This window comes from Aquimarina aggregata, from assembly GCF_001632745.1.
Classification (GTDB): domain Bacteria; phylum Bacteroidota; class Bacteroidia; order Flavobacteriales; family Flavobacteriaceae; genus Aquimarina; species Aquimarina aggregata.
The window spans coordinates 57,672-115,342 of the sequence record NZ_LQRT01000007.1; the positions used below are offsets into that span (position 1 = coordinate 57,672).

57 protein-coding genes and 1 other RNA gene (1 of these 58 only partly in view) are annotated in these 57,671 nt (G+C 31.9%); 31 read left to right on the forward strand and 27 right to left on the reverse strand.

The window, feature by feature from the left end; genetic code table 11:
• Window positions 1-19: 19 nt before the first annotated feature.
• The 3 genes from AWE51_RS26450 (at window position 20) to AWE51_RS09965 (ending at window position 1,428) form a co-directional block, all read left to right on the forward strand.
• A complete protein-coding gene (locus tag AWE51_RS26450; RefSeq protein ID WP_157766060.1) occupies window positions 20-409 on the forward strand; it encodes a hypothetical protein in 390 nt (129 codons plus the stop codon).
• A gap of 123 nt (window positions 410-532) precedes the next feature.
• Window positions 533-928 (forward strand): amino acid-binding ACT domain-containing protein, encoded by a 396-nt coding sequence (locus AWE51_RS09960; protein ID WP_066312931.1) that lies wholly within the window; start codon window positions 533-535, stop codon window positions 926-928.
• 23 nt (window positions 929-951) lie between these two features.
• The gene (locus tag AWE51_RS09965; protein ID WP_066312933.1) at window positions 952-1,428 is read left to right on the forward strand and encodes an OsmC family protein; all 477 of its coding nucleotides are present in this window, start codon (window positions 952-954) and stop codon (window positions 1,426-1,428) included.
• A gap of 153 nt (window positions 1,429-1,581) precedes the next feature.
• Here AWE51_RS09965 and AWE51_RS09970 read toward each other — a convergent pair whose 3' ends face one another.
• Window positions 1,582-1,956 (reverse strand): Fur family transcriptional regulator, encoded by a 375-nt coding sequence (locus AWE51_RS09970; RefSeq protein ID WP_066312935.1) that lies wholly within the window; start codon window positions 1,954-1,956, stop codon window positions 1,582-1,584.
• A 93-nt stretch (window positions 1,957-2,049) separates the two neighbouring features.
• Between AWE51_RS09970 and AWE51_RS09975 the strand changes: the two genes are divergently transcribed.
• The 7 genes from AWE51_RS09975 (at window position 2,050) to AWE51_RS10005 (ending at window position 5,535) form a co-directional block, all read left to right on the forward strand.
• A complete protein-coding gene (locus AWE51_RS09975; protein ID WP_066312939.1) occupies window positions 2,050-2,550 on the forward strand; it encodes a YdeI/OmpD-associated family protein in 501 nt (166 codons plus the stop codon).
• Between the two features lie 110 nt (window positions 2,551-2,660).
• Complete coding sequence (locus AWE51_RS09980; RefSeq protein ID WP_066312941.1) at window positions 2,661-2,999, forward strand: ArsR/SmtB family transcription factor; 339 nt, start codon at window positions 2,661-2,663, stop codon at window positions 2,997-2,999.
• The gene (locus AWE51_RS09985) at window positions 2,983-3,447 is read left to right on the forward strand and encodes an SRPBCC domain-containing protein (RefSeq protein WP_066312944.1); all 465 of its coding nucleotides are present in this window, start codon (window positions 2,983-2,985) and stop codon (window positions 3,445-3,447) included. The genes AWE51_RS09980 and AWE51_RS09985 overlap by 17 nt, the downstream gene beginning before the upstream one ends.
• Before the next feature lie 281 nt (window positions 3,448-3,728).
• Window positions 3,729-3,920, forward strand: a complete 192-nt coding sequence (locus AWE51_RS09990; protein ID WP_066312947.1) for a BLUF domain-containing protein — start codon at window positions 3,729-3,731, stop codon at window positions 3,918-3,920.
• A gap of 25 nt (window positions 3,921-3,945) precedes the next feature.
• Window positions 3,946-4,128 carry a hypothetical protein gene (locus AWE51_RS09995; RefSeq protein ID WP_066312948.1) on the forward strand — a complete coding sequence of 61 codons (183 nt, stop codon included), beginning with the start codon at window positions 3,946-3,948 and terminating at the stop codon, window positions 4,126-4,128.
• Window positions 4,129-4,212: 84 nt separating this feature from the next.
• Window positions 4,213-5,130: a leucine-rich repeat domain-containing protein gene (locus AWE51_RS10000; RefSeq protein WP_066312950.1), complete on the forward strand. Its 918-nt coding sequence runs from the start codon at window positions 4,213-4,215 to the stop codon at window positions 5,128-5,130.
• A gap of 81 nt (window positions 5,131-5,211) precedes the next feature.
• Entirely contained in the window at window positions 5,212-5,535 is a 324-nt protein-coding gene (locus AWE51_RS10005; RefSeq protein ID WP_066312953.1) for a hypothetical protein, read from the forward strand.
• Window positions 5,536-5,537: 2 nt separating this feature from the next.
• On the opposite strand, the gene AWE51_RS10010 is transcribed toward AWE51_RS10005, so the two are convergent.
• The 4 genes from AWE51_RS10010 to AWE51_RS27180 form a co-directional block, all read right to left on the reverse strand.
• Entirely contained in the window at window positions 5,538-7,499 is a 1,962-nt protein-coding gene (locus AWE51_RS10010; RefSeq protein WP_066312956.1) for an AIM24 family protein, read from the reverse strand.
• A 139-nt stretch (window positions 7,500-7,638) separates the two neighbouring features.
• Window positions 7,639-10,212 (reverse strand): endonuclease, encoded by a 2,574-nt coding sequence (locus AWE51_RS10015; protein ID WP_066312959.1) that lies wholly within the window; start codon window positions 10,210-10,212, stop codon window positions 7,639-7,641.
• Between the two features lie 212 nt (window positions 10,213-10,424).
• On the reverse strand, window positions 10,425-10,712 hold the full coding sequence (locus AWE51_RS27175) for a nitroreductase family protein (RefSeq protein ID WP_317041826.1): 288 nt from the start codon (window positions 10,710-10,712) through the stop codon (window positions 10,425-10,427).
• 24 nt (window positions 10,713-10,736) lie between these two features.
• Entirely contained in the window at window positions 10,737-11,156 is a 420-nt protein-coding gene (locus AWE51_RS27180; RefSeq protein WP_317041827.1) for a nitroreductase family protein, read from the reverse strand.
• Between the two features lie 535 nt (window positions 11,157-11,691).
• Here AWE51_RS27180 and AWE51_RS10025 point away from each other — a divergent pair.
• The 5 genes from AWE51_RS10025 (at window position 11,692) to AWE51_RS26995 (ending at window position 14,457) form a co-directional block, all read left to right on the forward strand.
• Complete coding sequence (locus tag AWE51_RS10025; RefSeq protein WP_066312962.1) at window positions 11,692-11,898, forward strand: hypothetical protein; 207 nt, start codon at window positions 11,692-11,694, stop codon at window positions 11,896-11,898.
• Between the two features lie 274 nt (window positions 11,899-12,172).
• The gene (locus AWE51_RS10030) at window positions 12,173-12,358 is read left to right on the forward strand and encodes a hypothetical protein (RefSeq protein WP_066312967.1); all 186 of its coding nucleotides are present in this window, start codon (window positions 12,173-12,175) and stop codon (window positions 12,356-12,358) included.
• A gap of 100 nt (window positions 12,359-12,458) precedes the next feature.
• Window positions 12,459-12,641 (forward strand): hypothetical protein, encoded by a 183-nt coding sequence (locus AWE51_RS10035; RefSeq protein WP_066312969.1) that lies wholly within the window; start codon window positions 12,459-12,461, stop codon window positions 12,639-12,641.
• 299 nt (window positions 12,642-12,940) lie between these two features.
• Window positions 12,941-13,780, forward strand: coding sequence for a Kelch repeat-containing protein (locus tag AWE51_RS26990; protein WP_066312972.1), 840 nt, complete (start codon window positions 12,941-12,943; stop codon window positions 13,778-13,780).
• A 371-nt stretch (window positions 13,781-14,151) separates the two neighbouring features.
• Window positions 14,152-14,457: a T9SS type A sorting domain-containing protein gene (locus tag AWE51_RS26995; RefSeq protein WP_232517375.1), complete on the forward strand. Its 306-nt coding sequence runs from the start codon at window positions 14,152-14,154 to the stop codon at window positions 14,455-14,457.
• A gap of 82 nt (window positions 14,458-14,539) precedes the next feature.
• Here AWE51_RS26995 and AWE51_RS10045 read toward each other — a convergent pair whose 3' ends face one another.
• From AWE51_RS10045 to AWE51_RS10065, 5 genes are all read right to left on the reverse strand, one after another.
• A complete protein-coding gene (locus tag AWE51_RS10045) occupies window positions 14,540-15,724 on the reverse strand; it encodes an acetate/propionate family kinase (protein ID WP_066312975.1) in 1,185 nt (394 codons plus the stop codon).
• 54 nt (window positions 15,725-15,778) lie between these two features.
• The gene (pta, locus tag AWE51_RS10050) at window positions 15,779-17,872 is read right to left on the reverse strand and encodes a phosphate acetyltransferase (RefSeq protein ID WP_066312977.1); all 2,094 of its coding nucleotides are present in this window, start codon (window positions 17,870-17,872) and stop codon (window positions 15,779-15,781) included.
• 239 nt (window positions 17,873-18,111) lie between these two features.
• Complete coding sequence (locus AWE51_RS10055; RefSeq protein ID WP_066312982.1) at window positions 18,112-19,194, reverse strand: hypothetical protein; 1,083 nt, start codon at window positions 19,192-19,194, stop codon at window positions 18,112-18,114.
• A 9-nt stretch (window positions 19,195-19,203) separates the two neighbouring features.
• Complete coding sequence (locus AWE51_RS10060; RefSeq protein WP_066312986.1) at window positions 19,204-19,587, reverse strand: lipocalin family protein; 384 nt, start codon at window positions 19,585-19,587, stop codon at window positions 19,204-19,206.
• Between the two features lie 207 nt (window positions 19,588-19,794).
• Window positions 19,795-20,895 (reverse strand): DUF2911 domain-containing protein, encoded by a 1,101-nt coding sequence (locus tag AWE51_RS10065; protein ID WP_066312989.1) that lies wholly within the window; start codon window positions 20,893-20,895, stop codon window positions 19,795-19,797.
• 455 nt (window positions 20,896-21,350) lie between these two features.
• Between AWE51_RS10065 and AWE51_RS10070 the strand changes: the two genes are divergently transcribed.
• The gene (locus AWE51_RS10070; RefSeq protein WP_066312992.1) at window positions 21,351-24,320 is read left to right on the forward strand and encodes an endo-beta-N-acetylglucosaminidase; all 2,970 of its coding nucleotides are present in this window, start codon (window positions 21,351-21,353) and stop codon (window positions 24,318-24,320) included.
• 73 nt (window positions 24,321-24,393) lie between these two features.
• On the opposite strand, the gene AWE51_RS10075 is transcribed toward AWE51_RS10070, so the two are convergent.
• From AWE51_RS10075 to AWE51_RS26455, 4 genes are all read right to left on the reverse strand, one after another.
• Window positions 24,394-25,623 carry a peroxiredoxin family protein gene (locus AWE51_RS10075; RefSeq protein ID WP_066312995.1) on the reverse strand — a complete coding sequence of 410 codons (1,230 nt, stop codon included), beginning with the start codon at window positions 25,621-25,623 and terminating at the stop codon, window positions 24,394-24,396.
• 69 nt (window positions 25,624-25,692) lie between these two features.
• Window positions 25,693-26,043 (reverse strand): hypothetical protein, encoded by a 351-nt coding sequence (locus AWE51_RS10080; protein WP_066312997.1) that lies wholly within the window; start codon window positions 26,041-26,043, stop codon window positions 25,693-25,695.
• An 84-nt stretch (window positions 26,044-26,127) separates the two neighbouring features.
• Window positions 26,128-26,796, reverse strand: coding sequence for a hypothetical protein (locus tag AWE51_RS10085; protein WP_066313003.1), 669 nt, complete (start codon window positions 26,794-26,796; stop codon window positions 26,128-26,130).
• Window positions 26,797-26,878: 82 nt separating this feature from the next.
• On the reverse strand, window positions 26,879-27,082 hold the full coding sequence (locus AWE51_RS26455; protein WP_157766062.1) for a hypothetical protein: 204 nt from the start codon (window positions 27,080-27,082) through the stop codon (window positions 26,879-26,881).
• A 116-nt stretch (window positions 27,083-27,198) separates the two neighbouring features.
• Here AWE51_RS26455 and pheT point away from each other — a divergent pair, with 116 nt between their 5' ends.
• Both pheT and AWE51_RS10095 read left to right on the forward strand, forming a co-directional pair.
• Window positions 27,199-29,625: a phenylalanine--tRNA ligase subunit beta gene (pheT, locus tag AWE51_RS10090; protein WP_066313006.1), complete on the forward strand. Its 2,427-nt coding sequence runs from the start codon at window positions 27,199-27,201 to the stop codon at window positions 29,623-29,625.
• A gap of 142 nt (window positions 29,626-29,767) precedes the next feature.
• Window positions 29,768-31,630, forward strand: a complete 1,863-nt coding sequence (locus AWE51_RS10095) for a PQQ-binding-like beta-propeller repeat protein (protein ID WP_066313008.1) — start codon at window positions 29,768-29,770, stop codon at window positions 31,628-31,630.
• Between the two features lie 401 nt (window positions 31,631-32,031).
• Here AWE51_RS10095 and AWE51_RS10100 read toward each other — a convergent pair whose 3' ends face one another.
• Together AWE51_RS10100 and gyrA are read right to left on the reverse strand one after the other, a co-directional pair.
• The gene (locus AWE51_RS10100) at window positions 32,032-33,306 is read right to left on the reverse strand and encodes a tetratricopeptide repeat protein (protein ID WP_066313011.1); all 1,275 of its coding nucleotides are present in this window, start codon (window positions 33,304-33,306) and stop codon (window positions 32,032-32,034) included.
• 27 nt (window positions 33,307-33,333) lie between these two features.
• A complete protein-coding gene (gyrA, locus tag AWE51_RS10105) occupies window positions 33,334-35,877 on the reverse strand; it encodes a DNA gyrase subunit A (protein WP_066313014.1) in 2,544 nt (847 codons plus the stop codon).
• 372 nt (window positions 35,878-36,249) lie between these two features.
• On the opposite strand from gyrA, the gene AWE51_RS10110 reads away from it, so the two are divergent.
• From AWE51_RS10110 to AWE51_RS10120, 3 genes are all read left to right on the forward strand, one after another.
• Window positions 36,250-38,805 (forward strand): ATP-dependent Clp protease ATP-binding subunit, encoded by a 2,556-nt coding sequence (locus AWE51_RS10110; RefSeq protein WP_066313016.1) that lies wholly within the window; start codon window positions 36,250-36,252, stop codon window positions 38,803-38,805.
• A gap of 124 nt (window positions 38,806-38,929) precedes the next feature.
• Window positions 38,930-39,307 carry a SpoIIAA family protein gene (locus tag AWE51_RS10115; protein ID WP_066313018.1) on the forward strand — a complete coding sequence of 126 codons (378 nt, stop codon included), beginning with the start codon at window positions 38,930-38,932 and terminating at the stop codon, window positions 39,305-39,307.
• Between the two features lie 97 nt (window positions 39,308-39,404).
• The gene (locus tag AWE51_RS10120) at window positions 39,405-39,782 is read left to right on the forward strand and encodes an STAS/SEC14 domain-containing protein (protein WP_066313021.1); all 378 of its coding nucleotides are present in this window, start codon (window positions 39,405-39,407) and stop codon (window positions 39,780-39,782) included.
• An 88-nt stretch (window positions 39,783-39,870) separates the two neighbouring features.
• Here AWE51_RS10120 and rny read toward each other — a convergent pair whose 3' ends face one another.
• From rny to glf, 5 genes are all read right to left on the reverse strand, one after another.
• Window positions 39,871-41,436: a ribonuclease Y gene (rny, locus tag AWE51_RS10125; RefSeq protein WP_066313024.1), complete on the reverse strand. Its 1,566-nt coding sequence runs from the start codon at window positions 41,434-41,436 to the stop codon at window positions 39,871-39,873.
• A 54-nt stretch (window positions 41,437-41,490) separates the two neighbouring features.
• Window positions 41,491-41,597: non-coding RNA, 6S RNA (ssrS, locus tag AWE51_RS10130), on the reverse strand.
• Between the two features lie 52 nt (window positions 41,598-41,649).
• Window positions 41,650-41,940 (reverse strand): cell division protein ZapA, encoded by a 291-nt coding sequence (locus AWE51_RS10135; RefSeq protein WP_066313025.1) that lies wholly within the window; start codon window positions 41,938-41,940, stop codon window positions 41,650-41,652.
• A gap of 7 nt (window positions 41,941-41,947) precedes the next feature.
• Window positions 41,948-42,238: a hypothetical protein gene (locus AWE51_RS10140; protein WP_066313028.1), complete on the reverse strand. Its 291-nt coding sequence runs from the start codon at window positions 42,236-42,238 to the stop codon at window positions 41,948-41,950.
• Window positions 42,239-42,327: 89 nt separating this feature from the next.
• Window positions 42,328-43,449 carry a UDP-galactopyranose mutase gene (gene glf, locus AWE51_RS10145; RefSeq protein ID WP_066313030.1) on the reverse strand — a complete coding sequence of 374 codons (1,122 nt, stop codon included), beginning with the start codon at window positions 43,447-43,449 and terminating at the stop codon, window positions 42,328-42,330.
• Between the two features lie 203 nt (window positions 43,450-43,652).
• Here glf and AWE51_RS10150 point away from each other — a divergent pair, with 203 nt between their 5' ends.
• The 3 genes from AWE51_RS10150 (at window position 43,653) to AWE51_RS10160 (ending at window position 48,948) form a co-directional block, all read left to right on the forward strand.
• Window positions 43,653-44,711: a beta-1,6-galactofuranosyltransferase gene (locus tag AWE51_RS10150; protein ID WP_157766064.1), complete on the forward strand. Its 1,059-nt coding sequence runs from the start codon at window positions 43,653-43,655 to the stop codon at window positions 44,709-44,711.
• A gap of 138 nt (window positions 44,712-44,849) precedes the next feature.
• Complete coding sequence (locus AWE51_RS10155) at window positions 44,850-46,460, forward strand: M23 family metallopeptidase (RefSeq protein ID WP_232517374.1); 1,611 nt, start codon at window positions 44,850-44,852, stop codon at window positions 46,458-46,460.
• Between the two features lie 13 nt (window positions 46,461-46,473).
• A complete protein-coding gene (locus tag AWE51_RS10160) occupies window positions 46,474-48,948 on the forward strand; it encodes a TonB-dependent receptor (RefSeq protein WP_066313038.1) in 2,475 nt (824 codons plus the stop codon).
• 5 nt (window positions 48,949-48,953) lie between these two features.
• On the opposite strand, the gene AWE51_RS10165 is transcribed toward AWE51_RS10160, so the two are convergent.
• Window positions 48,954-50,102: a cysteine desulfurase family protein gene (locus AWE51_RS10165; protein WP_066313042.1), complete on the reverse strand. Its 1,149-nt coding sequence runs from the start codon at window positions 50,100-50,102 to the stop codon at window positions 48,954-48,956.
• 265 nt (window positions 50,103-50,367) lie between these two features.
• Here AWE51_RS10165 and AWE51_RS10170 point away from each other — a divergent pair, with 265 nt between their 5' ends.
• Entirely contained in the window at window positions 50,368-51,399 is a 1,032-nt protein-coding gene (locus AWE51_RS10170) for a hypothetical protein (protein ID WP_157766065.1), read from the forward strand.
• A gap of 13 nt (window positions 51,400-51,412) precedes the next feature.
• Complete coding sequence (locus AWE51_RS10175; RefSeq protein ID WP_157766066.1) at window positions 51,413-51,940, forward strand: hypothetical protein; 528 nt, start codon at window positions 51,413-51,415, stop codon at window positions 51,938-51,940.
• 10 nt (window positions 51,941-51,950) lie between these two features.
• On the opposite strand, the gene AWE51_RS10180 is transcribed toward AWE51_RS10175, so the two are convergent.
• Together AWE51_RS10180 and AWE51_RS10185 are read right to left on the reverse strand one after the other, a co-directional pair.
• The gene (locus tag AWE51_RS10180; protein WP_066313050.1) at window positions 51,951-52,499 is read right to left on the reverse strand and encodes a DNA mismatch repair protein MutS; all 549 of its coding nucleotides are present in this window, start codon (window positions 52,497-52,499) and stop codon (window positions 51,951-51,953) included.
• Window positions 52,500-52,501: 2 nt separating this feature from the next.
• The gene (locus tag AWE51_RS10185; RefSeq protein WP_449371664.1) at window positions 52,502-52,711 is read right to left on the reverse strand and encodes a hypothetical protein; all 210 of its coding nucleotides are present in this window, start codon (window positions 52,709-52,711) and stop codon (window positions 52,502-52,504) included.
• A 162-nt stretch (window positions 52,712-52,873) separates the two neighbouring features.
• Between AWE51_RS10185 and AWE51_RS10190 the strand changes: the two genes are divergently transcribed.
• The 4 genes from AWE51_RS10190 to AWE51_RS10200 all read left to right on the forward strand — a co-directional run bounded on the left by AWE51_RS10190 (window position 52,874) and on the right by AWE51_RS10200 (window position 54,109).
• On the forward strand, window positions 52,874-53,092 hold the full coding sequence (locus AWE51_RS10190; protein ID WP_370449580.1) for a DUF2752 domain-containing protein: 219 nt from the start codon (window positions 52,874-52,876) through the stop codon (window positions 53,090-53,092).
• Between the two features lie 12 nt (window positions 53,093-53,104).
• A complete protein-coding gene (locus AWE51_RS10195; RefSeq protein WP_066313056.1) occupies window positions 53,105-53,434 on the forward strand; it encodes a CCC motif membrane protein in 330 nt (109 codons plus the stop codon).
• A gap of 67 nt (window positions 53,435-53,501) precedes the next feature.
• On the forward strand, window positions 53,502-53,795 hold the full coding sequence (locus AWE51_RS27220) for a DUF2752 domain-containing protein (protein ID WP_082832385.1): 294 nt from the start codon (window positions 53,502-53,504) through the stop codon (window positions 53,793-53,795).
• 5 nt (window positions 53,796-53,800) lie between these two features.
• Window positions 53,801-54,109, forward strand: a complete 309-nt coding sequence (locus AWE51_RS10200; protein ID WP_066313059.1) for a CCC motif membrane protein — start codon at window positions 53,801-53,803, stop codon at window positions 54,107-54,109.
• 84 nt (window positions 54,110-54,193) lie between these two features.
• Here the strand turns inward: AWE51_RS10200 and rocD are convergent, their stop codons facing one another.
• From rocD to AWE51_RS10215, 3 genes are all read right to left on the reverse strand, one after another.
• On the reverse strand, window positions 54,194-55,471 hold the full coding sequence (rocD, locus tag AWE51_RS10205) for an ornithine--oxo-acid transaminase (protein ID WP_066313062.1): 1,278 nt from the start codon (window positions 55,469-55,471) through the stop codon (window positions 54,194-54,196).
• Between the two features lie 116 nt (window positions 55,472-55,587).
• Window positions 55,588-55,974, reverse strand: a complete 387-nt coding sequence (locus tag AWE51_RS10210; RefSeq protein ID WP_066313065.1) for a DUF6768 family protein — start codon at window positions 55,972-55,974, stop codon at window positions 55,588-55,590.
• Window positions 55,964-56,524 (reverse strand): RNA polymerase sigma factor, encoded by a 561-nt coding sequence (locus AWE51_RS10215; RefSeq protein WP_066313068.1) that lies wholly within the window; start codon window positions 56,522-56,524, stop codon window positions 55,964-55,966. Before AWE51_RS10215 ends, AWE51_RS10210 begins: the two co-directional genes overlap by 11 nt.
• A 115-nt stretch (window positions 56,525-56,639) precedes the next feature.
• Here AWE51_RS10215 and rlmD point away from each other — a divergent pair, with 115 nt between their 5' ends.
• Window positions 56,640-57,671, forward strand: partial view of a 23S rRNA (uracil(1939)-C(5))-methyltransferase RlmD gene (rlmD, locus tag AWE51_RS10220; protein ID WP_066313071.1) — the 5' portion only. The gene runs 378 nt beyond the window's last position; only the first 1,032 of its 1,410 coding nucleotides appear in the window; the start codon lies at window positions 56,640-56,642; its stop codon lies off the right edge, out of view.

Here is a 57,671-nt window from a genome sequence, read left to right on the forward strand (position 1 = left end):
TTTATAAACTAAATTTAGAATGACTTTTTTTAAGATCTCGATAGCTCCGTCAAAACTCTTTCTAGTAGATAGCTTAGGTGCATTAGTAACTGCAACCTTATTAGGGCTAGTACTTTCTAGGTTTGAAACCTTTTTTGGCATACCCAAACAGGTGCTATATATCTTATCCTCTATCGCTCTATTATTTTCTTTTTATTCATTTTTCTGTTATTTGTTTCTTATAAAAAACTGGAAACCTTTCTTAAAAATAATTACTTTGGCAAACATCATATATTGTTGTAGTACTATTGTCGTATTAATCTATTTTGCTCGGCAACTTACACCTGCAAGCATTGCTTATTTTGTTACTGAACTTTTTATTATAGGAATTTTAATACATGTTGAAATAAGAGCAGTTTTAAGCAACTAAGCAAAAGATATTTTAAAATTAAAATTACTCTTTCATAAAGTAATACCTATCCATTATTCATTTTGAGATGAAATATAACAATACAAATTAACCTTAGTTTGTACTTCACTAAAATTTTAATAAATGAAAGATATAGAAATCATATTAGAAAATAAGCCTGGTACCTTAGGACTTATGGGGGAAACATTGGGAAAACATAATATAAGCCTAGAAGGTGGTGGTGTTTTTCAAAATGGTAATGTAGCTATTGCTCATTTTTTGGTAGAAGAAGCAGAGAAAGCAAAAACCGTTTTAAAGGACATAGGTATAACAGTAGTTAAAATTAATAATGTTATAATCCAAAAGCTTAGACAAGATGTACCAGGACAATTGGGTGAGTTTTGCAAGCAATTGGCCAATGATAATATAAACATAGTAGTACAATACAGCGATCACTCGAATCAGCTGATTATTGTCCCAGACAACTATATTAAAGCGCAAAAAATATCCAAAAAATGGACAGAAACTTGGTGGAACTAACTTCTAAAACAGACATCTAGATTATGAAAAAAGAACATAAGTATCAAGCAACAATAAAATGGACCGGAAATAAAGGATCTGGGACATCGAACTATAAAGAATTTGAAAGAAGCCACACAATATCTGTTGCTCATAAAACAGATATTTTTGCTTCATCAGATCCTGCTTTTAGAGGCGACAAAACTAAACACAACCCTGAAGATCTATTGCTTGCTTCACTATCTTCATGTCATATGTTATGGTATCTACATTTATGCGCTGAAGGTGGAGTAATTGTAATTGACTATATCGATAATGTTACAGGTACTATGACAGAGAAAACCAATGGTAGTGGACAATTTACAGAGGTAATTCTAAATCCTATTATTACGCTTACTAATCATTCAATGATTCAAAAAGGTAAAGAGCTACATAACAAGGCAAACAAATTCTGTTTTATAGCTAATTCTGTGAACTTTATTGTAAAACACAAACCTACATTCTTGGTTAAAACATTGTAAATTAGCTCTTATCAAAAAAATACAATGAATAGCAGTTTTTAATTAAATTCTGAAAGCTGCTATTTCTTTAGAATCACCTTAACGCATGGGTTTAATCAATATAAAAAGAGTTTCTTATACTTGAATTTAAAAATGAGTGAATTATTACTCGTATTACGAACAGTTTAAACAAAACCCAGAAACAACTCCATTAAAATTTGTCGAAACATAACCGTTAGGGAGTTTAAAATCGATTTCATTGTTTAGACATTCGACTGTTCCACATTTTTCGCATCTAAAATGCAAATGATTATGATTATGATTTTTATCAAGACAGTTTAGGCATAATGCAAAGTATTGTTTTCCGTCATCACCTATTATCTGATGTACTACGCCATCTTCACTAAATTGATTTAAGATGCGGTATATCGTAGCTCTATCTGCTTTAGTAGAAAGTTCTGACTGAATCATTTCATGATTTAAAGCAGTGCCAGATTCTTTTAAAACAGATAGAACAGCTTCTTTTGATTTTGTTTTTCTTCTTTTCATGAAATAGTAGCTCTATGTTATTAAAAAAATAAAATTACGCATAACTTTGGTAAGCAAAAAAATATTATTTCCAATTTATTCACATTAAAAACAATGAAAAAAGAAAAACCCTTGGTTAATTTTGAATATATCTTACAAAAATTTCCCGGTAAAGGCGGATGGACATATGTTGAAATCCCTGAAGTTTTTCAAAATAAAAATAATCCTTTTGGGTGGGTCAAAGTAAAAGGTAGCATAGATGATTTTGAATTAAATCAATATAAATTAATGCCAATGGGAAATGGAAAGCTGTTTTTGCCTGTTAAAGCTGAAATACGAAAGAAAATAAAAAAAGAAAAAGGCGATTACGTCAAGGTTATACTCTATACTGATGATTCTTCCTTAAAAATTCCTCAAGAAATAATAGAATGTTTTAAGAACGAACCCAAAATAACATACACAACTTTTCTCTCATTTACAGAAGGTCAAAAAAAATCTTATCTAGATTGGATATATCAAGCTAAAAGTGATGAAACTAAGGCTAATCGAATTCTAACGATGATGGATAGATTACAAAAAGGACTTAGATTACATGATAAAAACGCAACAGATTAAGTAACTAAACAATGTCATTTTTAATCATTAAAGATTAAAAAGTTTAGAAAACAATTGCGTAACCGAATAGTTACGCTTATATTTGTAACCGTTCAGTTACATAAATAAAAATGAGAAGAGATGTATTTCAGGCAATAGCCGACCCTTTACGAAGAGATATCATAAGCTTATTGGCTAAACAACCTATGACCATTAATGCTGTGGCTAAAAAATTTGAAGTTAGCAGACCTGCCGTTTCTAAACATTTAAAAATTCTTAAAGAATGTGGAATAATCACAATCAATCAAGACGGACGAGAACGCTTTTGTCAAATTGAACCAAAAAATCTTATCCCTGCATTTTTATGGATAGAACAGTACAAAACTTTGTGGGAAGAAAAACTTGACTCTTTTGAAAACTACTTACTAGAATTACAAACAAAAAATAAAAACAATGACCAAAATGGATGACACGAACAATCGCACTTTAACTTTAAAAAGAACATTTAATGCTCCTATACAATTAGTTTGGGAAGCCTGGACACAACCAGAACACATAGCTAACTGGTGGGGCCCCAAAGGAATGAAAACCAAGGTAATCGAGCACAATTTTAATGTTGGAGGCACATGGAAATACACTATGGAAATGCCTGATGGAAATGAATTTATTGCCGAAGGAGAATACTTAGAAATCATAGAATTAGCAAAAATTTGTTCTTCTGCTAATTTTAGACCGATGACAGAAGGCGTAGAAATACAAGCAATTTTTGAAGCCTCAGGAGACAAAACAAATTTCACATTTAATGTTGTACATCCTACGGCAGAGTATTGTCAACAACAAGAAAAAATGGGCTTCATGAATGGCTGGGGATCAGTCTTTGATAGACTTCACGAATACATGCAAGAAGTCGCACTATAAACAAGAATAAACATAACACAACAAAAGAGAGTAGGAACTTATACCCTACTCTTTTCTTTTTTAATTAATTCTTCTGTTTTCTAATCCAAAAATATTCAAAATTTAAAAACCATAAAATTTATACTTAAAAAGAAGTGTCAATGTTGATTGATTATCATTATCTTAGAGAAAATATATCATCGTCAATTACCCCCCTCTCATCTAGAATTGTTCTAAATGTGTTTTTGTTTAACAAATGCGTATGAATGCTATGCGTCCAAAGGGTAAAATATTTTTAAGTTATGTTTCTTACTATAAGTTATGTGAGTAGTGCATCAGAAAAATTAACAATCGAAGATATAGAAATGTTAATGATCGATACCAAAGTAAATAATAATAGAAACAATATACGAGGTATATTAGTTTATATAGATCGAAACTTCTTTCAGATTATAGAGGGTGAATATCATATTTCAAAGTATACAAAGGGATAATAGACACTATAATATTTTAAAGATTTTGGAAACAAAATCTTTGCATAGAAAATACAAAAGGTTTAATAGTAATTATATTACTTCCTGCAGCGAAGAGGCTTCTTACTCACTTTTAAAATTTCTTGAAATTAGCAATGAAGATATTCCTGATTTAAGATTACATGATTTAATTGTAGATCAGTCTAAAGCATTACTAAATATGTCTTAGTTTCTAGTATGATATAAATATCTAAAAACGAATCTATCCCGAATAATTTCATTAATTTCCAGAGATTAAATTAATTTATTTAAGGTGAGAATATACATATTAATATTTCTTGTTGTATTTCTTCAATTTTCTGGATTTACACAACATAAAAAATATACTTCAATTCCCGAGGCTTTACAAAACCCCGAATTAGTTACATGGTTAGATATCAACTGTAAGGAAGTAACATCATTTGCTAAGAATGCACAAAAACTACAGAATGTAACTTCATTTTATTTAACTACATGCAACTTAGAACAAGTCCCTTCAGAAATCAAACACCTAAAAAAATTAGCTTTACTAAATTTACAAGGAAATAATTTAGATACACTACCAGACAATTTTTCTGTATTGGATAAAATAACCGTATTAAACCTTAGAAATAACTCATTTCGGGAAATACCAATCTGGTTAGCTGATTTACCACAACTAAGAGAAATTGATTTAGCCAATAATATAGACTTAGATATATCTCAAGCCTCTCATGTGTTTTCAAAAATCAAAAATCTTGATTTTCTATATTTAAACGGAAATAACCTTACAAAACTACCTCAACATTTTACTGATAATCAAAATCTTAAAGAACTTCATTTAAGTAATAACCCCAAACTAGATTTACAACAAACTTTTCAAGTGCTGTCTGAAATTTCGTCTTTAAAAATCCTTGTTCTATCCAAAAATCAATTACATAAATTGCCAAAGAGCCTAAATTCTCTTAAACAAATTGAAGGCCTGGTTCTAGATCAAAATCCAAATCTTATCATCTCAACATTAGCAGAACAATTGATGCATACCCCCAATATAAAAGTCGTATTGCTTAGAAATAATGATTTGACCAATCTGTCTGAAGATTTAAGCGGATTTTATTCATTAAAGGTATTAGAATTAAGTAGTAATAATTTTAATGCCAAAGAAAAATTACGAATTCAACAAGGACTTCCAAATACTAAAGTCATTTTTTAGATTTTAATAACTGGTTATCAAATCTTTATTTGATTTACCAATAATTTTTAATACGTTTAATACCAAATAAAATGCAAATCGATGTGGGAAGAAAAATTAAAGATTTACGATAGCTTAGTCTCGAAATGTACAAGATTCGAAAGAAAAGGAAAAACTATGCCTTATACATCTGCAAATGGATACATGTTTTCATTGTTTAATAAGGCAGGAGAGATTGGAATACGATTCTCAAAGGATGTTCAAGAAAAATATATTCAAGAACTTAAAACAACTTATTACACCTCTTATGGAGCTACAATGAAAGGATATATCTTAATTCCTGATCATATGTTAAGCGATTTAGATAATGTATCTAACTATTTAAATGAGAGTTATGATTATGTTATGAGTTTAGAACCGAAATAAGACTATACAGGCAATATAAAATTTTTAATAAATCTAACAATTCCATTCTTTGCTGGCCCTTTAACATCTGCATCAATTAAAATCAAATCATCATCTTTCTTCTTAAGATAGATTCCACTCATAAAAACATCTACCAAGTTTAATTCGGATTCTACATTAAATCTAGTATTCTTTTGCCAGGCTAAAATTCGGCTAGTGGCTATACTAGTATTGGCTTCTGTCTGACCTGTGGTAATAGGTTCTCCTTTTGTAAGTAATATCAGTTTACCAGGACCTTTAGCTGTAGTAAAAATCACGCGGCCAAATAACAACGATGTTAATCTAAGACTAACTACTGCAGCGATTTTAATTCCGTCACTCATCCCAACAAAATTTTTAAAATGAAAAACGACTTCCTCTCCTTCCTTAATTTCCCATTCAACAAATTCATGACTACCCATTGCTTTAAAATGAACTTCTTCTGGCTTAGAGTTCATAACCACTTTATTCATAGCATAGTTTCTAGTAAAAACACGAGCCAAAATAGCGGATCTCCATTGAGGAAGGGAAAATTTTGGAGCTCTTCCTCCTGGTTCAAAAGATCGCGATATATAATAGTCCTCTTTTGTATTTTTAGGATCTATAGAAAATTGATTTCCTAACCTATTTAAAATACCCTTAGAGGTATTTGAACTCGAAGATAGTAATGTAACATAGTTTTCATCATCAGACGAAAACGCGACACGTGAAAACACATACAAGAAACTTTTCAATATTAAAAAAGCAAAGGCAATATCTAATAGTAAGTTTATAAATGTAATCATATCAAAAGAAGACTGAATAGTAAATTTTAATCTACTTATCACAGTATCTACTTGATTCTTTAAAGTTTCATTTATCTGCGCGGTAGACGCTTGTACTTCTTCTTGAGTTCCATTTACTGATTTTTCTACTTGACCTATTAAACTAGTAAGCATCTCACTTCTTTGAGTATAATATGATTCATTTACGCTTCTTTTTGCGCTATTTTTTGCCTGACAAGGAAAATTTAATTTCCCCCAAAACCCGCAATCTTCTTCTTTGAAAACTGGTGCCATTTCGGGTAAAGTCGGTTTAAATATTCCTTTATAGATTTGCGATACTTCTTGAGGTAGCTTATCGGTTTTATTTGCAACCACTTTGGTCATTTGTAATGTCCCATTTTGTATCGATTCTTGCATACAGATTACCTCTGCCTCAAGAGAAAATTTTAAATCTTTCTCAAACTGATCCCTTTTATACTTTCGCTCATCATTAGTAGTTTCTATAAAAGTGTTATCATAAATCTTATCGATCGAAGCCTTATTCATTTTACTATTGAGTATAGCTCCCGGAATAATAAAAATTAACAAGGGTGACCAGTATAGAAAAGATTTTAATACGAGATTTCCTATTCTAGTTAGACCAGTTTCTTTAAAAACTACAATATTTTGTATAATAGCCAAATACAAAAATCGAACTAACACAGTATATGTAAAAAACAAAATAAGATGTTGAATATCTAAAACTGACCAAATTAAAATCAAGATTAAAATAAAAGGCAAAGAACGTAGTCTACCTTTTACAATAAAATAAAGAAAAGCAATTTTATAGCATAAAAAATGTAAAATTCCAATAAGAGCTTCATATTTCTCTAATGCAACCTCATCAGCATTTGCTATTAAATGTACATATGCTGCAAAAAACACTGGTAATAAGCCTAATATGCGGTAGTAATTCTTTCCGCCCATCACTAAAATTAATCCAATAGGAATAAGGTATAATGGGATTGCATACAATAGTTTAAACTCTTCATGCACTTGAAAACTTGTTATTGAAAAGCCAAACACTGCAAAAAGAGAATAATCTTCTACGGCCGGAAGTATTCCGATCAATACAATAAACAGAAAAAGAATAGTAGGCCCCTCTTTTTTAAGGTGCAGTTTTGATAGCGTAAAATTAGACATCCCCGTGAATTTGTGTTAGTAATTCCTCTACAAGATAAGTAATTACATTTTAAACATTACGAATTACACAAGTCTATCATACCCCAAAAAAATAGCCCTGTCTATACAGGGCTATTTTATAATTATAAAAAGGAGTCTCTTATTTGATCACTATTTTTTCTGAAATACTACGGTTACCGTCTGATATTTTTACAAAATAAAGACCGGATACTAATCCGTCTAGCGATATCCTATTTTGAGTTACTACTCCTGATTTTATTACTTTACCTTGCGTATCTGTTAACGTAAAATTGGTCGTGCGATCATCTCTTACCCTAAGTTGGATAAATTGTGTAGCAGGATTAGGATATACTTTTGCAGAAAACACTTTCTCCTCATTTCCTAATCTGCCATCGATTTGTATTTCTGTTGTAGTTTTAGCTGTAGATGTGCCAATATTAACTGTATAATCTTCTACTTCCCCATAACCAAAGGTTTCGCATGGTGTTGCTGGTCCATTCCATTTCATAGAAACTCTCATTCTAGTTGTTCCTGATTGCGCACTTGATGGTATATCAAAAGAATATGATAGATTACCAGAATTCGAAGTAGCACCAGTGACTACTTTTTCTGATGTTTCAAATGTTCCATTTTTATTGTAGTCAACCCAAACGCCCCAATGTTCGGTATAAGAAGCGCTAACAAATCCAACGCTTAATACAATAGTATTTGAGCCATAAGAAAGGTTACCAACTTGTGATGTAAAATCGCCATATCCACCATTAGCAGAAGTTACATTAGAGATACCTCCTATACCTACAAAATCTATAAACTCATAATTGACTGTATTTCCTTTCGAGGAGCAATAAGAAACAACAACATCCAAAGTAGTTACATTTAAAACATTGCTATTTGCAGAAGAATTTCCTGCCGCGTCTACTGCAGCTACTACAAAACCATATGTAGTTCCAGCGCTTAGTCCCGTAACGGTATAACTTGTATTTGTTACGGTGGTCAATAATGATCCATTTCTATATACATTGTATGCGGTAACTCCTACATTATCAGTAGCTGCATTCCATGATAGTATTGTACTTGTCTGAGTTATACTAGAGGCATTTAAATTACTAGGTACCGAAGGTGATTCTGTATCAGTTTGAGTATTTCCTCCATTAAAACTGTGCTTTCCCAAATCATCAAATGTATTTTGAGGAAAAGTATCCCATTCTGATGTTGTATATGTAGTATTTGGAGAAGATACATTTTCTTTTCTTCTAAGCGTTCTATCCTTAGCAAAGTTTGACGACCCACCATTAAATATACCTACAATATCAATTAATACATCATTTTTAAACAATCCTACAGGGTCATTACCGTTAAAAGTCATTACAGATGATCCAGAACTTATATCTGCTATATTTTGTATAGCATTTGTAGCAGAACTATTAGCTATTAGAAATACATCATTATTTGAAATTGTTCCCGATAATGCAAGTCCTGGTGACCATGCTCCTGAACCATTTGTTTGTCTTTTAATTGAATATCCTGATAGATTTATAGATGCTCCTGTATAATTAGCTATTTCTAAAGCCTTATTATTTGAAGATCCTTCGACATACTCAGAAAAAAATAATGCAGTTGCTGCACCACCTCCAGAGGTATTATCCTGTGTTGTAACATTTAAATTTGAGCTTAAAGCCGAAATGTTTCCTGCTGCATCTTTAGCTCTTACAGAAAATGCATATGTAGTGTTTGCTGTCAAACCCATGATAGCAAAACTGGTTGCATTAGTAGTATTTAATAATGTTCCATTTCTATATATATCATACCCAGTTACTGCTACATTATCAGTAGATGGGTTCCATGAAAGGTTGGTTGAAGTATCTGTTGTATTACTAGCTATTAAATTTGAAGGTATACTTGGTGCTGTTGTATCTGTTCCTCCACCTGTATTTCCAAATCGATCCTCAGCCTGAGGTCCTCCCCATATTTGGGTTGCAAAAGCAGGGTTATCAATAAACGGATTTCTATTACCTTGTATTCCTTCAAGGATAGGATTACGTTGCAATTCTAATTGAGAAACCGGATCCTCTGCATTCCATTCTAAAAACAACTGAAGCATATTAGCATCACTAGTAGCAGCTGCTCCCACGCCAACATTTGTTGGTAAGCAACGATTATCATAATGAATGTACATGTACATCATCATACGAGCTATATCACCTTTCCATTCATCTCCAGGATACCAATGTCCTTGAGCAGTAGTTCCTGAATTTCCAAAGCCGTCAGCAAATTTTCTATTTCCTCTATTAGAATTTCGTTGTACATCTGCCGGACGCAAATGATGCGCATCAGAACCTGGACCACTTGAACCTAAGTTAGGATTACCTAATGATCTCGGATAGGTATGTTCTCTATTCCAATCTGTAGAGCCACCACCATTATTATCTACTCCTCGAGTTCTATCGGTTGTTAAGTTTCCGTCGGTATCATCATATCCATAAACAAGAATTACCTTAGAGGGATCGTTTGGATCTAAATCTGCTTGTTTTAATGCATCCCAAACTCCTGGCGTATAACTAATAAAGGTTGTATGTGTATTGATAACTTTATTACTGAGTTCGTTTTTTAAGGCATCACCAGAGAGCGTAAGATTTACATCATTATAATATGCGGGAATCTGACTATATCCAATTACAGATATAAGTAATGCCAATAAGGTAAATTTTTTCATTGTGTTGTGAGTTAGTAATCTTATAATTTAAAATATGGATTCGAAACTAAAATTATTTCTATAAACATACTAGCCTAAAATGTTATCAAATAGTTACTTGGTATGTTGATAATCAGTTTTTTAAGAGTCAAAAAAGACTTAACGTTTTGATTATCAACAAAATACATATAAAAAAATATGTTAACAAGTTATTTCTTACAATTTTATCAAATTTAGATTTCAAAATACACCTCTTCAAAAGGAATTCTAAACTGCGGAGCATAGATTCCTTTCTCATCTCGTACTCCGCAACCGATAACCATATTTATTTCTGCTCCTATTGGTAGATCTAAAATCTTTTTAATCAATATGGTATCAGAACCTTCCATTGGGCAGGTATCATAATTTATTGCTGCCATGCTGATCATAAAATTCTGCGCTGCTAATCCAGCACTTTTATGTGCCACTATTCGCATATCACTCTGGCGCACCTGTCTGTATATTGGTTTAAATAACCCCAAGCACCAAAATATAATGTACTTTAATCATCCTAATATTCCTAAAAAATCAAAATATATAGTCGGAATTAACTTTTGATAGTAATTTATCGCAAATTTCTCTCTTTTAGTATATTGTTCAACTGGTTTGTTTCCAAACAATTGTTTTAAAAATTCAATGTTTGAGACTCTTCTTTTTCGCCATAAGTCTTTTCTAACAACAACTACCACCAATTGTTTTGCTGTTTTAACAGCATTCTGCCCTAGACATGCTTTAGTCATTTTCTCTAGTACCTCTGAATTTGTAATATGATAAAATTCCCATAATTGCATATTACTACTGGTTGCAGACAGTGTGGCATTTTTTATGCAATCCTTTACTTTTTCCGAATCTATTTCTTTATCATGCTTAAACACACGAACAGATCTTCTATACGCTATAGCTTCTGTTACTGTTTTTTCTTTCATAGTATCAATTAATTACCACTAAAGTATTAATTATTATTTATCCTAAAAGTCCTTATAAAAATCCTTGAATACCATACAAATTATGCGGTTTTTAGTCAACTGATTTCCAATAATTTAAACTAAATTTAAGGGCTAACTAAAAGAGTCTCACAAATGAATAAAATATTAAAGCTGCAAGGTGTTAAAAAGCTTTCTAGAGAAAATCAAAGCCTTATAAAAGGAGCTTCTTACAGGGGTACATGTTGCCCAAGCGGCAGAGGTTGTATCATAGCTGGGTACTGCGAACAGGGAAGGTGTTATGGCTATGGCAGATGTATATTTTATTAAACTTTAAATTTAAACACCAACATAAATATAGTAAACACACCACAAAATCTTAATACTTATAAAAACCACTATCTAAATAAAAAACCACAGCGATAATTTATTTGGGTTAGAAAATTATAAGAATTAAGAACTAACATCAACAAGGCATCTATCAAAAGATGCCTTGCTTGTTTTCATGCTAATTTTACTAACTATAAATATTTACGTAATGAAAAAAATCTTAAAATTAACAGGAGTACAAGAATTAAGTAAAACACAGCAAAAACAAATCAAAGGAAGAATAGGACATATTTCATGTTGTCACCCTAATCCAAGAGGTGGAGGCAGAGATTGCCGTATCAGCCTTCCTGGAGGAGCTAGCTTTTGTGAACCCGGACATTGCAGACAATATGGTGGAGGTTGTATTTTTTATTAAAAAAATACAAAAGAAAGGAACTTTAAACTCCCCTACTTTTATCCTTTACTAATTCTATATAATTAGTATAATTTCAAGACGTAGCTAATTTTGAAAAACTCTAAAAAACGTAGAAATAACAGTACTTTATCTCTTATTATTAGTTCTTTAAATTTATAAATCTAAAGAACAGAGCCTTGCAAACCAGAGGATATTCTGATAAATTTAAAGGTACTGTATGCTCAACGAAGCTATATGCAGTCTATATGTCTAACTCTTAAAATTTATCACTAAAATGAAAAAAATCTTAAATCTTTCTGGTGTTCAAAAGTTATCTAAACTTGAACAAGAAAAAATTAAAGGAAAAGGTTTTAATAGACCTTATTGCAAAGGAACAAATATGTGCTGTGTTCGACTTCCGAATGGGCAAGAATGGTGTGACTTTGGATATTGCAATAACGGGCGATGTACCTGGGCATAATCCCTAAAATGATATTCCTTATTTTTCTAAAATTTTATACTAATTCTTAGATTGACAATACATTTTTGAGATTCTAATATTAATTTTTAATACACATACAATGAAAAAAATCTTAGCATTAAAAGGAGTAGAAGTACTTTCTAAAAAACAAAAACAACAAATCAAAGGAGCTATTGGAATAGGATGCTGTCCTTCAGGAAGAGGATGCCTTGTTAGCTTTCCTGGAGGAAGTTTTTGCGAGCCAGGCCGTTGTCTTCCATATGGAGGATGTATTTTCTATTAAGAACGATACATATAAAATGTTCAAAAGCGGGTACTGCCCGCTTTTGCTTTACACAATAAAATATAATCGAAAATATTGTATACGCTTACTCCATCTAAATCTTAGTATAATTATCTCATTGTTCATCCATTATTTAGATAATAAAGATACTCCTGCTAAATACACAGACAACACAAATCAATTAAATATCAACGCATTACGTTAATATATTCTTAAATATTGTTTTCTAAATAGGGTATAAAAGAAGTTACTAGTTGTTTTATATATATAAATTCACATTAACTCTTAAAACCTAAAAAATGAAACAATTTTTCTTTTTAATTACATTATTAGTCACACAAATTACGTATTCACAGTGGGAACAAGTAGGCACCACACTTGAAGGTGCAGTAAACGGGGGATTTTTTGGAATAGAAATAGCATTAAGTGATAATGGACAAGTTATGGCCGTTGGAGATTCACCAAGGTTTTCGGTAACTGCTCCAAATCCTGTAACTATTTATCAACGTGATGGAAATCAATGGATCCAAACTACACAAATCTTTAATGATTTTACAGAATTTCCAGAGCAATTTGGTAGGGCACTAGCAATAAGTGATAATGGAAAACGCTTGGTTATAGGTACTACTCGACCGAACTCTACTTTAGGAAAGATTCAAGTATATGAAAATCAAAATGGAGATTGGGTTAAAATGGGAAACGATATTATCAATGACACTTCTGTACAAGGAGAGTTTTTTGGAAAAGCTGTAGCCATGAATGGAAACGGACTTGTTATAGCCACTAGTGACCCAACAATCGCTACGGGGGCGGCAAAAGTATTTGGTTTTCAAAATGGAAATTGGCAACAAATTGGAGATGAATTGGGAAATAGAGAGGACAAAGACGACAGTTTTTTTGGATCATCATTAGATCTAAGTGATGACGGAAATACGCTTGTAGTTGGCATCGCTCAAGCATTTACAGGAAATGGAACAGTAGAAATCTACCGTAATATCCGTGGATCTTGGAGACAGATAGGAAGCCCATACCTGGTAAATTTGATTTTGGGCAATTCGGAGCTAATGTTGCAATTACTGGAGATGGAAGAAGGCTTGCCATATCTGCTTATTCAAACAATTTTTCTAGAAGCTACGTAGAAGTCTATGAGATCTCTAAAAACGGTTTCAAACAAGTCGGACAATTATTACAAAATCTTCCATTTAGTTTTGTACAAAATTTTGGTGTAGGTCTAGATATTTCTAATGATGGTTCTGTACTTGCAATTGGGGACATACGTACGATAAATGACGATGACTTTATATTTGATATTGGTAGTGCATATCTTTATCAATTATCGAAACAAAATGAAATTTCGCCAAAAGTGAATACCAATGGTAATTGGAAATTAATACAAGAAATACGGGGTACACAAGAAAACGAATTTTTAGGTAATAGAGTTCGTCTTAATGATTCAGGATCTTTATTGGTTGTAGCGGCTGAAGGATACAGAAATTCTAGTTTTGCAAATGTGGGTGCAGTTAGAACCTATAAAAACACCACAACAGTTTCTGAACCTAAAAAATCATTTAAGAACTTCGTTTCTCTTTATCCAAATACATTTGACTCAAATGTAAATCTTAGATTTACCGAAAATTCAACGTCAGATGTACTGGTCAAAATTATAGATTACAAAGGTGAAATCGTTCAAGAAGCATCTTTTCAAAAAAATAATACCGTCACCATACCTACCAATTCAATTACAAACGGTATTTATTTTGTACAAGTTTCAGATGATACAGGCAATTATGCCACGCTTAAAGCTATAAAACAATAATTACATATAGAGTACTATAACAACACACTACTACATTTAGGCGAATCATAAATTCATGGTTCGCCTAATTTATATGCTTTTTTTAAGAAAGTAATTCCCAAGATTGTCGAGCAATTTCTAACTCTTCATTAGTAGGAATAACCAATATATTTACTTTTGAAGTAGATGAACTTATATCTCGTACTTCTTTAGATCTGATTACATTTTTTTTATCGTCTAATTTAATTCCAAAAAAGTCTAAATCTTCACAAACCAATCTTCGCATTACATCAGAATTTTCACCTATACCTGCTGTGAATACGATTGCATCCAATCCGTTCATTACAGTTGCATATGCGCCTATAAATTTCTTAATGCGATATGCATTCATCTTTAACGCTAGTATACATTCTGAATTTCCTTTTTCAGCTTCAGTCTGTATATCTCTAAGATCGCTATACCCTGTTAATCCAAGCATACCACTTTCCTTTTGCAATAAAGTATTAACTTCATCTAACGTATATCCTAAAGTATTCACCATATAAAAAATTATTGCCGGATCAATATCTCCAGACCTTGTGCCCATTATTAATCCGTTCATTGGTGCAAATCCCAAGGTATGATCAATACTTTTTCCGTTTTTAACGGCAGTCATACTACAACCATTGCCAAGATGAATCGTAATAATAGTAGAGTTTTCCTTTTTTAAATGTGCTATTGCTTTTTGAGATACATACTTATGACTGGTCCCATGAAATCCATATAGTCTAATATTATCTTCTTCTAATAAGCTATTCGGAATAGCATACTTATACGCTTCAACAGGAATTGTTTGATGAAAAGCGGTATCAAATACGGCTACTTGTTTAGCGACCGAAAAAATATCTTCTGCTACTAAAATACCTTGAAGATTAGCAGGGTTATGTAAAGGTGCTAATGCCGAGAGTTTTTCTATTTTATCTTTTACTTCATTGGTAATTTCGACAGTCTTAGAAAAAGTACTTCCTCCATGAACCACTCTATGTCCAACCACTTGAATTTCTGAAGATGATTGGATTACCCCTACTTTAGAATCCATTAGATATTTAGAAATAAGCTGTAGTCCTTGCTTATGGTTTTTTATTTCATCAACCTTTTCTATTGTACTACCTTTGGCTTGATAACTTATTTTTGCATTATCTAAACCAATACGTTCTACTAGTCCCGAACAAATAACATACGCTTCGGGCATTTTGAACAATTGAAATTTTATAGATGAACTTCCTGAATTTAATACTAGTATTTGCATAGATTTACTTTAGAATCACAAAATCATGATCCAGCTTATTATTTTTAATCACATTTACAACCCTTGCGCCTGTATTGCGGTAATGATTACTGTATTATAAACATCATCAACTGTACAACCTCGGCTTAAATCATTAACAGGCTTATTTAAACCTTGTAACATCGGCCCTATTGCCAATGCACCAGTTTCTCTTTGAACTGCTTTATAGGTATTATTTCCCGTATTAAGATCCGGAAATATCAAAACACTTGCTTGGCCCGCCACATCAGAATCTGGTAGTTTGCTTTGCCCTACTCTCATATCAACAGCAGCATCATATTGTATAGGGCCTTCAATTTTAAGATCGGGATGTTTTTCTTTAACAATTTCTGTTGCTGACCTAACAATTTCTACATCTTCACCTTTACCCGATGTGCCAGATGAATATGATAACATGGCTACCTTTGGTTCTATACCAAAAGCGGCTGCAGATTGTGCAGAGGAAATAGCTATTTCAGCTAACTCTAATGCATTAGGATTAGGGTTTATAGCACAATCTCCAAATACGGATACTCTATCCTCTAAACACATAAAAAACACCGATGAGACTACTTTTACTCCAGGTTTCGTTTTTATAAACTGTAATGCTGGTCGAATGGTATGTTGAGTTGTATGTACAGCACCCGATACCATTCCATCGGCATGCCCTTTATAGATCATCATTGTTCCAAAATAGGATACATCTGCCATCATATCTTTGGCCATATCCAAGTTCACATTTTTATGTTTTCTTAGCTCATAAAATGTCTGTACATAATCATCATAATGAACAGATGTGGTTGGATTTATAATCGCCACTTTTTCAAAATCTATCGAAATATCAAGTTTCGTTGCTTTATTTTTAATCTTTCGTTCATCTCCTATCAAAGTAATTTTAACAACTTCTGAAGCTAACAACCTAGAAACAGCACGTAAGATTCTTTCATCTGAACCTTCAGGAAGAACAATATGTTTTTTATGTTGTAATGCCCTTTTTAAAAGGTTGTATTGAAACATTTTTGGTGTTAATCCTTCTGAAGTAAAAGTAATTAGCTTATCGGATAATCGGTCTTCATTTACATATCTTTCGAAGGTACTAATTGAAGTATCTATCTTTTGAACATTATCAAGGTAAATCTTGGACTTAATGGATCCTATTTGGTTCGTAATTGAAAATGTTCCGCTTGGGACGGATATAATAGGAAACGAAATTGAGACTCCTTCTATTAGTTTCAAAATAGATTTTTCTGGAATAATACCTCCGGTAAGAATAATTCCTGAAATTTTTGGATAATTATCAGAAATATTAGCCTGTAAAACTCCTAAAATAATATCGGCACGATCTCCAGGTGTAATGACTAAACTATTATCTTTTAAATGAGTAAGATAGTTTCGTAATTGCATAGCCCCTACTCCAAAACTCCCTGCTTGGTTATTCAAGAATTCTTTTCCGAAGAGTACATTTCCATCAAGTTTGTGCACTATTTCCTTAATCGTAGGATTACTTAGCATGTCTATTTTTGGAATAACAATACTATCTACATTTTCGCCAAAATGTTCTTTAAAATCTGCTTTTAATTCTAATTCACATCCAGGAGTTACTTTATTAGCTACAAGGGCTAAAACCTCTACATCTTTTCCATGAAATGTATCAAAGGCTAGTTTTAAGTTCCCTAATAATTCATCATTTTTTTTGTCAGCTCCACTAGCCACAATGACCGCAGGAATACCTAAATTCTTAGCTATGACTACATTAATATCGAACTCTATAATACTACCCTCATCAGAAAAATCGGTACCTTCTACTAATATAAAATCAAATTTTTCTTCAAGATTTTTATACTTTCGAATAATTCCATCAATAATTTCTCCGGATTTACCTTGATTGTATTTCTGCAGAACTTCACTTCTGGTAAAAGCAAATGCATTTTTGAAATTAATATCTAATTCAAAATGGGATATAACGGTATTAATATGATTATCTACTTCTCCCTGGGCAGGGTCATCAATAATAGGTCTAAAATATCCTACTTTAGCAATTTTACCAAGTAGCATACGCATCATCCCTAAAACAACAATTGATTTACCACTATTGGGTTCAATAGTAGCAATAAAAACAGCTTTACTCATGTACATAAATTTGGTGTATACAAAGATACAGTAATGTACTAATGTAACATAAAATCGTAAGCTGTTAAAACTACTTTCTACAATACTATTGTGATATTAATAATTTTGCATTCTTTTACATAAAAAAAGACCCTGAATAACCCCATCATTTTATGATATCATACAAATTTTAACGATTTAATTAGTTCTAATAAATCTATTTTACCTAGATGTAATTCTTTTAAATAGAAATTCTTATCTCAAAAATTAATGCCTAACTCCAGTTCGACACCAAAATTCTTACTATATACTTTAGAGGTTTGTATTTGTTGAAAAAGACCTGCTCCTAATACTACTCCAAAATTCTGCCATGGAATTATTTTTATACCTTGTGATGACCTTATTCCTACAAGGAAATTATGCTGTCTTTTATCATTCTCATCTTTAGTCATTTCTAGTCCTACGGGTATATTTAAACTAAGGTTAACATATACTCCTTTTCCTATTTTAAGATATCCATCAAAACCTCCTCCAAGTGTAAATGCGTCTACAGATGTATATCTTTTACTTTGTAGTGATTCTGGTTTTATTTTATATTGATCATAAGATATAACAAAGGGTATCAGAAAATCCTTGGCATTATCGGCAAAACCTATATAACTGATTTTCCATCCATCCATATGTTTACTATATCGCTTTTTAAAAGTTACTATGTTATACCAATTGCCTAATTCACTTTGTCTTACTTCTGGTTCGGTATAAAAAACATCGCTTGCATTTGTTTGTTTATATGAAAGATTGGTTTTAGACTTGATATTCTTTGTGTACCTATTCATAAAACTTAAAACACAATATTCTAATGCAGCTCTAACTCTTTTTTCATGAGTTTCAAATATTTTTGACTCATTAGCTATGGCAAAGACCTCGTCTTCGTAATGACGTACATTAAAAAGTTTCTGTAAATTATTATTCTTTTTTTCATAAAAAACCAAGTTAACATGAACCCTTGTAAGTATATTTTTTACACTAATTTGAGATTGTTGTATATCTAAATTTTGAATTTCGATATACACCGGTTTTGCATTTTTGGAAGGTAACAAAGACGCCCTCGTAAAATTTAGAACCGCTGTAGGTGCATCAGGAGATAATTTAAAAGGAATCTTTTCTCCTGATCTAGTAATACTATGTCCTAAATATTTTTCTTTTCTCGTATCAAAAACTTTTTTGATATATATCAATGAGTCTTCTGTTTGAAATGGAACAGTTTTTAAAACAATTTCTTTCTGAGCAAAAATTATCGAAGACATCAAAAATATCGAAATACAACAGGTAAATTTTATCATAAACCTGATTTATAAAATAGAAGTATAATGAACCTCTAATGCTCTAATTTCATCAATATCAAAACGTAACACTAACGTTTTGGATGTCAAAGAAATGATATAGGCTTTTACCTTCTCTTTTTTTTGATCATTCATCATTATATACCCTCCATTAGTATTAAATATCCAGGCGCCGTACTCTTTCTTTCCTTCTGATAAAGATGTATACGTCATATCATCCTTAAAAAAGATATAGTCGTTTTTCTCCTTTTTTGAGGGTGAATATTCCTTATTTTTAATCTTGTAGGCATATAAGTGCCAATTTTTTAAAAGATCTTTTTTATCTATTTTTTGTGCATTGCCATAGTGAATTGAAAAAATAAATACTAACGTGGTTAAAATTGTTCTGATCATCTTATGATTACTATTTAAATTTTATTTTTAAATCTTAATCAAAAATAATATCTCCGGATACTACTATGTTTGTCCAATTAAGACAAAGTATACACCTATTTAATAGATAATGTAAAAATTAAAGTACTGAAGTATATCTAAAATTAAATACAAAGACCGTCTAATATGATTTAGACGGTCTTTACATTTAGTAGTATATATAATCTCCTAATTTATATCTTCTCCTTTTTTAAGTTTTTCTAAGGCTCCGCTTAATCTTGGTTTAAAACGTTCTGGCGCTTTAGTCATAGCAACATTTATTGATTTAATTGCATTTTTATAATCTCCATTTGCAGAATATGCTCTTGCCAAACCAAAATTTGAAGGCCAAGCTCCATTATTATTTTTAACATTATTTTTTAGAATAGCTAAGGCTTTTTCTTTTTGCCCTTGTCCGATAAGTCCTGTTCCTAATTGAAATACTTGAGAAGCACTACCTAATTTAGCTGCCTTATCTACAAGCGGTAATGCTTTATCAGTCTTACCTTGTTTCATCAAAATCTGAGACTTAAGAGATAGGTTAGCAAAAGTTTCTTTACTAAAAAAACTACCACTAATTGATGTATTAACCCACTCTAATGCTTGATCTAAATCACCTGCATTAAATGCATACCCTGCTGCATTATCCCAAGTTGCTTGTGTAAACCCTTTAGTATTTCTAAGATCATTTTTAATCCCCTTCATTACAAGGTTTTTTACATCTACTTCTATTTTAAATGGGATCTCCTTTTTTTCCCATCGTAATGCGGCTACAGTGCTGTTTGCTTCAAAAGACGGAAATAGATAGGTCAATGTCTCAGTATGTCCAGTTTCTTTCGTTTTTACATCTACTCGTAAAACATCTTCTTTTTCATCATAAAAATAGCTACCCCAAGAACTTGTGTTTGCCGAAAAGATAATCGTTGCATTTCCATCTTCCTTCAATGCAATATGTAAACCGTATTCTCCTGCTTTAAGATCTTTACCTTCTACTTTTACATCATGCGAAAATTCTATAATAGTATTCATATTAGCACCCGCTCTCCAAGGAGCAGATTTCGAAGTCCCAAAACCTAGATCATTAAAACCATATGGTACTAATTTACCCCATATTTCACGTTCTTTAACACTTGGTCTACCGTAGTCTATGGTAATATCAGTTATTCCCACTCGTTGAGAAACTGTTGCGCGTTGACTTGCTTCTGGTGTTTGTAGTTGAGCACTGGATTGAGTTGCAAACAACAGCATGGCCGCAGCTATGCAGGTTGTAAACAGATTGAATTTTTTCATTACTGACTTTTTTTTGAGTTACGTATTATTACTTGTAGAAATCTGACTAATTCCTAACTCGAACAATGTAGCGGCTATTCATCAATCCTCATGTTAGCATAGTGTTAAACTCAAAAGAAAAGTAATAATAGATTGTTAAACTCTGGTTTATTATGAAATTAAAGACATTTAATTATTGAATTTTCAACAATATCATATATTACAATGTTTATTAATATAATTTTTAGTCGAATAGAATTATATACAAGACTTGTAATATACCTTCACCTATGCTGTTATGTCATTGGTCGAAAAAAAAATTACATAATAATTAATAGTTTGAAATTGAGATCATAAGATATGTTGATCAAATCTTACTTCTTACAAATAAGTCTAGAAACAATTTATAATTGAAAAAACACAAAATCAATTATTCCAGATTTCCTAGATAATTACAGACTCAAAAAAATAATATCATGCAATTAAAACCTTTATTATCCACCAGTGTTTTTTATGTACTACTTATTATAAGTATATCATCTAAAGTTCATTCTCAAGTAATAGCAGATGCTCCACCATTTGTTTTAACTATAGAACAACTTAAAAATTGGACTTCTGATGGCCCCACTGCAGATGCAACTAACATTTCTGAAACGCCTTTGGCTACCCGTTTTACTTTAAACAGCACACAATTAAATCCCACATTAAGCAATGATATGCAGATCATATATGCTCCAGATGGGATGAATGGTTTAGCCAATTACACTAAAGAACAGTCGAAATTTAACTTATACAATTTTAAGCACTGGAGCTATATCGATAAGCTTATTTGGTTTGGCGGAACTGCAGATCAGACTATACAAATACCATCTGCTCCATGGACAAATACAGCTCATAAAAACGGAGTTAAAGTTTATGGTAATGTCTTTTTTGCTCCTAATGTATTTGGAGGAAATACTTCTACAGTTACTAATTTTCTTGAAAAAGATAGTAATGGCAAGTTTATTACTGCTCAAAAATTAAAAGAAATGTCTACTTATTATAAATTCGATGGTTGGTTTATTAATATGGAAACGAATACTACTCCGGTTAACGGATTACTTATGCGTGAATTTGTAGAAGAACTTAAGCATATCTTACCATCTAATCAAGAAGTAATTTGGTATGATGCAATGCTAACGAATGGTCAAGTACGATGGCAAAATGAACTAAACAATAACAATAGTACTTTTTTACAAGATGGTAATTCAAGAATATCAGATGGAATGTTTATTAATTTTTTCTGGTTTGGAAGTAATCGTCCTAACAATTCTAAAACAACAGCCAATACTATAGGTAGAAGTTCTTTTGATGTCTTCACTGGAGTTGATCTTTGGCCTACGCGTAATCAAAGTGCTTTTGAATCAGGTGGGAATCGTTGGATGGAAGCACTACATACTGATAATTCTCCAATTACATCAATAGCACTTTTTGCTACAAACGCCGTTTTTCAAAATGATAGGTATAGTAATTTTAGAAACATTGATACGGATATCGAAAGAGATCGCTTTTATAATGCTGAAAAACATCTTTTTGGAGGGGAAGATCTTAATCCTGAAATCATAGATGACACTGCTTTTAAAGGTTTAAGTAATTGGATCCCTGCTTCTTCGCCTATCACAGCACTACCTTTTAAGACAAGTTTTAACACTGGTCATGGTAGAGTTTTTTCTAAAAATGGAGCACAAACTACAAGAAATTGGCATGATATTGCCAAACAGGATATATTACCTACATGGCAATTTGCAATTCAAGGTAACAGTAATCTTACAACATCTTTTGATTTTTCTACAGCATATAATGGGGGTAATTCATTAAAAATCGAAGGTGTTTTAAAAGGTACAGGACTTACAAATTTAAAATTGTATAAGACAAAACTTCCTGTTACATCAGATACAAAAATTGATATTACTTATTCTCTAGGTAAAAAATCCAAAACGAATATGAATCTAATTGTTGCATTTACCGATGACCCCACAAATCTAATAACATTTAATATCGGAAAAAGTAGAAGCAACGGATGGAATATCAAAACTATTAACTTAAAGAAATACGCTGGAAAAGAATTGGCTCTTATAGGATTTCAATTTTCTTCTGATAATGATGTAGATGACTATAAAATCAATATCGGAGAATTACAAGTTTTTAATGGCCCTGCAGGTGATTTAAATCCCCCTATCTCCAATTTTAATGCTAACGCTACTTCTATAAAATTGGGGGAATCCATTACATTTCTGAGTAATTCATCTACAGGAGCATTTTATAAAATATGGCAATTTCCGGGAGGATCTCCAAGCAGAAGTACTTTAGAAAACCCAACGGTAACATATAATAAAATAGGAAGTTATACTGTGAAATTAATTACTGTTAACCATAGAGGATTTGATATTGAAAAGAAAATAGACTATGTAACAGTTGATAATGATCCTATTACCGATTTTACTGTTAATACATCAACTATACAAGTAGGAGAATCTGTTGATTTTCTTAACACATCTACTAATGATAATTCTTGGTCTTGGTCTTTTCCAGGAGGATCACCTTCTACTAGTACTCAAGAAAACCCTACAGTGATTTACAATACCGTTGGAGCGTTTGATGTTTCTCTTACTACAACCAATCAAGATGGATCAAATACGCTTACCAAACCTTTTTTAATCGCTGTTTCTGATAATAATGCTATTGATCATACAGACCCTGTAGGAACTGGTGTACTAACTGCTAGAGCAGAGATAAATGAAGCTGAGTCTAAAGAAAAAGCTTTTGATAACCTATCTGGGCCTTCTAATTTTACTAAGTGGCTTGATAATGGCGGAACTCCCAGCCAAAATGACCCAAGTTGGATACAAATTCAACTACCTGAAGCAAAAATTGTTAATACCCTTACGCTTACTAGTCCAAATGATGCGCCAGATAGAGATCCAGAAAATTTTAGACTATTAGGGTCAAATAATGGTATTGATTTTACATTATTACAAAATTGGGATGAGCAATTTTTCATTATTCCATTTGAAAAAAAAGTTCTACCCTTTTCAAACACTAAAGCTTATTCATATTATAGACTTGAAATCACAAAAAACAGAGATGATGTTTCGCTCACTCAAATTGCCGAAATAGAATTAAGAGGTCCAAATCAAGAGGCTTTAAATACGAATAGCATTCTTGAAAATTCAGAAATAAAACTCTATCCCGTACCTGCAAAAAACACTATTACACTAGAGGGAGAATTTCCAGAAAATTCGGTAATGCATATAATCAATACAACCGAAAAGAAGATATTAAGATCTAAACCTATAATTTCAAAAACAACGACTATAGATCTTTCTAAAATTTCTTATGGGGTTTATATAATTTCAATCACAAATAAAGAAAAAACATTAGTCACGCGTACCATCACAATTAATTGAACTTAAAATTTCATAAAAAAGTCATAGTAAAGCAGTACTGCTTTACTATGACTTTTTTAAAGTATTCTTTTGATTACTCTGATAATAGTTGATCTATAAAACTCTCAAATTCTTTCTTAAAATCTAAGTACTTATCTCCTGTAGCCGGGCCATTAAAACCTGTATGAATTTTACGAACCTGACCTTTTTTATCTATAAATATAGATGTAGGATACGATAAAACGTGATTAAGCATTGGTAATTTTTCTTGTGCTTTCTTTTTATCTGAAGTACCATATTGTGCTAATAAAACAGGATATTCTACTTTTAATTTACTTTGTAATCTTTTTATGGATGTAAAAGCTTTTTCTTGTGTCTTAGCATATTCAAAAGCAAGTGCAATAAAGGCTACGTCTTTATCTTTATTACGATTGTAATACTCTACATAATATTTAGTCTCATCCATACAATTAGGACACCAAGTTCCCATAACTTGAACAATAACAACTTTATCTTTAAATCGATCATCGTTTAGCGAAACTATATTACCATTAACATCGGGAAAACTAAATGCCAGACGATCATAACCCTCATTAAGAAATGTTAATGAATCTGCAGATGGTAATTCATAAGAAGCATTCTTTTTTGAAGTAAAAGGTTCTTTCCAGTGGTTACCTGAATAAAAGTGTCCATTTAATGTGCTATCTGTTACCTTAGCGGTAAACAAAAAAGCATGTGCTCCATCAAAAGCTGATAATTCTAGTATATCGTTATTAAGAACTCCTTCAAGGTATCTATAATCTCCTGTTGTTGTTCTAAAAGTTCCTGTAACTATATTTCCATTTTGCTTAAATATTCCTTTAGCAATATATCGATCTTCATTAGAGTCTTTACTAAATATAGTTTCCCAATTACCTGTGATATCATATGATGGTTTGGCATTAACTTTAAAACGATCTTGTACTCCATAAGTAGCTTTAAAAGGAACAATCCTATTTAAACTCTCTTTAATAAAACTACCAGAAATTGTTATTGAATCTATAAATTTAGCTGCAACATACCCCTCAAACACAGGGAAATTGATTCTAATAGAATCTTTATCTATAGATATATCCTCTACATCAATAATTTCTTCTGCATTAAAAATTTTCAATGTTTGATCTTCCATAACCTCAAATAAAAATGGAAGTTTTTTGTTATCCTGAAGCTCAAGTTCTGCTCTCCAAGGACCGCTTTTAAAATTTATACGTTCCTGTGTTTGTTCTTTTTTACAGGATGAAATTATGAGTACCAGTAAGATGCTTAAAATAATTTGTTGTTTCATAGGTAATTATAAAAAATGCCTAGAAAGAGAATTCTATCTAGACATTAGTATGTATGTATTAATTATGTATTAATTGTCTGTTTTGGTTTTTTTCTTTCCTTCAACTTTCCCTTCTCTCAACCCTTGTGTCTTTTTTTTCTTCCTTCTTTTATTTTTCTCTATAACATCATCAATTCTAGCCTGACGTTGTCTTTTTGCTTCCTTTTTATCGTTCATTGTTTTAGCCTTAGGCTCCACTAAAACCTCTGCAGCACCTCTTTTTCTTGGGCTGTTTTTATTTACTTTCTTTTTATTGGCTTTCTTATTCGTTTTTACAACGTGCGTACTTTTATTCGTGTTTTTTTTGCTTTGAGCAACCATTGTATTACTTCCAAAAAGAAAAACAATTAACGTTACCAGAACTATTCTAACTATTTTCATAACTTTTATATTTAGATACTTCAAAAGTAAATATCATTTATATAAATGAATACTTTTTTTAAGAATATTAAAAGTAAAACTTTACTACTTATCTTTTTGATTTATCTCATCTAATTTTTCTTTTCCTTTTTTCACCTTATCTTTTCCTTTTTTAACAGATTCTTTTAAACCTTTTAATTTTTCTTCGGCTCTAGCAATTTTGGCTTCTTTTTCTGCAAGTTCTTCTGGAGTTAATGCTTCTTTTCCTGTCTTTTCCTTGGCTTTTGCCAATCGTTCTTTAGCGGCAGCTATTTTTTGTTCTCCTTTTTGAATTTTGGTATCACTTTTTGAAAGCTCTTCTGTTTTTTTGTTAATTTTATCTTTTGCTTCCTCAGCTCTTGCCTTACCAAATTCTTTTCCTTTTAACTCTCCTTTGTTTTTACCATAGGCCTTACCTTTAGATTCTTTTTTGTTTTTTTTCTCCTTTTTTATTCTTTCATCATCATCATCATCATTTCCTTCTTTATTTTTTCCCTTATTCTTCATTTTATCGGCTTTGTCTTTTCCTTTTTGTTTTACCTTATCCGATATTTCCTCAGCTTCTTCTATTTCTTCATCCACCTCTTCCTTAATTTCCTTTACTTTGTCTTTTCCTTTCTTTTTTTTCTGAGCAACTTTCTCTTTTGCTTGTTTGGATTTTCCTTGTGCCGTAACAGAATAATTTCCTGCTCCAAAAATTAATAGTATTACAATAAATAATCTAATAAATTTCATGATTTGGTTTTTAAGTTATTACTTAGGTTTAAACTATATAATCAGGGTAAATTATATAGAAAAGGTTTATTAAGGAATGTAATTATATATCATCCAAGTCTTCTAAAGACTTTTCTAATTCATCGGATTTAGCCTCTATTTCCTCAGATAATTCATCTAATTCAGATTCAACAGCTTCTACTTTTTCTAATACTTCTCTACTTTCGGCTTCTTCTTTTTTCTTATCAGTGCAAGATATAAATACCATCAGTAATATTAGAATTAGAGTTTTAGTAAATATTTTCATGTTCTTTATGTTAGTTTTATCCAAGATAGGTCTTTTTTTTTTTAATACCAATTAATACTATTTGCCACCTCTATCCAATATAGTATCTTTACCAACTGAATTTAGAAATAGTATCAATGAAAATTTCATATAACTGGCTAAAGCAATTCATCAACTTAGATTGGGAAACTGAAAAAGCAGGTGAGTTACTTACAGATTTAGGGCTTGAAGTAGAGGGAATAGAAACTTATCAAAGTGTAAAAGGTGGTTTAACTGGTGTTGTTATAGGCCAAGTATTAAACTGCGACAAACATCCAAATGCCGACAAATTAAAAATCACAAAAGTAGATTTGGGTACTGGAGATCCTGTACAAATAGTTTGTGGAGCTCCTAATGTTGCCGCTGGTCAAAAAGTACCTGTAGCTACCATAGGAACGAAGCTTTATGATGAGGATGGAAAAGAATGGACAATAAAAAAAGGTAAGATACGAGGAGAAGAAAGTCATGGAATGATATGTGCCGAAGATGAACTTGGCCTTGGAAAGAGTCATGATGGTATAATGGTTTTAGATCCAAATATTGTAGTAGGTACTAAAGCTTCTGAAGTATTCGATATAGAAAATGATCAGGTTTTTGAAATTGGATTAACACCTAATCGTGCTGATGCTATGAGTCATTGGGGTACTGCCCGTGATCTAAAGGCTGGATTATTGCAAAAAGATATTAATCTAGAACTTATTACTCCTTCTGTAAGTAATTTTAGAGTAGAAAATAGATTAAATAAAATAGATGTAGAAGTTATAAATGCAGATCTTGCTCCCAGGTATTGTGGTGTATCTATCTCTGATATCAAAATAGATGATTCCCCGGCTTGGTTACAACATAGACTTAAGGCTATAGGTATTACACCAAAGAATAATGTAGTAGATGTTACTAATTATGTTTTGCATGAATTAGGCCAGCCGTTACATGCTTTTGACGCACATTATATTGAAGGCAACAAAATAGAAGTCAAAACATTAGAAAAAGGAACCAAATTTACAACACTCGACGAGGTAGAACGAGAATTACATCATGAAGATTTAATGATTTGTGATGCTGTTAAACCACTTTGTATAGCCGGTGTTTTTGGAGGTATTAATTCTGGTGTTTCTGAGTCTACTACCTCTATCTTTTTAGAGAGTGCTTATTTTAATCCTGTAAGTGTGCGAAAAACAGCCAAACGACATGGATTAAACACCGACGCTTCTTTTAGATTTGAGCGCGGTATCGATCCTAACATTACAGAATATGCATTAAAAAGAGCTGCATTACTTATTCAAGAACTTGCTGGAGGAATTATTTCTAGTGAAATAACTGATTTGTACCCTAAAAAATTTGAAGATTATCAAGTTCTTTTGTCCTATGATAATGCAACTAAATTAATTGGTGAAGAGATTCCACAAGAAACTATTAAAAGTATTTTATCTTCATTAGATATCAAAGTCAATAATGTTACAGAAAGTGGATTAGGATTAACTATTCCTGCATATAGAAACGATGTACAAAGAGAAGCAGATGTAATTGAAGAAATTCTTAGAGTATATGGTTACAATAATATTGGTTTTAAAGAAAAATTAAATGCGTCTATTTCTAACATTGACAAATTTGCAGATCACAATGTTCAAAATACCATATCTAATCAATTAGTAGGACAAGGGTTTCATGAGATGATGGCCAATTCCTTAACTAGTGCTGATTATATCCAGTTAAGTGATCAATTAAAGCCTGAAAATAATGTAGAAATGTTGAATCCTCTTAGTAATGATTTGGCAGTATTGCGTCAATCGCTATTATTTTCAGGATTAGAAGCTATAACCTATAACAGCAACAGAAAACGTTCTGACCTAAAGTTGTTTGAGTTTGGTAAAACGTATCACAATTACGAGGATAAAACTGTAGAAAATAAGCATTTAAGTATTCTAACTACTGGGAACAGAAATCAAGAAAGTTGGAAAACCAGTCAAGAAGCTAGTGATTTCTTTTATTTAAAAGGAATAGTAATTGCTGTTTTAGAACGTCTTGGATTAACAAAATTAAAATCATCGCCTGTTAAAACCGATGTTTTTTCTGAAGGTATTTCTTTAAGTATTGGCAAAGCTAAGCTTGTTGACTTTGGAATTGTAAAAAAATCCATTTTAAAGCATTTTGCAATTTCTCAAGAAGTATTGTACGCAGATTTTAACTGGGACAATGTTTTACAATATGCTAAACATAACAAAATTAAGTTTAAAGACATTCCGAAGTTTCCAGAAGTTCGTCGAGATTTTGCCCTTTTATTAGATGATAGTATTAAGTTTGAAGAAATTTATACTATCGCAAAACAATCAGAAAAGCAACTTTTAAAAGAAGTGAGTTTGTTTGATGTATACCAAGGTAAAAACTTACCTAAAGGGAAAAAGTCTTATGCTGTTAGTTTCACATTACAAGATGACAACAAGACACTTACCGACAAACAGATTGACAAAATTATGAATAAATTACAGCATAATTTTGAAAGTAAACTAGGGGCCGAGTTAAGGTAAATATTCTAGTTGTTTTAGTTTTTATAAAATAGTATTTTAGTTTTTTTTAACAGTTATCTTGGATTGTTGTAAATTAGCAACTTATAATTTTTTAAGATTACTTTATTAAATCTAATTTATTATCTAAATCTAAAACACCTTTATGAAAAAAATTTATCTCTTATTTGTCCTCGCATTTCTTAATCTTGCATACGGGTATACTCAAGAAAAACTTTGGGAAGTAAACCTAAAAGAAACGTTATACGAAGTAGGTTGGATTATGCAATCTAATGACGGTTTGATCATAGCCTCTGGGGCTAAAGGTTTATTGGCTATGGATAACACTTCTGGTGTAATCAAGTGGCATAATGAAGAACTTAAGGGTATTGATAAAAACTCATTTCTTACTATAGATGGATTACCCCTGTTTTACATAGAATACACTCCTCTTGCTGGAAAAACTAGAGGAATGATTATTAATTCTAGTACAGGAGATGTTGTATACGATACCAAAGATGACGGTTATAGAATCAAAAATTTCACTCTCTTACCTGATAATGGAATCATTCTTTTCGAATTAACTAAGGATAGCGAACGCTATTTAATGAGTTTCAGTCTTAAAACTTGGAAAAAATTATGGGTAACCCCACTTGGTGAAAGTAGCGGTTTTATCAAAAGTCTAGTATCTGGTAAAAGTTTTATCGATCACGGACCATATTTTACCAAAGAAAATAATCTCATTTTAGGAATAAAAAATGAAATTTTTGCCATTAACGGTTCAAATGGCGGAGTAATGTGGGATCACGAAACTGACAAAAAAATTAAAGCCTTAGTATACTCTGCAAACAACAATAGTTTGTATCTGGGTATTAAAAAATCAAAAAAGTTAACCGTACTTAATCCAACCGATGGAACAGATATCACTCCTGGTAAACTAAAATTAAGAGGAACATTAATCGATGTGCGTCCTGACGAAGCAAATAACCTAATTCTGGTAGAAACAGAAGGTTTTAATATTATTGATCCTAGTACAAATGAATTTAAATGGAAGAAAAGCTTCAAGATAGAATATTTAGACGAAGTAATTCCTCACGAAAAAGGTTTAATTGCTATAGGTAAAGACGAGAAAGACGGTACTATATCTTTAGTCGATGGAGAAGGAAAGAAAATATGGTCTAGTAAAGTAAAAGGATATGCATACTACGTTACTCCTACCGATAAAGGTGTAATGTACGTATCTACAGAACGATCAAACATTTTAGACTATGAAAAAGGAAAAGATGTATGGGACAGAGATGTGAAATTTAAGTCTATACCTGCAGTAACATATGATGAAAAGGAAAGCAAGGTTATTTTATTTGAAAACAAAAAAGGGTATAAATTTGATTTGGCATCGGGAAAAATAGACCTTTTTGCTGAAGACATTGTTTTAGAAAACGTTAAAAGAAAAACTCCTTTACTAGCAGAGTATGTAAAAGATGCTGGATACCTTTTATATACAGGACAGCATATTTCTTTGTTATCTCCTTCTGGTGAAGTTAAACACACTAAATATTATGAGCCGGCATCTAGTCTTAAAGGTTTAATAGGACTTGCTGAAGTTGGACTAGCTGTTGCAGGTGTAGATTTAGATATTAGTGGTGCACTAGAAAATATTGATCAATTATCTGCATTATCTAATGGAGTTGTACAAAGATCTCAGGATCAAACCGACGGAACAACCACAGAAAGTATGGTAGCAGGACTATATGTTGGAGATGGGCAAAATATGACTCCTGTTTTTGAAATCACAAAACAAAGATATTCTAACTCTAAAAATGTTAAAAATCACAAATTTATAGTTACAAAAATTAAAAGTGATACCGCTCCTACTAAACATTCAATCTATATGATTAACAAAACATCGGGAGCTATTGATAAACAAATTGATTTGTTAGACAAAACTCCTAATTATGTAATAGATGAAATTGATAATGTTATTTTTATTAATGAAAAAAATCATTTGATTTCTTCTTATAAGTTTTAGTAGATAAAATATATTTTATGAAAGAGGCTATTTAAATAGCCTCTTTTTTATTTTAACAAGACTTTTACCCTCTTTAAACAAGTTATTTTGATGTTGTGTTATAAATCTTAAAACATAAATAACATTAAAACAGAATAGTATAAGCTTTAACGCAGACAGAACTGCTGCACTCCCCATTCACCTAGAATTGAAGTTTCTAATCATAGCGATTAATTCTCATAGTATTTTATTGTAATGCGCTAAGAAAATATGGTAACATTCACCAGAAAGCCTAAAAAAGTAATATACTTCATCAAAAGGAATGAACTAACAAATTATTAACATTTACATCTCGTATTATTCCATAAAAAAACCAGAATCATTTGATTCTGGTCTTTATTCTTTTGCTTTTATCTAGAAACTTAGTTGCCTCCTTCTAAAGCTTTAAGTTTGCTTTTCATTTCGTCTGCTTTTGGATCATCTAATTGATAGAAAATCTGCATAAGCGTACGAACTGCCTCTACATTATCAGGCTTTGTCTTTAAAGCTCCTTCTAAATAAGGTACTGCTTTTCTGTATAAGTCTTGCTTCTGCTTCTTAAGCTCATCAAACTTTTTATAATCTGCATTTGAAGTTCCTAAGTTGTTCATTTCCTTATTAAGAGCAACTTCACCATTTAAAATAATAGAAGCTATATTAATTTGAGCCGCATTAAAATCAGGTCTTAATTCTAATGCTTTTTCATAATATTTTAATGCTTGATCATTATCTCCTAGGCGAGATGCACTAACACCTAAATTATAAAGTAAATCTGGGTTTTCAGGATCGTTAGCCACAATCTTTTCCATTATTTCTTTATACTTAGCTATATTACCTAATTTATAAAACACATCAGCTTCTGCTTGTAGTAAAGCTGAATCATTAGGATTATCTTTTTTAGCATCTTCAATAGCTTTCATAGCCTCTTCATCTTTACCTTGACTAATATAAATCAAAGCAATGTTCTTTGCTACTTCGCCTCTTTTAGAATCAGTCAAACGATCTTCTGGTTTAATATAAGTTCCAGATTTTACACTAAGGTCTCTTGTTTGCTTATCACCAAAAGCTTCTGCAACTCCTGATTCCTTATTTGTAGCGTAGTATTCTGTAGTTACACCGTTAAAACCAATAGTTTTTAACTCTTCATAATACTTAAGAGCAGTGTCATAGTCTTTACCATTGACAGCATTACCTGCTGCATAGTACAAATACGTAGTATCTTGTTTATTCGTGCTATACCCTAAGTATAGTTTCTCAGACGCACTTTTAAAGTCTTTAGCATTTTGATCTTTAATTGCGCTTTCTACTAAAGCTTGACGCAATGTTAGAATTTTCTTATCAGCTTCTGCAGTGTATTTAGAGTTACCAGATTTTTTTTCAATTTCGATAACTTTATTATATGCATTTGCTGCTCCTTCTATTTTCTCTAAAGAATCAGAATTAGAAGCGGACATTACTTGTCCTTTTAAGAAATAATACTGTGCTTTCATCTTTTCATCAGCTGCTTCCAGTTGTCCTTCTGCTGCCTTAAGCGCATCACTTGCTACTTCTACATTTCCTGATTTAAGGGCTTTAGCCGCTGCTTTTAAAGCTTGTTTTTGAGAAAATCCAATAGCACTAATCGTTAGAAATAATACTACGAAAAATTTAGTCTTCATTACTTGTGTTTTTAAAATGGGATATATTTATTCTTTTTCTTCACTATCAATATTCGTGCCATCTGATGTAGTGTCAGTATCTAAAGTAGTAGAAGCTGTTTCATCTATACCTTCTTCTTCCTCTAAATCGTCTTCATCCTGCATCACTTTTGCAACTGCCGCGATAGAATCTTTACCTTTTAAATTAATCAAACGTACACCTTGAGTTGCACGCCCCATAACTCGTAAATCTTCTACAGATAAGCGAATTGCTATTCCGGATTTATTGATAATCATTAAATCATCTAAATCAGTTACATTCTTAATCGCCACTAAGTTACCAGTTTTTTTCGTAACTGAAATAGTTTTAACACCTTTACCGCCTCGATTAGTAATTCTGTAATCTTCTAACTTAGAACGTTTTCCGAATCCGTTTTCTGAAACCACTAAGATATTACTCTCCATATCATTAACGGCAACCATTCCTACTACTTCGTCTTTTTCATCTGCTAAACGAATACCTCGAACTCCAGATGCTCCTCTACCCATTGGTCTAGTTTTCTCTTCTTCGAAACGAATTGCTTTACCTGATTTAACAGCTAACATTACCTGACTTTTACCATCAGTTAACTTTGCTTCTAGTAACTCATCGTTATCTTTGATCGTAATTGCATTAATACCATTGGTCCTAGGTCTAGAATACTGTTCTAATGATGTCTTTTTGACTTGACCTTTTTTGGTTGCCATTATGACATAATGAGAATTAATGTATTCTTCGTCTTTAAGATCCTGAGTACAAATAAATGCTTTTACTTTATCATCACTTTCTATATTGATCAAGTTTTGTATTGCTCTTCCTTTTGATGTTTTACTACCTTCAGGAATTTCATATACTCTCATCCAGAAACATTTTCCTTTCTGAGTAAAAAACAACATGTATTGATGATTTGTTCCTACAAATAAATTCTCTAGAAAATCCTCATTACGTGTTGTACTTCCCTTTTGACCTACTCCTCCTCTATTTTGTTTTTTATACTCATTAAGAGAAGTTCTTTTTATATAACCCGCATGAGAAATTGTAATTACAACTTTTTCATCTGGAATCATATCTTCTATACTAAGATCTCCACCTGCATATTCTATTTGAGATCGTCTATCATCACCATACTTATCCTTTACTTCGATAAGCTCTTCTTTGATGATATTCATTCTACGCTCTTTCTTCGCTAAAATATCTTTAAGATCCTCGATAGTTTTCATCAATTCTTCATACTCTGCACGAAGCTTGTCTTGTTCAAGACCAGTCAATTGACGCAAACGCATCTCAACAATAGCTTTTGCTTGTATTTCAGAAAGCTTAAAACGTTTTATAAGTTTTTCTCGAGCTTCCTCTGCATTAGCAGATGCCCTGATCAATGCAATTACTTCGTCTATATTATCAGAAGCAATAATTAATCCTTCTAATATATGAGCTCTTTCTTCTGCCTTTCTAAGTTCATACTTTGTACGACGAACAACAACATCATGTCTATGCTCTACAAAATAATGAATCATCTCTTTTACATTAAGCAATTGCGGTCTTCCATTAACAAGTGCAATGTTATTAACACTAAAAGAAGATTGTAATGCAGTATACTTATACAAAAGATTAAGAACGATATTTGGTATAGCATCTCTTTTTAAGATATACACGATACGCATACCTTTTCTATCGGATTCATCACGAATAGAAGAAATACCGTCAATCTTCTTATCATTAACAAGATCGGCAGTTTTCTTAATCATATCTGCCTTATTGACTTGATATGGGATTTCATTTACGATAATACACTCTCTACCGTTTACTTCTTCAAAAGAAGCTTTACCTCGAATAACAACCCTGCCTCTACCTGTTTTAAAGGCTTCACGAACACCGTCATAACCATAAATGATACCACCGGTAGGAAAATCTGGTGCTTTTATATGAGTAATTAACTCATCAATTTCAATATCATTATTATCTATATATGCTATAGTACCGTCAACTACTTCACTTAAGTTGTGTGGCGGCATATTTGTCGCCATACCAACCGCAATACCAGAAGCTCCATTAATCAACAATCCCGGAATTCTGGTAGGCAACACCGTAGGTTCTTGTAAGGTATCATCAAAATTAAAGGTATGGTCTACAGTATCCTTTTCGATATCTGCTAACATATCCTCTGATATTTTTCGCATTCTGGCTTCTGTATAACGCATTGCTGCTGGGCTATCCCCATCTACAGAACCAAAGTTACCTTGACCATCAACAAGCATGTAACGCAAACTCCATTCCTGAGCCATACGCACCATAGTATCGTATACAGAGGTATCACCATGTGGGTGATACTTCCCTAAAACTTCCCCAACGATTCTTGCCGATTTTTTATGGGCACTACTAGCTCTAACACCTAGTTCGTGCATCCCATACAAAACACGTCTATGCACAGGCTTAAGACCATCCCTAACATCAGGAAGTGCACGAGACACAATTACAGACATTGAATAATCAATGTATGCCGATTTCATCTCATCTTCTATATTGATAGGTATAAGTTTTTCTCCTTCTGTCATAAAAAACTTTTTTCTAAAATTGAATTAATAAACGGGCTAATTTAAGTAAATTAAGACGTTTTTAACAACCAATTACCTATGTAATATACGTAATTTATTAACAAAAGGAATACTGCATATAGTTAATAAGTCTAGTTCTATAGGTTTTGATTATTAAAGCATTTTTTGTCTATTTACCGATAATTGGACAAACCCACTATCAAATAGCTCGTATTTCAGTAGTATTTTTTACTGAATAACATAATAATAACATGACAAAATATTACTTTACTGTCAGATATTTGTTAATGATCGACTAAAAGGAATAGTTTTTGTCATAGTAATCCTAAAAATTACTATTTTAGTTATAAAGAAAAGAAAGAGATTAATCTTATGGATGATAATTTTTCACCTAGAGTTAAAGATGTTATTGCCTACAGCAAAGAAGAAGCACTAAGATTAGGGCATGATTTTATTGGTACAGAACATTTAATGCTAGGTTTGTTGAGAGATGGAAGTGGAAAAGCAATTAGTATTCTGGATGCATTGGATATAGATTTAACTAACTTGAGAAGAAAAGTAGAGATCTTAAGCCCCGCAAATCCTGATATTGCAATAGCTTCAAATGAAAAAAAGAATTTACATTTAACAAGACAAGCAGAAAGAGCTTTAAAAACAACTTTTTTAGAGGCAAAACTTTTTCAAAACTCATCGATTAATACAGCGCATCTTCTTTTATGTATATTAAGAAATGAAAACGACCCAACTACAAAACTTTTAAATCGTTTAAAAGTAGATTATGATAACGTTAAAGACCAATTTAAGTATATGATTGCTAACGACGAAGAATACATAGACAACCCAAAAGCAGAATCTTTCTCAGAAGACGATGATGATTTAACAGGAGATTCTTCCAAAGAAAATCCTTTTAACTCTCCATCTGGAGCCAAAGCCGGAAAAAAATCTAAAACTCCTGTTTTAGATAATTTTGGTCGCGATTTGACTGCCATGGCGGAAGAAGGTAAATTAGATCCTGTTGTTGGAAGATCAAAAGAAATTGAACGTGTTTCTCAAATATTAAGTAGACGTAAAAAAAACAACCCACTTTTAATCGGGGAACCTGGAGTTGGTAAATCTGCTATTGCAGAAGGACTAGCACTAAGAATAGTACAACGAAAAGTTTCTAGAATCCTATTTGACAAAAGAGTAGTTACACTGGATTTAGCCAGCTTAGTTGCAGGAACTAAATATCGTGGACAGTTTGAAGAACGAATGAAGGCTGTAATGAATGAGTTAGAGAAAAATGAAGATATCATCCTTTTTATTGACGAAATTCATACAATTGTTGGTGCCGGTGGCGCAACAGGAAGTCTTGATGCTTCAAATATGTTTAAACCTGCTCTGGCAAGAGGAGAAATACAATGTATAGGTGCCACTACCCTAGATGAATACAGACAATATATAGAAAAGGATGGTGCCCTTGAAAGACGTTTTCAAAAGGTAATTGTTGAACCTACTAACATAGAAGAAACTATAGAAATCCTTAATAATATTAAAGAAAAATATGAGGATCATCATAATGTTAGCTATACTAAAGAAGCAATTGAGGCTTGTGTAAAACTAACTAATAGATATATGACAGATAGGTTCTTACCAGATAAAGCAATAGACGCTTTAGATGAAGCAGGCTCTAGGGTTCATATTACAAATATTGATGTTCCTAAAAAAGTACTCGATCTCGAGAAGAAACTTGAAGAAGTTCGAGAACTTAAAAATAGTGTAGTCAAGAAACAAAAATATGAAGAGGCTGCTAAGTTAAGGGATGATGAGAAAAATCTTGAAAAAGAATTAGGTACTGCTCAAGAACAATGGGAGAAAGAATCTAAACTTCATAAAGAAACCGTTGACGAAGAAAACGTAGCTGATGTTGTATCTATGATGACAGGAATACCTGTAAATCGTATCGCGCAAACAGAAAGCAATAAATTAGCAGAGCTACCAGAACTGATCATGGGTAAAGTAATTGGTCAGGAAGAAGCCGTTAAAAAAGTGGTTAAAGCTATCCAACGTAATCGTGCTGGACTTAAAGACCCTAATAAACCTATTGGTTCTTTCATTTTCTTAGGACAAACGGGAGTTGGAAAAACACAATTAGCTAAAGTGCTTGCAAGAGAACTTTTTGACAGTGAAGATGCTCTTATACGTATTGACATGAGTGAATACATGGAAAAGTTTGCTGTTTCTAGATTAATTGGAGCACCTCCGGGATATGTTGGATACGAAGAAGGCGGACAACTTACAGAAAAAGTAAGAAGAAAGCCCTATGCAGTTGTCTTATTAGATGAAATCGAAAAAGCACATCCAGATGTTTTTAACATGATGTTACAAGTATTAGATGATGGATATTTAACTGACAGCCTTGGACGTAAGATTGATTTCAGGAATGCAATTATCATCATGACCTCTAATATTGGAGCCAGAAAACTAAAAGACTTTGGTCAAGGTGTTGGTTTTGGAACATCTGCAAAGAAAACTCAAGCCGAAGATTACGCCAAAGGTGTGATAGAAAATGCTTTGAAAAAAGCTTTTGCACCTGAGTTCTTAAATCGAGTTGACGATGTTGTAGTTTTTAACGCTTTAGAAAGAGAAGATATTCATAAAATTATCGATATCGAACTTGATAAATTATATGGCAGAATCAAAGGACTAGGTTATACATTATCTTTAAGCGAAAAAGCAAAAGATTATATTACCGAAAAAGGGTTTGATAGACAATACGGAGCAAGACCTCTTAAAAGAGCTATTCAGAAATATATCGAAGATGCACTCGCCGAAGAGATCATCAATGCACAACTACAAGAGGGTGATAGTATTTTTATGGATATGGATGAAAACTCAGGAGAGTTGACTATCAACATAAAAAAAGCAGAAAAATCTACAGAATCTTAGATCCTATAGAATTACCAAAATATAAAAAGGCTACTACCAATTTGATAGTAGCCTTTTTAAGTATTAACATAAGTTAACAATATATTTGTAAATTAGAGGCTTTTATGTAATGCTAGTACAAATAATGATTGCCACATACGATTTAGATTTTTGCCACATACAAATATACAACGACTACCTAGTTGTTACTATGAACGAAGGGATTACTGTTGTTCCTGAACATCAAAACATAATGCCTGGACTAGTAGAGCAGCATTTTAAAAATAAACCTTTTGTTTATATATCCAATAGAATCCACTCCTATTCTGTAAATCCTACTACTCATTTAAAATCTTCAAAAATCGAAAATTTGATTGGCATAGCTGTAGTATCTGATAATACTCTACAAAAAAATCAAACTAAAATTGAAAAAGCTTTTTTTAGTAAAGCTTTTGAGTATTTCACCACTATGGAAGAAGCTTTACAATGGAAAGATAGCATGATTAAGAACCATTCTCACTAGTCAATATCGATTATCTCTTAAAAACATAGCTTGGTATATTTACGATTCTCAACAATTATTCGTATATTAATAATCTTTCTCTTAATTCACATATACAATGATTACATCGTATAATTTGGAGTTTTGTGATATTGATGTATACGAAGATTATACTGTTGCCAGAATACATGAAGGAATGATTACTACCCCAGAAAACTTAAAAGTATTCTTAAAACTTATTGACATACATTATAAAAACAAGCCTTTTGTTTACATATCACATAGAATCCATTCGTTTTCTATAAATCCTGCTATACATGCAGAGTCTTCCAAAATACCTAATCTTATTGGTATAGCTGTGGTATCTGAAGATCCATTACAAAAGATACAAACCCAAGTTGAAAAAGTCTTTTTCAAAAAAGAGTTTAAACATTTTACCACAATACAAGAAGCATTAGTATGGAAAGATGAAATTATAAAAAAAGTAGCAGATTAAATTTTTGACTTAAAACTAAAAGAGTGATGAAATACATCCACCACTCTTTCTAAATATTTTTTTCTATTAAAAAATGTTATTCTAAGGCTTATTTTGCAATATTCACAGCCCTTGTTTCTCTAATTACGGTAACTTTTACTTGTCCAGGATATGTCATATCTGTCTGCACCTTTTGAGAAATCTCAAAAGAAAGGCTCGACGCTCTTTCGTCATTTACTTTCTCACTCTCTACAATAACACGTAATTCTCGTCCCGCTTGAATTGCATATGCTTTTTTGACACCATCAAATGCAAAAGCAATTTCTTCTAAATCTTTAAGTCTCTGTATATAAGAATCTAACACCTGTCTTCTAGCTCCTGGTCTTGCTCCGCTTATTGCATCACAAACTTGAATAATTGGAGAAATTAAAGATGTCATTTCTACTTCATCATGGTGAGCACCTATTGCATTACAAACTTCAGGTTTTTCACCATATTTCTCTGCCCATTGCATCCCAAGAATAGCATGCGGCACTTCTGTTTCTGTATCAGGAACCTTACCAATATCATGCAATAAACCAGCTCTTTTAGCCATCTTTGGATTTAACCCTAATTCTGCGGCCATTACACCACAAAGTTTTGCCACTTCCCTAGAGTGTTGTAGTAAATTTTGTCCGTAAGATGATCTATATTTCATTCGACCAATAGTCTTAATCAACTCTGGATGTAATCCGTGTATCCCTAAATCTATAACGGTACGTTTACCTACTTCGATTATCTCTTCATCTATCTGCTTTCTAGTCTTTCTTACAACCTCTTCTATTCTGGCAGGATGTATTCTTCCATCGGTAACTAATTTATGTAAAGAAAGTCTAGCAACTTCTCTTCTAACAGAATCAAAACATGATAGAATTATTGCTTCAGGCGTATCATCTACTATGATTTCAACTCCCGTAGCAGCTTCTATAGCTCGTATATTCCTACCTTCCCGACCAATAATACGTCCTTTTACATCATCACTTTCAATATTAAATACCGAAACGCAATTTTCTATCGCTTCCTCGGTACCAATTCTTTGAATAGTGTTAATTATAATCTTTTTAGCTTCTTGCTGCGCGGTCAATTTTGCTTCTTCTATTGTATCTTGAATAAGAGACATTGCATCTGTTTTTGCTTGACCCTTTAGAGATTCTACTAATTGCTCTTTAGCTTCCTCTGCTGATAAGCCAGAAATAACCTCTAATTGTTGTACTTGGCTTTTATGAAGTTTCTTTAGCTCTGTTTGCTTTTTCTCAAGATAATCATTGCGCTTATCATAATTTTTTATCTTCTCTTCTAACTCGCTATTTAGTTTTTTACCCTTTGATAATTCGTTAGAAACTTGAGATTCCTTGTCTCTTGTTCTCTTTTCTGCATCAGCAATTTTTTTATCTCTTGATAAAATTACTTTTTCATGCTCAGATTTTAATTCGATAAACTTTTCTTTAGCTTGTAGTATCTTATCTTTTTTGATGGTCTCCCCTTCGCTTTTTGCTTCTCTTAAAATACTTTCTGAACTCTTCTTTGCCGTTTTAATAATTTCTGATGCTCTGTTGCGCTCCATTACCTTAGCAATAACAAAACCTATTGCTAAACCGGCTATTGAAGCTATAATCAAAAATATAATATTATCCATAATTTGTGTTAGTATTTATATATAAAAAAGCCTGCATTAGTAAAGGTTTTGTATAAACTCTGTAAAAACAGGTTTAGGGCTAACAAGCTGCTCAAGAATCCGCTCAAGGCGGCGCGCTTTTACAACTTAAACTCACCCTTTTTAATTAATTCTTGTTGAGTTTATCAAAATAACAACTAGTGCAGGCAGTAACCTTATTTAATTTAATGAACGTTATGATAAATGTTCATGTAACAAATCGCTTAATGCGTTTAATCTATTTGCAACATTATCTTTATCATCATCTTTATCTATAACTTTTTGTTCGACTTGTGCTGCAAATTGCAATGCACACATGGCTAATACGTCTTGTTTATCTCTTACCGCATAGCTCTGCTCAAACTGTTTTATCATGGCTTCTATCTTTTTAGCCGCTTTACGTAAACCCTCTTCCTGATCAGGATTAATGGTTAATGGATATACACGATCCGCAATTGATAGTTTAATTTTAAGCTTATCTGCCATAGTATACTTATTCAGAGAGCTGTGCTATACACATATCAATCTCTCTTATTAAAGCGTTTATCTTGAGCTTGGTCTCCCTTTTATATTTATCACTGCCCAGCATTGCGTTTGCATTTTTAAGTGAGCTAAATTTTTCTTCCCACTGCTGTAACTGATCTACTTGAAGTGATGATTCTGATTCTAATTCCTGAATTTTAAGCTTTAAATCTGCATTCTGTTGCTTCATTAATTCATACTTATGCAGCAGCTTACTTATCCTATTCTCAAGAGAATCAACAATTTCAATTAAATCACTCATTAATATGTTTTACACAATACACGTTACACAAAGTTAACATACCAATTGAAAAAACCCAATAGTTTTTAAACTAATTTTGATAGCGTGTTTTATTCATTACTATTTGAAGATATTTCTTCTACCTTAGCCAATGAAGAGGCTATAATTTGATGCATATCATAGTATCTATACTCGGCTAATCTACCTCCTAAAATCACATTTTTTAAAGTTTGAGATTCTGCTTTATATTTTTTAAAGAGTTTTTGGTTTTCATCGTTATTTATTGGGTAATAGGCCTCTTTACTTCTATCCCAAGCTTCAGGATATTCTCTAGTAATAATCGTTTTATCTTGAGTTCCAAATTCGAAATGCTTATGTTCTATAATACGTGTAAAATCATAAGAAGCATCATTATAGTTCACAACTGCATTACCTTGAAAATTATCAATTCCTAATAATTCATTTTCAAAACGTAGTGATCGGTATTCTAATTGTCCGTATTTATAGTCAAAAAATTCATCCATTTTACCTGTATACACAACGGTATCGGCTAGTAACTCTAGTTGTTCTCTATCTTCAAAAAAATCAATATTCGTTTTGGTATCTATTCCTTTTAACAATCCATTAATAATGACGTTATACCCTCCTATTGGTATACCTTGATATTTATCATTAAAGTAATTATTATTAAACGTAAAACGTACTGGTAAGCGTTTAATTATAAAAGCAGGCAGTTCTTTTGCCTTTTTACCCCATTGTTTTTCTGTATATTCTTTTATAAAAGTCTCATAAATATCCTTACCTGCCAAAGAAAGCGCTTGTTCTTCTAAATTTTTTGGAGATTTGGTTCCGTATTTTGCTATTTGTTTATTTATAATATCTCGGGCTTCTTCTGGTGTTTTTGTACCCCATAATTGATAAAATGTATTCATATTAAAAGGTAAATTATAGAGTTTACCTTTTGATAAAGACAATGGGGAATTTATATAATTATTAAACTCAGCAAATTGATTTACATAATCCCAAATTCTTTTGTCGTTTGTATGAAAAATATGTGCTCCATATTTATGCACATTAATCCCTTCTTGTTCTTCACAATATACATTACCCCCCAAGTGATTTCTCTTATCGATAACTAAGCACTTTTTATTTCGCTTTGTCATTTCATGAGCAAAAACGCTTCCAAACAAACCAGCCCCAACAATAAGGTAATCATACTTTTTATTAGCCACTCTTACTATTTTAAGTTATTTTCAAACGTATTTTAAGGTACTTCATAGATCATCTCCTATTTCATCATTCACCTTCTAGATTAAATAATGGTCAAAGCTAATACTTTATAATGATTTACCTAAATCAAATTGTAATTGCCATAATTATCTTAACAATAAATGTTCTCAAAAAATAAAATGTATGTATCTTTCCTACCAGAAATGTGACTATAATTATGATAGGGTATTATATCTCAAGAAATTACAAATCTCTTTTTAACGCAGCCGGAAAAGCAAAAACCGATTGTGAATTTGTTTTACAAGAAATGGGCTTTAAAAACCTGGGGTTTAAGCAATCATCTATTCCTAATTCTGCAATGGGAACGATTAAAAATTTCTTCGGAATTACCATGGCATTATTTCGGTTGCCATTTAAAAGTGTTTTATGTACGCAATACCCTTTGAACAAATTCAGAAAATATGTTTTATTTATCGCTCATTTAAAGCGATGCAAAATTATCACCATTGTCCATGATGTAAGATACCTAAAAGGCAGAACTGGCAGTGCCGATAAGGAATTAAAAAAAATCATCACTTCTGATGCAATTATTGTTCATAATCCTGCGATGAAAGATTGGTTTGTTTCACAAAATGTGCAAATACCGATAATTGTTCTAGGTATATTTGACTATACTTTAACTAAAGGATTACCTGCACAAAATAACAATAACACAGGTCAACAACCATATGAAATAGTATATGCCGGTGGTTTTGGAGATGGTAAAAATTCTTATATTTTTGACCTTGACACTCTTGCCAAGAATAACTTTAAAATGAAACTTTATGGCTTAGGTTTTGATCACAATAAGCTTAAAGTAAATAAAGAAGAATCAATATTATCTTATGAAGGTGCTTTTCCATCAGATGTAGTTGCGTATCATATTGAAGGATCATTCGGATTAGTATGGGACGGCAACTCTACAGAAGAATGTAGTGGGCAATATGGACAATATTTAAAATTTAACAACCCACACAAAACTTCACTCTACATCTTATGTGGACTTCCGGTTATCGTATGGGAGAAAGCAGCAATTAGCAAATTTATAATGGAAAATAAATTAGGATTAACCATTTCTAATTTAAAAGATTTAAGTGAGAAATTAGAGAACTTATCTCCTGAAGAATATCAAACCATGAAAAATAACGTAAATCAAGTAAGATCTAAAATAATATCAGGAGGTTATTTAAATAATGCAGTTAATGAAGCTTTACAGAGCATCTAACTTCAAAAAAAATAAGTAGATTTATACTTTGTGTATAAAAAATCATCCACACAACCGTCTATGCGTGCAATTACACTTTTATTTATATCTAGTTTGACTTTTTGTTATGGACAAAAAGATGTCACTAAAGATTATTTCATGAACCCCCTTGATATACCTATGGTTGTATCTGGTACATTTGGTGAGTTACGATCTAACCATTTTCATTCTGGATTAGATATGAAAACCAATGGCGAAGAGGGTTTGAATGTGTATGCAGCAGCAGATGGAAGAATCAGTAGAATAAAAATTTCTCATGGGGGATATGGTAAAGCTCTCTATGTTGTGCACCCCAACGGCTATACTACCGTATATGCTCATTTAAAAAAATTCGCTCCAGAAATTGAAGATTTTGTAAAAGAAAAACAGTATGCCAAAGAATCCTATGAGATAGAACTTTTTCCTAAATCCAATTCTTTGTTACTTAAAAAAGGAGACATTATAGCATATAGTGGAAATACCGGAGGTAGTTCTGGGCCTCATCTTCATTTTGAAATCAGAGATACAAGGTCTCGCCCTATGAACCCAATGAATTTTGGAATCGAAGTAAAAGATACTAGAAAACCAATTGTAAAAGGTCTTTGGGCATATACTCTAGATAAAAACGCACATGTAAATGGGCATCAAAAAACATTTCAACTTAAATTGATACCCAATGAAAATGGAACTTTTATAGCTGAAAATATAGAAGCGCTAGGTAAAATTGGATTTGGCGTTTCAACAATAGATAAACAAGATCTCGCCAACAACAATAATGGTGTATATAAGATTACCACAGAAATTAATGGACAAGAAAATCTAAAACTAGAAATGAATCGTTTTTCTTTTTCAGAAACTCGATATGCTAATAGACTAATAGATTACTCGTACTACAAAAAGAACCGCACTAGAATTAGTAAATTGTTTGTTGAAAAAAACAACCCTTTAACAGTCTATAAAACCAAATCAAATAATGGTTTTCTAAATATAGAAGATAGTCTTTCTTATAATTATAAAATTCATATTAAAGATTTTAAAAATAACACCACTACGATCGAAGTCCCTATACTAGGTAAACTCTCCTCTTCTATTATAAAAAAAGAAAAAAATGTAACACCAAATCTTGCAACTACTTCAGAGAATTATACATTTAATTCAGGTATTGTTGACCTACTCATACCTAAAGGAAGTTTATATGATGATACATATTTGGATTTGTCTGTCACAGGAGAAATTGCGCACATACATAACGATCAAACTCCGCTTCACAAAAATATGACTTTAGTTTTTGATGTTTCACATTATAAAGAAGAGGATAAAAAAAAGTTGTATATCGGTCGTATGTATAATAATGACAAAATTTCATATTCAAGGACTTCAAAAAAAGGAAGTCGATTCTCTACTCGAACTCGTACATTCGGGAAATATTCTTTATTTACAGATACGCAAAAACCAACAATTGTTCCGATAAATGTTTCAAGTAAAAAATGGATTTCTAAAGCAACACATTTAAAAGTAAAAATCAATGATTCAGAATCTGGTATTAAAAGTTATAGAGGTACTCTTAATGGGAAGTTTATCCTTATGGAGTATGATTACAAAACAGGAATGTTAATTTATGACTTTAACGATGATATTATTTCAGATTCAGAAAATAATTTTAAACTTGTTGTGTTAGATAATCTAGATAATAGAGCAACATTCGAAACGACATTCTATAGAAAACCTTAAATACTCTTAATTCTTGAAAAATCAATTTTTCCTTTTTCTGATCCCATTACTCTTTGCGAGCATTTATTCAACAGCACAAACGGCCACACTAAAAGGGGTTGTTTTAGATGAAAATAATACACCTATAGCAGGAGCAAACATATCTTATGATAACTCTGGTACACAATCCGACAAAAATGGTGTTTATGAATTAACTATACCTGCAAATCAAGAGATTCAAGTAAATATTTCACATATAAGCTTAAAAAACCTTCGATTCATGATCAAACTTGATGAAAATCAAGAATATGAACTTAATCCGGTTTTAAAAACAAGTGTAGAACAAATAAGTGAAGTCGTTATATCTGGTAGGGAAAGAAAAACGGTACAAGGAATTACTATTTTAGACCCAGAAACTATACGAGCTACACCTTCTGCAAATGCAGGTGTCGAGGGTTTACTTAAAAGTTTACCTGGGGTAAGTTCTAATAATGAATTAAGTACTCAATATGCGGTAAGAGGTGGTAATTTTGATGAAAATCTTGTTTATGTTAACGAAATTGAAGTATACAGACCTTTTCTAATTAGATCTGGACAACAAGAAGGACTAAGCTTTGTTAATACTGATCTGGTTCGTAATGTTGATTTTTCTGCAGGAGGGTTTCAATCTAAATATGGAGATAAACTATCATCTGTGCTTGATATTACATACAAAAGACCTACAAAACTAGGAGCTACAGCAGATTTAAGCTTGTTAGGAGCAAGTGTATCTGCCGGAGGTATATCTAAAAGTAAAAAGTTAGCAGCTATTATCGGTTTAAGATATAGAGACAATAGTTTATTGGTAAACTCCCGAAATACTGAAGTTAATTTTAAACCTAGTTTTGCGGATATTCAGACATATATATCTTACAATGTTACAGATAAATTTGAATTAGGTTTTTTAGGAAATTTGGCTTTAAACACATACGACTACGAACCATTAACTGAACAGGTAAATTTTGGTACCTTACAATTTGTACAAGCATTAACGGTTTCATATCAAGGTCAAGAAAATGATAAGTACGAAACTTATTTTGGAGCACTTAAAGGAACGTATAGACCTAACGAAAATCTAACCTTAAAGTTTATAGCATCTGCTTATCAAACCCAAGAGCAAGAGCATTTTGATATTTTTGCAAATTATGCACTAGGAACAGTAAACACGGATATTGGAAGTGAAAATGTAGGAGAAATCGAATTTAGTGAAGGAGTAGGTTCACAATTAACGCATGCTCGTAATGATTTGGATGCTGTAATTGTAAATGCAGAACATAAAGGAACTTATATTCAGGATCAACATCAGTTTGATTGGGGTATCAAATATACTTCTGAAGATATTAGAGATCGTTTAGAGGAATTCGAGATTATCGACTCTGCTGGTTTCTCATTGCGACCTATTATTCTAGATATTCGAAATGATGAACCTCGTACTCCTTTTGCCTCTCCTATTGTACCTTTCGAGAGTGTAAGAGCTATTAATAATGCCAAAATTGATCGAATTTCAGGATATGCACAATACAACCTACGTTCTTCTATTAACGATCATGAGATTTGGACAAATATAGGAGTTCGAGCACACAACTGGAATATTTCGGGACCTACTGTAGAGAGTAGTGATTCTCAAATAGTATTTAGCCCGCGTGCACAATTTGCCATAAAACCAAATTGGAAACAAAATATGATTTTTAGACTGTCAGGAGGATGGTATCATCAACCGCCATTTTACAGAGAGCTACGAAATCAATTTGGAGTTGTAGTTCCCGAAGTCAAAGCACAGCAATCTATCCACGCAGTACTTGGCCATGATTATAGTTTTAAACTTTGGAAACGCCCTTTCGTTCTGTCATCAGAAGGGTATTATAAAAAACTAACAGATGTAAACCCATATACTATCGAAAATGTTAGAATACGGTATCGTGCTAATAATAATGCTGAAGCATTTGCCTATGGCTTAGATTTACGTCTGAATGGTGAATTTGTTCCAGGAACTGAAAGCTGGGTAAGTATTGGTTATTTAAAAACCGAAGAAAATATAGATAATAGAGGTTACATCCCAAGACCAACAGATCAGCGTTTAAAAGTTGGTGTTCTTTTTCAGGACTACGTTCCTACTATACCAAGCCTAAAAATGTATTTAAACATGGTATATCAAACAGGGTTACCTAGTGGTTCGCCCGGTTTTGCAGATCCATATGATTTTGCAGATCAATCAAGACTAAGAGATTATCGAAGAGCTGATTTAGGAATTTCATATATTGTAGTAGATAGTGACAAACGATTATCCCAAGGAAGTTTCTTTAACAATTTTAAAGAATTAAGCCTTGGTTTTGTAATTTATAACCTATTTGATTCTCAAAATGCTATAACAAATACATTTGTGCGTGATGCATCTAGTCAGCAGCAATTTGCTGTTCCTAATTTTTTAACTCCTCGCGTATTCAATGTACGTCTAGGAATGAAATTTTAATATTTCTATTCATTCATAAATTTCTTTAATACATCAACAACATAATCTATTTCATCTTTGGTGTTGTATTTTGAAAAAGAAAAACGAACAGATGGTTTTTCTAAATCCTCAGGAGATAAAATCTCGGTTAACACATGCGACCCTTTACTACTGCCACTTTGGCAAGCACTACCTTTAGAACAAGCAATTCCATTAATATCTAAATGAAATAATAATATCCCTGCTTTTTCTTGAGAAACTGGTAAACAAACATTAATTAAAGTATACGTACTGTAATCATGATCACAACAACTAGCATTAAATTTAACTCCAGGAATATCTTTTTTTAATACATCTATGAAATATTTTTTTAAGTCTAATACATAAGCCTTTTCTTCGTCTAGGTTTTCGTAGGCCAGACGCAGCGCTTCATCCATTCCTGCAATATTATGAACACTTTCTGTACCCGCGCGATACCCTCTCTCCTGTTCTCCTCCGAAAATCAAAGGTTTTAATCCAGAATTTTTTCTAATATATGCGAAACCAACCCCTTTTGGACCATGAAATTTATGTGCACTTACTGCTGTAAAATCTACATTTAGTTCATTTAGTTTTACTTCTAAATGCCCAATAGATTGTACCATATCACTATGAAAAAGGGCATCATGTGTTTTACACAAATCACCTACTCTATCAATATCTAATAAAGTACCAACTTCATTATTAACGTGCATAAGACTAACTAAAGCCTTTTCTTGAGAACTATTTAATAATGTTTCTAAATGAGTATAGTCAATAGCACCTTTTTCTGTAATATTTACATAACTTACCTCTACTCCTGTAAAAGACTCTATTTCCTGTACAGTATGTAAAACTGCATGATGTTCTATTTTAGAAGTAATAATGTGTTTTACTCCTAAATCACGAACAGCACTATGTAGTACCAAATTATCCGCTTCTGTACCTCCTGAAGTAAAAATAATCTCTGATGCCTTAACACCTAAATAATTAGCGATATTTTTACGAGCTTGTTCGATATGATTCTTGGCAGAACGACCAAAACCATGAGTCGAAGAAGGGTTTCCAAAATCTTCTTCCAAAACTGATACCATTTTGGTAATAACCTCTGGCCTTACCTTTGTTGTTGCGGCACTATCAAAATAAACTTTTTGCATAAAAATCAAATAATTAGAAGCTTAATAAGAAAAATAAAAGGTATTCATAACAACGAATTGAATCTATTACAATATTCGTAATTTTTATGGTTACAAAAATAGTTAATTGAAATTATTTTAGAGCACATACGTTATAATCTTTCAATTACTTTATTTTTGTCAAATAATGTTAAAAAATACATTGATAAAAACATTTTATATTTTCTTTCGTCTTTAGAATGAAAGTATGTAATGTCAAGTCTAATAATTCATAAATTTTGAACGTGTGAAAAAGTTGTTTTTTCTTATTTTTTCTTTAGTATCTATAGTCTCATGTGATGACGGAGACATTATAGTCACCAGTTTTGAGTTTGACGATGTGGCTCTTCAAGTTTGTAGCGGAGCAGAAGAAAACGAATTTGTGTTTTTTAAAATTAATCCTACAAATAACGAAGCAATATCCTTTAATTTTATAGGACCATATCAAGAAAATGTTGTTTCGGAAATGCCAATAAATATAGACTTAGCTACAGGTGAATCTAATGGTTTAATTTACAGAAAATTTAATGTTACCGTTACAAGTGATTACTATTGTGCAAATATACCTTCTAGCTCAATAAGAGTAACAGATGAGCTTATCGCTACTTCTGGAAATGCAGCAATCACAACTGAAATTGTAGCTGAAGATGATCAAGATGGTGTAGATCCTATAGAAGAATCAGGTGGAATTGATCCCACTGCAGATATCGATGATGATGGAATACCAAATTATCAAGACAGTACTGCCAATGGAAGCGGAACAACACCTGAATGTCCGGATGTAAATGGTGATGGCATTTGTGATACCCTAGAAAAAATATTTGATGCCGACGGAGATGGCTTACCTAACTTTAAAGATCAAGATGACGACAATGACAATGTACTAACTAGTGCCGAATTAGGAAATTTAACCGCAAATAATAATGTATTTCAGGATACGGATGGTGATATGATTCCAGATTATCTAGATGATGATGATGATGGTGATATGATTCCAACTATTAATGAAGATCTAACCGTTAATGCAGATGGCTCTATAGGAAATAATAATCCCAGAGATGACGATAGTGACGAAGATGGTATTGATAATTATCTTGATGCTGATTCTACAGAAAGAAATGATACAGCTACTCCCAGTCTAGCCAACAGCACAGTAAGAACTACATTTAGAACCATAATCAGAATTACCAATATGATGTTTGATGGTAATGAACAAAATTTCGAAAACGATATTTTTGGAACAAGAGATGTTGAAGTAACTAGGAACCTATTAGAATAATAATCATAAAAACATGAAAAAATCATTTTACCTCTTTAGTTTAATTTTAATGATTATTGGCTGTAGTGAAGGTGACATAATTGAAAACAACATTAATTTTACTGCTCCATTACAAAACTGTTCTAATGGCGATAACTTTGTGATTTTTAAAATAGATAGTGCAATTAATCAGGCAATATCATTAAGTTTTACCAGTACTGCTTTTGAACTCAATACAGTTCCTGCGGATATCACTGTACCCTTAACAATTCAATTAAACACCACAACCAACTTATTAATCTCAAGACAATTTGACACTGCAATTAATGCTACATATTTTTGCGCAAGTATACCACCTGCTAATGTTAACGTGACTCAAGAACTAATAAGTAATAACGGAACCTTATCTATAAACTATACTATAGCATCAGAAACGGATACTGAAATTGTTTATGATAGAAATTTTATGTTTTCTAGTGTTACTTTTGAAGGTGAAGATATAGAACTACGACAAGAAGTTTTCAATTTAGGAACTGATCAATTTACAATTCCAAAACCATAATACAAACGCACTATCTTGGATTTTGAATAATATAGATTTCCATCGCACCTAGACCGTATTTTTTATAATCCGCATCAGAAACTCTAACATTGTCGTATCTCCCAAATAAGTACTTTAATTCTTCTTTAAGCACCCCTTGACCAACTCCGTGAATAAAAATCACTTTAGGTATTCTTTTATGGATTGCAAAATCAAGCTGTCTCTTTGCGGTATCTAGTTGCAAAGTAATCATATCATGATTTGCCATACCTTTAGTAGATTTTACTAATTTATGAATATGTAAATCCACTTCCATAGCCGGTACACTTCTCTCTTTTGGTCGTTGAATTGGTCGTTTTGGTTTTTTCTTAAAGACATCTTTTTCCTGAAGGTTCTTATGTATTTCATCATAAGAAGGAATAACCATTTCTCCTGATTGAACCTTTACAACCTCTTTAATATGAAATGTCATATCAAAACCATCCTCAGTTTCAATAACCACCTCACTGTCTTTAATATTTAAAACTCTGCCAGTTATGGGTTCATCTAATACAGACACCATGTCTCCAATAGTAATCATACTTATTCTTCTTCAAAATATTCATCTTGAACGTGTTTGGTCTTGGAATTCACCTTAGAATTAACCATAAACACCCCCAACATTAATGCAATTACTCCTACAATTTGTATATAATAGTTCTTTGTACTTGTAGCTATTTCTGAGAGTAAAGCTATTGCTCCAATCGCAATTAGGACTACACTTGTTATTTTTTTCATTTTTGAATAATTGATTTTGCAAAAGTATCAAATATTAGAATTTCTAGGTGAAAAACAGCAGAAATAACTTAATTATGTATATTGCACAAACGAAACAGAAAATTTTTGCCTTTGGAAAAGTATATGCTCCCTTGCTTAAACAAGAAACTATTTGGTGTTGATTGTTTAGGTTGTGGTATGCAAAGATCAATTTCTCTTCTATTTAAAGGAGAATTTATAGACGCATTTTACATGTATCCTGCGATATATCCTTTATTATTATCACTTATATTTATTGGTTTTAACTTTTTTGTACAATTTAAAAATGATTGGTACATTAAAGTGACCCTTATGATTTTAACTGCAGTTACTATGATTGTAAGTTATGTTGTAAAAATGAATTTAATTTTTAACTAATCAATTTAAATTATGGAAAAACAGACATTACCTAACTCTACCCTAATCTTAGTCTTTGGTATTCTATCTATTGTAGGATGTTGTTGTTATGGAATTTTAGGAATTATTTTTGCTATTATTGCTATTATTATGGCAAAAAAAGCTACTGCCCTGTATACTGAAAATCCAGAAATCTACTCTGGGTATCAAAACGTAAAAACAGGAAAAATACTAGCTATAATTGGATTAATTCTTAGTGCAATTAGTTTCATCTGGAGTATATATGTGTTATCAACAGTAGGTTTAGATGGATATCAGCAAATGATTGAAGATTTTTCTCAAGGATATAGTAACGCACAATAGTTTGTTACACTAGTAAAAAATCCTGTCCTAAAAAGACAGGATTTTTTATTTTAGAAGAAGTAGTATCATGAAAAGTTTTATTGATTTTCTTGAATCTAACTTATTATACTGCCCAACTAAACAGTTACTTGATATTAACTGTCTGGGTTGTGGTCTTCAGCGAAGTTTTATTCTCCTTCTAAAAGGAGATATTATATCATCTCTATTAATGTACCCTGCTTTATTACCCTTATTAATCATGATTGGGTATCTAATATTACATATCCTATTTAATTTTAAAAACGGGGCTAAAATATTAACCTATTTTTATATTTTAAATAGTATACTTATCATTGTAAATTATTTTATGAAACTCTACTAATATTTATGGAAATCAAGCAACAATTGCCAAATGCTACTTTAATTTTAATATTTGGAATCGCATCTATAGTAACCTGTTTTTGTTACGGGATTCTGGGGTTAATTTTTGGAATCATAGCGTTAGTTCTTGCTAAAAAAGCCAAGGAAATATATCATGCAAATCCTGAATTATATACTGGATATGAAAATCTAAAAGCAGGTAGAATTTGTGCCATAGTGGGTACCATATTAAGTTCAATATACTTGCTTATTATTGCTGTGTATATCATCTTTTTAGGCGCTATGATGCCGTGGTCTGAAATTATAAATCAATAAGGATATCTTAATTATTTGATAAGAAAAATGGAGCAGATTATATCATTTGCTCCATTTTTATGCAATTTCATTAAATAAAAGAATCTATTCAAACTCTTTCAATGTCTTCGTTATAATAGCTACACACTCTAACAATTGTTCTTTGTTCATTACTAAAGGAGGTGCAAAACGAATAATATTACCGTGAGTAGGCTTTGCTAAAAGACCGTTTTCTTTAAGAGCTACACAAATATTCCAAGCAGTTTCACTCTCTTCATCATCATTTATTACAATAGCATTAAGTAATCCTTTTCCTCGTACAAGGTTCACTATTTTAGATCCTTCGATATATTTATTTAACTCAGATCTAAACAATTCTCCTAGAACAAAAGCATTTTCTGCTAACTTTTCATCTCTAACTACTTCTAAAGCAGCAATAGCAACTGCAGCTGCTACAGGATTACCACCAAAAGTACTTCCATGATTTCCTGGTTTGATAACCTTCATAATATGATCATCTGCCAATACTGCAGATACAGGATAAGCACCACCACTTAGTGCTTTACCTAATATCAGCACATCTGGTTTAACATTTGGAGTTCCCGAACAATTTTTATCAGAACAAGAACAATCACCACATGTGGCTAATAATCTACCAGTACGTGCAATACCCGTTTGCACTTCATCTGCTATAAAAAGTACATTATGTTTTTTACAAAGTGCCTTTGCTTTTTCTAAATAATCATCAGATGGAACATAAACACCCGCTTCTCCTTGTATAGGCTCTACTAAGAAACCTGCAACATTAGCATTATTTTCTAAAGCAACTTCTAAAGCATTAAGATTATCATATTCTATTTTAATGAATCCCGCAGTATAGGGACCAAAGTTTTTTCTGGCAACAGGGTCATTAGAAAATGAAATAATTGTGGTCGTTCTACCATGAAAGTTATTTTCACAAACTATAATTTGTGCTTCATTTTCAAAAATACCTTTTTCTTCGTACGCCCATTTTCTACAAATTTTTAAAGCTGTTTCTACAGCTTCTGCACCAGTGTTCATTGGTAATAATTTGTCAAAACCAAAATACTCACTGGCAAATTTCTCGTATTCTCCTAGTTTGTCATTGTAAAATGCTCTTGAGGTTAAAGTCAAAGTTTGTGCTTGGCTAGTCATAGCACCAACTATTTTTGGATGACAATGCCCTTGATTCACTGCAGAATATGCACTTAAAAAATCATAATACTTTTTTCCTTCTACATCCCAAACATATACACCTTCTCCTTTGTTTAAAACAACCGGTAGTGGGTGATAGTTATGTGCTCCGTACTTGTCTTCTAATTCAATTGAATGTTGTGATGACTTTTTCTCTAAAATTGCCATTATTCACGTATTAAAATAAAACTTTACAATTCCTACTTTGATTCAATAACTCAGGAGAGAAATCATCCTAATGAAGTTAGCCGCAAAGTACTAAATATAAGTTTCACCTTAAAATCTTATTCAGGTATTTTTCCGGACAAAGATGAGATTTGAAGTTCCAGCCTTTTAATTTCTCTCAATAGGGCATTTTTATCCATTTGCATCCAAGAAAATAATTTTATCATTATCATGAATGTAATACAAACAAATCCAGCCGCAAACCATTTAATTAACATATCCGTAGTATTTGTATTCAAAAATTGAACAATGCAATAAATAAGAGTAACAAATGCTACAATATTTACTATATTCATAACGACAATTAACCATCGATTTTTTGTTTTAAATAACCCTCCTATCATTTCTAAAAGGTTTTGCTCATCTAACTCATCATAAAATTTTGCTTCTTCGCGAGAGAGTGTTTCTTTTATTAATCGATCAATATCTTCCATTTTATTTTTCATGATTTTTACTTTTTAAAATTGACTTTAGTTTTTCTCTAGCAGTAAACAAACGAGATTTAATCGTTCCTGTTGAAACGCCCATAATTTCACTTATCTGTCTTACACTATACTCTTCTGTATAAAAAAGGTTTAATACTTGCTGTTGGGTATTAGGTAGTTTATTTATAGCTTTTCGTAAAACTATAATAGCTTCTTGAGTATCATTTTCGGTAATATCATTTACCACATTATTACAATAATGTGTATAGTTTCTTAACCTTTCTTGTTCTTTGTTTTGTTTTCGTAACCAATCAATAGCTTTTCTATTTACAATCATTAATGCCCAACTCCCAAAACTATTAGGATCCTTTAACATCTTTATTTTTAAAAGAATGACACGCCAACTGTCTTGTGCAATATCTTTTGACACCTCTATATCTTTAGTATACCAATATGCCTGTTTACATAATTTTGCATGCCATCTTTTAACAAGAATTGCGAATGCTTTTTTACTTCCGGATTGGTATCGTAATACCAACAAAGAATCATATGTTTTATTGGTGTTGATCATTAGGTCCTTTATACTATAGACGTTACTATTTTAAATAGGTTCATTTTTTATATTTCTTTTGTAAGATATGTTCAATAATTAAGTGCAATACGTTTTCTATTCTTATTTTTGCGCTATGGCAAGAAAAAATCGAAGACAAATCTTTGAAAATATCGAAGTGATTGATGCAGGCGCTAAAGGTAAAAGTATAGCTAAAGCTCCTGACGGAAAAGTAATATTTATTAATAATGCAGTCCCTGGAGATGTTGTAGATATTCAAACTACAAAAAAAAGAAAATCTTTTTACGAAGGCTCAGCAACCGTATTTCATAAACAATCTGAAAAACGCGTTGCTCCTAAATGTGAACATTTTGGAACTTGTGGTGGCTGTAAGTGGCAGTTTATGGGGTATGAACATCAACTTGGTTATAAACAACAAGAAGTTATAAATAATCTTACGCGACTGGGTAAAATCGAATTACCAGAGGTTACATCAATACTAGGATCATCAGAGCAGTTTTTCTATAGAAATAAAATGGAATTCTCATTTAGTGATAGTCGTTGGCTAACCTTAGAAGAAATCCAAAGTGATACTCAAATTGAAAATCGTAATGCACTGGGATTTCATATGCCTGGTATGTGGGATAAGATTCTAAATATCGATCAATGTCACTTACAAGCTGATCCTAGCAATGCTATTAGAAATAGTGTAAATGAATTTGCAACAAAAAACGAACTTGCATTTTATAACCCAAGAAAACAGGAAGGTCTTTTAAGAACACTAATGATAAGAAACTCTTCTATAGGAGAAATAATGGTTCTTGTACAGTTTTTTAAAGAAGATATTGAAAAACGTACGCTTTTATTAGAGTATCTCGCTCAAGAATTCCCTGAAATTACATCTTTACAATACGTTGTAAACCCTAAAGGCAATGATACTATTTACGATCAAGAAGTTATTTGCTACAAAGGAAAAGATTATATCGAAGAAGAAATGGAAGGATTGCGATTTAGAATTAATGCTAAATCTTTTTACCAAACAAATTCTAAACAAGCGTACGAGTTATATAAGGTTACCCGAGATTTTGCCCAACTAACTGGTGAAGAATTAGTATATGATTTATACACTGGTACTGGGACCATTGCCCAATTTGTGGCCAAAAAAGCA

Bases quoted from the DNA above. Each gene is read 5' to 3' on its own strand.
- AWE51_RS10175 (WP_157766066.1), top strand. From the start codon at position 51,413: ATGAAAAAATCATTTTACCTCTTTAGTTTAATTTTAATGATTATTGGC.
- AWE51_RS10135 (WP_066313025.1), bottom strand. From the start codon at position 41,940: ATGGCAGATAAGCTTAAAATTAAACTATCAATTGCGGATCGTGTATAT.
- AWE51_RS10210 (WP_066313065.1), bottom strand. From the start codon at position 55,974: ATGAAAAATAAAATGGAAGATATTGATCGATTAATAAAAGAAACACTC.
- AWE51_RS10140 (WP_066313028.1), bottom strand. From the start codon at position 42,238: ATGAGTGATTTAATTGAAATTGTTGATTCTCTTGAGAATAGGATAAGT.
- AWE51_RS10055 (WP_066312982.1), bottom strand. From the start codon at position 19,194: ATGATAAAATTTACCTGTTGTATTTCGATATTTTTGATGTCTTCGATA.
- AWE51_RS10070 (WP_066312992.1), top strand. From the start codon at position 21,351: ATGCAATTAAAACCTTTATTATCCACCAGTGTTTTTTATGTACTACTT.
- pheT (WP_066313006.1), top strand. From the start codon at position 27,199: ATGAAAATTTCATATAACTGGCTAAAGCAATTCATCAACTTAGATTGG.
- AWE51_RS09965 (WP_066312933.1), top strand. From the start codon at position 952: ATGAAAAAAGAACATAAGTATCAAGCAACAATAAAATGGACCGGAAAT.
- AWE51_RS10100 (WP_066313011.1), bottom strand. From the start codon at position 33,306: ATGAAGACTAAATTTTTCGTAGTATTATTTCTAACGATTAGTGCTATT.
- AWE51_RS10015 (WP_066312959.1), bottom strand. From the start codon at position 10,212: ATGAAAAAATTTACCTTATTGGCATTACTTATATCTGTAATTGGATAT.
- AWE51_RS27220 (WP_082832385.1), top strand. From the start codon at position 53,502: ATGAAAAGTTTTATTGATTTTCTTGAATCTAACTTATTATACTGCCCA.
- AWE51_RS10215 (WP_066313068.1), bottom strand. From the start codon at position 56,524: ATGATCAACACCAATAAAACATATGATTCTTTGTTGGTATTACGATAC.
- AWE51_RS09980 (WP_066312941.1), top strand. From the start codon at position 2,661: ATGAGAAGAGATGTATTTCAGGCAATAGCCGACCCTTTACGAAGAGAT.
- AWE51_RS26990 (WP_066312972.1), top strand. From the start codon at position 12,941: ATGAAACAATTTTTCTTTTTAATTACATTATTAGTCACACAAATTACG.
- pta (WP_066312977.1), bottom strand. From the start codon at position 17,872: ATGAGTAAAGCTGTTTTTATTGCTACTATTGAACCCAATAGTGGTAAA.
- AWE51_RS10010 (WP_066312956.1), bottom strand. From the start codon at position 7,499: ATGTCTAATTTTACGCTATCAAAACTGCACCTTAAAAAAGAGGGGCCT.
- AWE51_RS10180 (WP_066313050.1), bottom strand. From the start codon at position 52,499: ATGATTACTATTGGAGACATGGTGTCTGTATTAGATGAACCCATAACT.
- AWE51_RS10085 (WP_066313003.1), bottom strand. From the start codon at position 26,796: ATGAAATTTATTAGATTATTTATTGTAATACTATTAATTTTTGGAGCA.
- AWE51_RS09975 (WP_066312939.1), top strand. From the start codon at position 2,050: ATGAAAAAAGAAAAACCCTTGGTTAATTTTGAATATATCTTACAAAAA.
- AWE51_RS10095 (WP_066313008.1), top strand. From the start codon at position 29,768: ATGAAAAAAATTTATCTCTTATTTGTCCTCGCATTTCTTAATCTTGCA.
- AWE51_RS10060 (WP_066312986.1), bottom strand. From the start codon at position 19,587: ATGATCAGAACAATTTTAACCACGTTAGTATTTATTTTTTCAATTCAC.
- AWE51_RS10065 (WP_066312989.1), bottom strand. From the start codon at position 20,895: ATGAAAAAATTCAATCTGTTTACAACCTGCATAGCTGCGGCCATGCTG.
- AWE51_RS10200 (WP_066313059.1), top strand. From the start codon at position 53,801: ATGGAAATCAAGCAACAATTGCCAAATGCTACTTTAATTTTAATATTT.
- AWE51_RS10045 (WP_066312975.1), bottom strand. From the start codon at position 15,724: ATGCAAATACTAGTATTAAATTCAGGAAGTTCATCTATAAAATTTCAA.
- AWE51_RS10075 (WP_066312995.1), bottom strand. From the start codon at position 25,623: ATGAAACAACAAATTATTTTAAGCATCTTACTGGTACTCATAATTTCA.
- AWE51_RS10195 (WP_066313056.1), top strand. From the start codon at position 53,105: ATGGAAAAACAGACATTACCTAACTCTACCCTAATCTTAGTCTTTGGT.
- AWE51_RS09990 (WP_066312947.1), top strand. From the start codon at position 3,729: ATGTTTCTTACTATAAGTTATGTGAGTAGTGCATCAGAAAAATTAACA.
- gyrA (WP_066313014.1), bottom strand. From the start codon at position 35,877: ATGACAGAAGGAGAAAAACTTATACCTATCAATATAGAAGATGAGATG.
- AWE51_RS10110 (WP_066313016.1), top strand. From the start codon at position 36,250: ATGGATGATAATTTTTCACCTAGAGTTAAAGATGTTATTGCCTACAGC.
- AWE51_RS10115 (WP_066313018.1), top strand. From the start codon at position 38,930: ATGATTGCCACATACGATTTAGATTTTTGCCACATACAAATATACAAC.
- AWE51_RS27180 (WP_317041827.1), bottom strand. From the start codon at position 11,156: ATGAAAGAAAAAACAGTAACAGAAGCTATAGCGTATAGAAGATCTGTT.
- AWE51_RS10155 (WP_232517374.1), top strand. From the start codon at position 44,850: ATGAACCCCCTTGATATACCTATGGTTGTATCTGGTACATTTGGTGAG.
- AWE51_RS10025 (WP_066312962.1), top strand. From the start codon at position 11,692: ATGAAAAAAATCTTAAAATTAACAGGAGTACAAGAATTAAGTAAAACA.
- AWE51_RS10165 (WP_066313042.1), bottom strand. From the start codon at position 50,102: ATGCAAAAAGTTTATTTTGATAGTGCCGCAACAACAAAGGTAAGGCCA.
- AWE51_RS09960 (WP_066312931.1), top strand. From the start codon at position 533: ATGAAAGATATAGAAATCATATTAGAAAATAAGCCTGGTACCTTAGGA.
- AWE51_RS10190 (WP_370449580.1), top strand. From the start codon at position 52,874: ATGCAAAGATCAATTTCTCTTCTATTTAAAGGAGAATTTATAGACGCA.
- AWE51_RS10080 (WP_066312997.1), bottom strand. From the start codon at position 26,043: ATGAAAATAGTTAGAATAGTTCTGGTAACGTTAATTGTTTTTCTTTTT.
- AWE51_RS09985 (WP_066312944.1), top strand. From the start codon at position 2,983: ATGACCAAAATGGATGACACGAACAATCGCACTTTAACTTTAAAAAGA.
- AWE51_RS10030 (WP_066312967.1), top strand. From the start codon at position 12,173: ATGAAAAAAATCTTAAATCTTTCTGGTGTTCAAAAGTTATCTAAACTT.
- AWE51_RS10005 (WP_066312953.1), top strand. From the start codon at position 5,212: ATGTGGGAAGAAAAATTAAAGATTTACGATAGCTTAGTCTCGAAATGT.
- AWE51_RS09970 (WP_066312935.1), bottom strand. From the start codon at position 1,956: ATGAAAAGAAGAAAAACAAAATCAAAAGAAGCTGTTCTATCTGTTTTA.
- rny (WP_066313024.1), bottom strand. From the start codon at position 41,436: ATGGATAATATTATATTTTTGATTATAGCTTCAATAGCCGGTTTAGCA.
- AWE51_RS10120 (WP_066313021.1), top strand. From the start codon at position 39,405: ATGATTACATCGTATAATTTGGAGTTTTGTGATATTGATGTATACGAA.
- rocD (WP_066313062.1), bottom strand. From the start codon at position 55,471: ATGGCAATTTTAGAGAAAAAGTCATCACAACATTCAATTGAATTAGAA.
- AWE51_RS26455 (WP_157766062.1), bottom strand. From the start codon at position 27,082: ATGAAAATATTTACTAAAACTCTAATTCTAATATTACTGATGGTATTT.
- AWE51_RS10035 (WP_066312969.1), top strand. From the start codon at position 12,459: ATGAAAAAAATCTTAGCATTAAAAGGAGTAGAAGTACTTTCTAAAAAA.
- AWE51_RS26450 (WP_157766060.1), top strand. From the start codon at position 20: ATGACTTTTTTTAAGATCTCGATAGCTCCGTCAAAACTCTTTCTAGTA.